We start from the raw sequence: 55676 nt of genomic DNA, 5'->3' as shown, positions 1-55676 counted from the left end.
GGTCCGAAAATCGGAAACGATTCGCTGAAAGCCCTTCAAGAAATATCAGAGACTTACGTCGAACTCGCCGCGGCCGTCCGGCCGAACCATGCTTCAATAGGAGACGAGCAAGGATTTTCCGTGGTCGCCGAAATCCGGTTTGACCTTGAGGAGCGCGGCCGAGCGGCGGATGATCGCGCCGGCCGTCGGCGCGGCGTTGGAGGCTGCGGTCGCGCCCTGGCCGGAGCCCGGCACCGGCTGCGGCTCGTCGATGACGACCAGCGTCACATAGCGCGGCGCGTCTATCGGGAAGGCCGCAAGATAGGCGTTGAAGCGCTTGTTGCCGACATAGCGGCCGTTGACGACCTTCTCGGCCGTGCCGGTCTTGCCGCCAACGCGGTAGCCCGGCACCAGCGCCTGCCGGCCGGAGCCGTGCTCGCCGTTCAGCTCGTAGATGTAGCGCATCTCGTCGCTGGTCTTCTTCGAGATCACCTGGACGGCGAGCTTCTTGGCCTCTTCCGGCGTGCGCGGCAGGAAGGTCGGCGGGATGAGGTAGCCGCCGTTCATCAGCGCTGCGGCCGCGACCGCGGTCTGCAGCGGCGTCGTTGAGACGCCGTGACCGTAGGAGATCGTCATCGAGTTGATCTTCTTCCAGGTCTTCGGCTGGGTCGGCTGGGCGACCTCCGGCAGCTCGGTCTGCAGCCGCGAGAGAAGACCGAGCTTCGTCAGGAAGGCCTTGTGACCCTCCACCCCGACAATGTCGGCCTCGCGCGCAGACCCGACATTCGACGAGTACTGGAAGATCTCGGGCACGCTCAGCGGCCGGTGCTTGCTGTGGAATTCCTTGATCGTGAAGCCGGAGACGCGGAACGGCTCGGTCGAGAACACGTCGGTCATCTTCACGAGGCCCGAATCCAACGCCATCGCCGTGGTGAAGCTCTTGAAGGTCGAGCCCATCTCAAAGGTGCCCGCCGACATGCGGTTGAGGTTTTCTTTCTTCAGCGCGTCGCCGGCCGAGTTCGGGTCGTAGTCCGGCATCGAGGCCATAGCCATGATCTCGCCGGTGCTGACGTCGATGATCACGCCGGCCGCGGCGATCGCCTTGTAGCGCACGATGGCGGCCGCCAGCTCGTCGCGCATGACGTGCTGAACGCGCAGATCGATCGACAGCTTCACTGGCTCCAGATTGCCGCCGGCAAGGCCGAGGTTCTGGATGTCGCGATAGCCTTGATCGTCGACGTACTTCTCCATGCCGGCAATGCCCTGATTGTCGACATTGACGAGGCCGACGACATGCGAGGCCGTATTGCCGCCGGGGTAGAAGCGCCGCTTCTCGGTGCGGAAGCCGATGCCGGGAATGCCGAGGGCGAAGATGTCCTGCTGCTGGCGCGGCGTCAGCTCGCGCTTCAGCCAGACGAAGCCGGCGTCGCTCGCAAGCCGCGTGTGCAAGGATTTGGCGTTGAGCTCCGGCAAGACCGTCAGCAGCCGCTCGGTCGCCTCGTCGGCGTCGACGATACGGCGCGGCTCGGCGAACAGCGAGGCGGTCTTGATGTCGGTCGCCAGCACTTCGCCATTGCGGTCGACGAGGTCGGGCCGCGCGGCGACGATCTGGCCCTGAGGGCTGTAGGCCCCGCCGCCGTTCGGCGAAACGCCCCACATCACCAGCCGCCCGCCGATCACCGCGTAAACGCAGCAAAACAAGCCGGTGGCGATGATGAAGCGCTGGCGGTTCTTCGGCGGCGCCAGCGGCTTGCGACGTGCCGAAAGCCGCGGCGAGGCAATGTTCGCCGGCGCCTCGGCGCGGCGAAGCGGATTGCGCAGCGCAGGGAGTTTCGGCAGCCGCAGCATTATCTGACCTTGGTTTCGGCGTTGTCGGCATAGCCGCCGAGGACGTCGTTGCCGGTCGGCACAAGGTTGATCGGCTGAGCCGGCAGTTCGTCGGGCTCGATGATCTGCTCAGGCTTCAGCGGCTCGAGCGCCAGATCGGCCTTGAAGGCTTCGGCCAGGCGCTGCAGACGGTCGGGCTGGTTCAGAAGGCTCCAGTCGGCCTCGAGCAGCGAGATCGTCTCGCGCTCCAGGCTGGCCTTGCGCTCGGTGACCTGAATCTGATCGTCGATCAGCTCGGCCTCGTACTTGATCTTGAAGGTCCAGGCCGCCGCGGAAATCATCACCGCGATCAGAACGATATCGATCGTCTTTAGCATGACTTAGGCTCCAGACTGGGGAAGGTCGGCAAGCGACGGGAGATCGATGAAGGCGGTGGCGTCGGCGCCGGTCCGCGGCGGCGCATCGGTGCGAATGCCGGAGCGCAGCTTGGCGGAGCGGGCACGCGGGTTCTCGGCAAGCTCTGCGTCGCTGCCGGCGACGGGCTTGTTGCGGGCCTCGAAGGTCAGCGGCTTCGGCGCCATGTCGGGCAGATGCCGCGAGCCGCTGTCCTGCTCGGCGCGGTCACGCAGGAAGCGCTTGACGATGCGGTCCTCGAGCGAATGGAAGGTCACCACCACCAGCCGGCCGCCGGGCTTCAGCACCCGCTCGGCGGCGACCAACGCGCGCGTCAGCTCGCCGAGCTCGTCATTGACGTAGATGCGCAGCGCCTGGAAGGTGCGGGTAGCGGGGTCGATGCGGTCCTTGGGGGCCCGGCCGATCGTCTTCAGGATCAGCTGCGCCAGTTCCAGCGTGCGCTCGAACGGCTTCTCCGCGCGGCGCGCCTCGATCGCCCGGGCGATACGGCCGGCCTGGCGTTCCTCGCCGAGGAAGTTGAAGATGCGGGCGAGATCGCCGGCCTTCAGCGTGTTGACGACGTCGGCGGCGGACGGGCCGGAGCGGCTCATGCGCATGTCGAGCGGGCCATCTTTCTGGAACGAGAAGCCGCGCTCGGCCTCGTCGATCTGCATGGAGGAGACGCCGATGTCGAGGACGATGCCGTCGACGAGGCCGCCCGCCGCCGCGTGCGAAATCGCCTCCAGATCGCCAAAGCGCCCCTCTGCCGGCACCAGCTTCGGCCCGATCAGCGCGGCCATGGCGCGCGCCTTGGCGATGGCAGTCGGATCGCGGTCGATCGCAACCACCGAGGCGCCCTCCCCGAGGATCGCCGCGGTATAGCCGCCGGCGCCGAACGTGCCGTCGACGATCCAGTCGCCCGGCGCCGGCGCCAGCGCGGTCAGCACCTCGCGCAACAGCACAGGGATATGGCGCGCCGGTGCGCCGTCGGTCACGGCGGCGTCGGCCGAAAGGTCGGACGTCACGACGGCGCGCTCCCGGAGCCGGCCGCGCGCATCGCCAGGAGCCGCGCACGGGCCTCGGCCCGGTGCGCCTCGAAGCGCTGCGGCTCCCACAGCTGGAAGAAGGTGTTGCGGCCGACGAAGGTCACCTTGTCGGTAATGCCGGTGTGCGAGCGGATGAAGTCGTTCACGGTGATCCGCCCCTCCTGGTCGAATTTCAGGAAGGCGCCATCCCCGTAGGTGAAGAGCGACATGTCCGCATAGGCTTCCGAAAACGGGTCCTCGACCGCCATCCGGTCCTCGTAGCGCTGCAAAAGATCCATGCCGCCGACGTCGATCGCCGGCGTGCCCAGCGACTGCATGCCGTAGAGCTCCTGGAAGCCGCGTTGCGCGAGCACCTGACGGAAGGCTGCGGGAACCGACACGCGCCCTTTGGCGTCGATGTTGTTCACCGCGTTCGAGAGGAACCGATCCATCAGGCCGGGTGCCTGTCGCAGCGACCGATGTCCATGTCATGCCGGCCCCCGCCAAGCCGGCATGACGCCGGCAATGAAATCGCGCGACGCGTCCCGGTTTGAAGCGGAATGCGCCTGCTCCGATCCCCTCGGAGTTGCGTGAATCTGTCTGGATTTCCTGCCGAAACAGGCCTTGTTTTGATGGGTCGAGGGATAACATGGGGCCTATTGGGCGTCAATGGGATCAGCCCACACCAAGGGGGTCTCTGGAGTCCCTTTGGTGATACTCCGTTAGTGTTAACACCCTCCTAATGCAGGACTTTTTGCCGGACGCCGAAGCGCTGGTGCGGTGCAATAGAAAATCATCAGCCGGGCGTGACACGATGCCGGCAAAGCAACCAAGTCTGGCCGAAAATAACCAGTCTTCCGAAAGAGTTGAGAACACGCGACTGCCTTAATTAGGCACCGCCGAATTCTCTCTGAGGTTGCAATCTGAAAAATTTTGGCGCTCTCCCATGGCACCGCGAAGGGCGATACGACCGGCATGCGCCGGGGGCCCTGCGAGCGGGAGATTGAAGATGCCAGTCGGCCTGTAAGCCGGGTTCTGTCGGCAGCGAACTGCCGGGCGACCATTCCTCTGGGACGGCGCTTGCGCGCCGCCTCGAGCAACCCACCCGGACGACCGGCCCGGAGAAAGGCTGGCGGTTTCCCGCCACGTCGTCCCTATTCGGTCTTGCTCCCGGTGGGGTTTGCCCTGCCGCCGCTGTTGCCAGAAGCGCGGTGGGCTCTTACCCCACCGTTTCACCCTTACCCCGCCAGCGCTTCGGCCCGCCGCCCATGTCCGCCCATGCAGTCATCGACGGGCTCTGGGCCGAACCGCAGGCGGGGCGGTTTATTTTCTGTGGCACTTTCCCTGGGGTCGCCCCCGCCGGACGTTATCCGGCACCGTTTCTCCGTGGAGCCCGGACTTTCCTCCCCCGTCGTCTTTCGACATATGACGGCAGCGGTCGCCCAGCCGACTGGCGCGCGATACCTGTGCGCCGAGGGCCGGCATGTCAAGCAGGGATCGGGACCGCCCACAGCCGCGGGCCATCCCCCACCCGCGCAAGCAAATCCACTCCCCCGTACCGGACGGGGGTCTGAGCCAAGGATCAGTCCGCGGCGAGGAGTTCTGCGGTCGGCCAGCCGTCGGCCGGCATGCCGAGCCGGATCTGCTCGCGCCGCACCGCATCGCGCGTATTGCCGCCGAGGATGCCGTCGATTTTGCCGACGTCGTAGCCGCGACCGGCGAGCTTGGTCTGCAGCGCCTTCATGTCCTCGACCGAGAGCCCCGGCTGCGGCGTGCCCATGTCGATCGGCGGCGCGCCGGCAAGGCGGGTCGAGAAATAGCCGGCGGTCAGCGAGTAGACCAGCGAGTTGTTCCAGGCGAGGTAGACGTCGAAATTCGGAAAGGCGAGGAAGGCCGGCCCACCGCGGCCCATCGGCAGCACCAGCGAGGCCGGCAGCGCGTCGGATTCGAGCGCCCCGCCATCCGCCTTGGTGACGCCGAGCGCGGCGAATTCGCTGCGCGGCTCCTTGTTGACCAGCGCCGCCCGCTCCCAAGGAAAATTCTCCGGCACCTTCACCGCCTCGAGCCAGGGCTCACCGGCGCGCCAGCCGAGCGACTGCATGAACTTCGCCGTCGTCGCCAGCACATCCGGCGCGTCGGTCAGGAGGTTGACGCTGCCATTGCCATCGGCGTCGGTGCCGAACTTCAGATACTCCTCCGGCAGGATCTGCGTCTGGCCTAGTTCGCCCGCCCAGGCGCCCTTCATCTCCTCCGGCGTCAGATAGCCAGCATCCACCACCTTCATCGCCGCCAGCAAATGCGGCCGGAAGAGCTGCGGGCGGCGGCAGTCGTGCGCCAGCGTCGCGAGCGCCGAGAGCGTGTTGAAGTCGCCGAGGACGGCGCCGTAATCGGTCTCGAGACCCCAGAAGGCCGCGATCGCCGGGCCGGGCACCCCGGTCTCCTGCTCGATGTCGGCGAAGGTCGAGGCATATTTCTCAAGGTTCGCCTTGCCGAGCTTCAGCCGCGAGCCGTTGACCATGCGCGTCGCGAACTGCTGCCAGGTCTGGCTGAACACCCCTTGCGCGCCGTCGCGCGCCAGCACTTTCGGGTCCGGGCTGGTGCCGATGCGGGCCATCGACCGGTCGATCGCGCTGGCCGAGATGCCGGCCGCCGACGCTTCCGCGCGGACGCCGGCGAGAAAGCTGTCAAAGCTGCCGCCACACTGCGCGTCGGCCTGGCCGGCGGCCGTCGGCGACGGCGCAGCCTGGGCGGCGGCAAGCGAGGAACTCGCCAGGAGGGCGGCAAGGGCGAAAGCAAGGCGGCGAGGCATCGGTCAGCAGTCCTTCGGGGATCGGGTGGTTGGTCGACCCTATCTGCCACATCATGGCGGATTGAAGAAATGCGCCCGAAAGAGGCTCGCCCTAGCCGGCCCGGTGCCGCTTCAGCCAGAGCGCCCAGTCGGCACGGGTGCCCGAGAAGGCGTTGCGGTCGACCTCGCCGGTGATGCCCGGAACCGTTCCGGTGGCGGTGTACTGCCAGAACCGGAAGGCGCGGTTGGTGTAGACGTTGTCCGGATGATCCTTCACCGCCCGGAGCCAGAAATCATAGCGCGGGAAGGCGCCGACCAGCCGGTCGCGGTGAACGTCGATCGGCGCGTAGATGACCGGCCGCACGCCGTAGTGCTTCTCGACGGTGTCGAGGAAGTCCTGCATCTCCTTCATCAGGTCCTCGCGCGGCGGGCGCTTGGTGCAGGTCGGCGAGTCCGGTGTCCACTCGACGTCGAGCACCGGCGGCAGCGCTTCCGGGTCGCGCGGCACGTTGGCGATGAACCATCGCGCCTGCTCGGCGCCGCTGCGGCAATGGTAGAAGAAGTGGTAGGCGCCGCGCGGCATGCCGGCGGCCTTGGCGGCGCGCCAGTTCTCGGCGAAGCGCTGGTCGACGCGGTCCCCGCCCTCCGTCGCCTTCAGCCAGGCGAAGGACACGCCGCCCTTGCGCGCCGTATTCCAGTCGATATCGCCTTGGTACTTGGAGACGTCGATGCCGTGGATCGGATACTGATGCGCCTTCTCGACGGCCATTCCGCTAAGCCCAAGTTCACGCGTATCCAGCGTTGCAGACGTGCATCCGGCAACCAATGCGGCCGCCATCGCGAGCGGAATCGCTGGCCGGCCAAGGCGGCGGGCGGATCGGAGCAAGGCCTGCGCTGCGTTGGAAGCACGCTGCTGCATTTTTTTCATCCGGATAGGCCCGCCTTATCGACTTGATTAACAATGGTTCATTCAGTGCTGGAAGCCCGAATCCCCGGCCTGCAAGGCCTTCTCGGGTCCAGACGCTCTCGTATTATCGGGAGAACGCTCTATTTTGTGGCAGACGTTGCCTCACCGGCATGCGCCTTCGGTCTGGTGTGACACCGCGACATGTGGCGTGATCACATGGGATTGAACGGAAGCGGGCCTATCGCATTGATGGTCCGTGTAACTCGAACAGATGGATGTTTGTTATGAAGAAGATTTCCCTCGCCCTTTGCGCCGCCGCTCTTTTCACCCTGACCGCCTGCTCGGGTTCGGACGACAAGGCCACCACCACGACCACCACGACCCCGGCACCGGCCACGACCGACACCATGGCGCCTTCGACCACCACCACCACGCCGCCCGCGAGCTCGACCACCACGACCGCTCCGGCGAACTAATACTGCCAAGCTGGTCCGAAACTCGGGCTCTTGGCTGACCGGGCTGAAATGCCATGGTTGTGACGACCTTGCCTCACGGCAAGGTCGTTTTCGTTTGTGCTAAGACAATCTTGCCGTGCGGCACGAAAGCCTCAGCCAGTGCGCATGCAGAAAACTGAAATGCCAGGAAAGGATCTGCCGTGGACTATGTGAAGCTTGGAAACACCGGCGTCGACGTCTCCCGTCTCTGCCTCGGCTGCATGAGCTTCGGCGATCCGGCCTGGACCGTGCATCCCTGGGTGCTCGACCGCGCAGCCTCCCTGCCGTTCTTCGAGCGGGCGGTGGAAGCCGGAATCAACTTCTTCGACACCGCCGACATGTATTCCAACGGCGTCAGCGAGCAGATCACCGGCGAGGCGGTCGCGCGGCTGATGCCGCGGCGCGAGGCAGTCATCGCGACCAAGCTCGGCCTGCCGATGGGCAAGGGGCCGAACTCGCGCGGCCTGTCGCGCAAGCGCATCGTCGATTGCGTCGAGGACTCGCTGGAGCGGCTCGGCACCGATTACATCGACATCCTCTATATCCACCGGCTCGACCATGAGACGACGATGGAGGAGATCGCCGAGGGTCTCGCCCATGTCGTCGGGCAAGGCCTCGTGCGCTATCTCGGCGCGTCGTCCATGTATGCCTGGCAGTTTGCCAAGCTGCGGGAGATGCAGCGCGCCATCGGCTGCCCGCCCTTCGCCGTGATGCAGAACTTCTACAACCTCCTCTACCGCGAGGAAGAGCGGGAGATGATCCCCTACTGCGAGAGCGAAGGCGTCGCACTGGTGCCGTGGTCGCCGCTCGCCCGGGGTTTTCTCGCCGGCAACACGCCGAAAAACGGTGATGCGACGCGCCGCGGCGGCAGCGATCCCCGCTCTCAGGAATATTTCGGCAGCGAGGCGGACTATGCCATCACCGCCCTTGTCGCAGAGATCGCCGCTGAGCGTGGCGTCAAGCCCGCGCAGATCGCCCTTGCCTGGGTGCTCGCGCAGTCCGCCGTCACCGCGCCGATCATCGGCGCGACCAAGATGCAGCATCTCGACGACGCCATCGCTGCGACCGACATCACGCTCTCTCCCGCCGAGATCGAACGCCTCGAGGCGCCCTATCTGCCGCGGGCGGTGATGGGACACAGCTAGTTTTCGGGCACGCGGCTGTCGGCAAGAGGCCAAGGCTTAACGGGAGGCTCGCCTCCGGTTGATCCCGTGCGGCTGCCTAGGACTTTTTGTCCAGGCAGCTGCCGCAACGGTCGCGCTATTTCGGGGGTTGATCGCAGGACACGTTGACGCCACCACCCGGAGAGGATGCCCACTTTGCCAACCGCGACCGGATACGGCATCTTTGGCATTGCAAAAAATGCGGTCTGGGGCCATTCGGGTTTGGCGAAAGGCGCATCCATGACGATCGGCGCCACACCACAGCGGCGGGACGGATCGTCCCGCGAAAGCGGAGCCATGCAGATTCTGTCGAGCCTTGGTGTGCTGCTGCGGGCCCTTCCCGCGCAGGGCATGCAGACGCTGGAAGCGCTGTTCGAGACCATCCGCTCGCTGTTCGGCGCCGACAGGCAGATGCGGCGCGAGGTGGCGTTCTCGGTGGCGATGATCGCGCTGTCGGCCAAGATGGCCAAGGCCGACGGCGTCGTCAGCCAGGCCGAGATCGCCGCCTTCCAGCAGATCTTCTCGATCCCGCCGGAAGAGATGCGCAATGTCTTCCTCCTTTACGATCTCGCCAAGCAGGACACCGCAGGCTTCGAGGCCTACGCCACGCGAATGACCATGCTCTGCGGCGATGGCGGCCAATGCGAGGTGCTGTCCGACATCCTCGACGGCCTGTTCCACATCGCCAAGGCGGACGGCGTCATCCATGGTCGCGAGCTGGATTTCCTGGCGCGGATCGCCGAGATCTTCGGCCTGACGGAAGACGAATTCGCGGTGATCCGCTACCGCCATGTCGCCACCGGCGACGATGGTCCCTACGCCGTTCTCGGGATCTCGCCGAACGAGTCCCCCAGCGCGATCCGCAGCCGCTATCTCGATCTCGTCAAGGAAAACCACCCCGACCGTCTTGCCGCCCGCGGCGTGCCGGACGAGTTCATGGCCATCGGCCTCGAGCGCATGAAGGCGATCAACGCCGCCTATGCCAGCGTCTCGCGGCTTCGCACAGCGTAATGGATCTCCACCGTTGATGACCCCCGACAGCCCGCTGGTCGGCGAGGTCCTGCCCTCGCCCAATATCAATGCCCGCCGCGACGTCGCCGGTCCCGACATGCTGCTGCTGCACTATACCGGCATGGCCGACGGCGAAGCCGCCGCTCGCTGGCTCTGCATGGAGAGGAGCCAGGTCTCCTGCCACTACCTCGTGCACGAGGACGGGCGGATCGTGCAGATGGTGCGCGAGATCGACCGCGCCTGGCACGCCGGTGCCGGCGCGTGGAAAGGCAAGGAGGATATCAACTCCCGCTCGATCGGCATCGAGATCGTCAATCCCGGCCACGAGCATGGCTACCGCGCCTTCCCCGACATCCAGGTCGACGCCGTCATCGCGCTGTCGAAGGAGATCGTCGATCGCTGGGCGATCCCGCCGGAACGCGTGCTGGGCCATGCCGACGTTGCTCCCGCCCGCAAGCAGGATCCGGGCGAGCTGTTTCCCTGGGCCCGGCTGGCGGAAGAGGGCGTCGGCCATTACGTCGCCCCCGCCCCAATCACCGGCGGTCGTTATTTCGGGCTCGGCGACGCCGGCGAGCCGGTCACGGCCTACCAGTCGCTGCTCGCCGCCTACGGCTATCCAGTCGATGCCACCGGCGCCTTCGACCTCGCCACACAGCTTGCCACCGTCGCCTTCCAGCGCCATTTCCGTCCCGCCAAGGTTGACGGCGTGGCCGACATGTCGACGATATCGACCTTGCACCGCCTGTTGACGACCCTCAGCGCCTCGCCTTTCGCGGCCTGACCCGCGCCGCCCTGGCAAGGCGAGCGTGCGGGCGCCGGGGGATTTAATGCCAACCTGCCACCGCCTATCCCGCTTCCTTCTTCCTTGGTTTCAGGAGACCTGACGATGCGCATGACCCACCTCGCGGCGTTCTGCCTTGCCGCCTCCGCCACCACGGCGACGGCCGCCGACCTGACGCTTAAGATCGACGGCGCGCGCAGCAGCAAGGGCGTCGTCGCCATCTGCCTGTGGTCCGACGGCCAGCACTTCCCCGATTGCGGCAAGTCGCTCACCGCCGAACGCCGCACGGTCGCCGCCGCAGCGCTCGGCAAGCCGATCGTGTTCAAGGGCCTGAAATCCGGCACCTTCGCCATCTCGGCACTGCACGACGAGAACGACAACGGCAAGCTCGACACCAACCTGATCGGCATCCCCAAGGAAGGCATTGCCGTCTCCAACGATGCCATGCCGAAATTCTCGGCACCGCGCTTTGCCGATACGTCCTTCGATCTCCGCGCCAACGACAGCCGCCGGATCAGGATGGTCTACCGCTAGGCCCTTCGACCAGGGGATCCGGAGCCGTCGAAACCGGACGGCTCTTCCTGGAACGCATGACGGCGACATCCGCGGCGCCGACGGCCGTCTTCCGCTTGGATAGGCAGTTCCTTCGGTGCCTGGACGCTCGATCTTTTGCAGCTGGAGCGTCTCGCTCTGACAGAATGTCTCCACCCCATTCGAGGATGCTTCAGGAGACGAGATCCGGGGCTTTCGTCGGCGTGCCCTGCGGGTGGGCGGCCTCTCCAGCAGCTCCGGTGTGTGCGGGGTCTACATCTCGAGCGAGCACCGGAGTCGAATTTCCGAGGCCGGCGCGCGCCCCGCCGCGGCGCCGGCGGCGGACCGCGCGCCGCATGGCCCGCGCGCTGAGCCGCAGCCGGAACCAGACAGCCTCCGCCGCGTGATAGCCGCGGCCGACATTGTCGCGCTGGTCTGCATAAATCTCGGCGAGCGCCGCGCGGAACTCGGCGATGCCAAAGCGCGCCTCGCCTTCGATCCGCCGCATGACGATCATCCAGGCCGGCGAGACCAGCAGCGTCACCGCCGTGACGGCGATGGCGAGGCGGTAGACGTCCGAACCGATCGCCCCCGAGGCGAAGGCGGCGGCGGCGATGATGAAGGAGAATTCGCCGATCTGCGCCATCGACAGGCCGGCCTCGACGGACACCCGGTGCGAGAGGCCGGCAAAGCGCATCAGGACGACGTTGAAGAGCGTCTTGGCGACGATCACGAACAGCGAGGCGATGAGCACGAGGCCCCAGTTCTCGGTGATGAAAGTGAGGTCGATCAGGAGGCCGATCGACAGGAAGAACACCACCAGCAGCACGCTCTGGATCGGCTGGATGACCGGGATCACGCGGCTGCGCAGCGTCGAGGCGCCGACGATCAGCCCGGCGATGAAGGCGCCGTAGGCCGGCGACAGCCCGGCAATGCCGGAAAGCGAGGCGGCGCCGAAGCAGAAGGCGATCGAGCCGAGTGCCAGAATCTCGACATTGTTCTCGACCGCCGGCGCAAACGTCCATCGCAGTTTTGGCCGCCGCCCGAGATACCAGAGGAGGCCCGCGAGCACCGCGACCGCGAGCGCGATTTTCACGAGGATGCCGAGCCAGGCGATCTCGCCCTCCCCGCCGAGCGCGGTGGCGAGGATCAGCATCGGCACCACGGCGATATCCTGGGCGATCAGCACGCCGACGGTGATCCGTCCGACATCGGTTCGCAGCTCGCCGATGTCCTCCAGCATCTTCATCGCGACCACTGTCGAGGAGACCGCGATGATGAAGCCGAGGATGATCGCCTCCGCCACCGTCGCCGTGGATACCGCCTTCAGCCCGAAGGAAATCGCCATCGCCGCCAGCAGCTGCCCGAGCGCGATCTTCAGCGCCGGCTTCAGCGTCTGCACGAAGGCCTTGAGCGACAGCTCCATGCCGATGAAGAACAGCAGCATCAGGACGCCCATCTCGGCGAGCGCCGAGACGTTGGCGGTATCGCCGATGACGCCGAGGCCGGTCGGTCCGAGGACGACGCCGGCGAGGATGAAGCCGACCATGGGCGGCTGCCGCAGGCGCATCATCAGGAGGCCCGACGTCATCGCCATGACGATGACGAAGGCGATCTCGACCAGGCCCGTCGCGTGTCCACCCGCTTCCGGCAAATCATCATCCTCCGTCGGGCTTGGCTGCTCCAGCCCTTTGGACGGATGTTTGCGGCCGCTTCATGGTGCAGCGCGCAAAAAGCGCCGGGCAGCGACAAACCGGACCTCGCGCTCGCCCCTGCCGTATGCCGCCCTTTGCGAACCGAGGAACTAATCCCCATGTTCCGGCGTGTTGGGAGCGGAACTGGCTCCCGGCGCCGCCGTTGCCTCTCGCCGCGCCGGTTGCCGACGCTGATGGGAAAGACCAGATATGTCCGATGCCACCTATGACCGTCCCGGCGACTTCGCCGATGCCGAGCGCCTGCGCCGGCTGAAGCGCATTAGCCGGCTCGCCCGCCTTATGGACACGGCGATCGCCATTCCCGGCACGGGCATCCGGTTCGGCGCCGACAGCGTCATCGGCATCGTCCCCGGCATCGGCGACGCGGCCGGCGGCCTGATCGGCCTGTACATGGTCAACGAGGCCCGCAAGCTCGGCCTTCCCAAGCACAAGCTGATGAAGATGATCGGCAATATCGGCGTCGACTCGCTGGTCGGCGCCGTGCCGCTGTTCGGCGACATCTTCGACGTCTACTTCAAGTCCCACCGCCGCAATGCCAGGATGATCCTGGACCACTTCGACACCTATCCGGTCGACCTCGACAGCGGCACCATGAAGGACATCACGCCGAAGCGGTGAGGCATGCGGGTAGGCATGACTTCGAACAGCGATTGATGCGGTGTCGGCAGCACGCTAGCCTGATGCATGCTGTTCGACTGGAGTGACGTGAAGGATGCCCAGAACGTGGCTGTTCGGGGAGTCTCCTTTGTCGAAGCCGCCGGGGTCTCCACCGATCCGAACCAGCTCGACTGGGTCGATCTTCGCCGGGACTACAACTGCCGGATGCTGCCGCCCTCGCCTTGGTGACGGTTTTCGACAGGGAGCCCGAGGCCTTCCGCCGTGCTTTGGAAGGACAGCTCGCCAACTTCTGATGACGGCACGCAATTTGCCATTCCCGTCAAGCCGCGCAGCTACTCCCATCAGACGCGATAGCCTCTCGGACGCCCTCTACGCGCTGCCTCCGTGCGGGCGCCCGCCCTACTCCCCCATCGTCTCGAGGCTCGCAAAGCTGTCGGGCTTGGTCCCCGCGTCGAACGGCGTCGTCACCTCGACGAAGGTGTCGGGGTAGAAGCCGTTGAAGCGGGTGCGCAGCGAGAGCGAGTAGGCGCCGATGTGGCCGATCTCGATCCAGTCGCCGGTGTCGACCGTCTCCGGCAGCCAGAACGGGCGCGACAGGATGTCGACGCTGTCGCAGGTCGCGCCGCAGACGCGGAACGGCGCAATGGTCTTCGGATCGCCATTGCGCTGGGTGCGGGCAGGATCGGGGATGAAGCGGGCAGGCAAGGTGATCTTGCCGGTCCAGGAATCCGACAGCGAGGCCCAGATGCCGTCGTTGATGTAGAGCCGGCGGCCCTTGCGCAGAAGCACCCGCACGATCAGCGAGAAGCAGCGCGCCACCACCACGCGGCCAGGCTCGGCTACCAGCGGGATGTCGCCGAAACCCCATTCGGTGATGTCGCCGCGCAGGCGCGACATGATCTGGCCCATCCCCGGCATGTCGGGCTTTTTCGACTTCGGGTCGTGGCCGTATTCGGCGGGGAAACCGCCGCCGACGTCGAGCCCGGCGATCGGAACACCGGCGCGGCTGCGCACCCAGGCCGCCGAGCCGAGCGCCCGCTCATAGGTCTCGGGGTCCTCTATCTGCGAGCCGACATGGAAGCAGATGCCGACCTTGAAGCCGATGCGGTGGCAGCGCTGCAAGAGTTCCACCGCATGCGCCGGCGCCGCGCCGAACTTCTTCGACAACTCGTAGGCGGCGCTGCCCTTGGTCTGGATGCGGATGAAGAGGGTGATCGTGCCGGGATCGAGGTCGAGCGCGCGCACGATCCGCAGGATCTTCGCCACCTCGTCCTCGTGGTCGAGCGACATGGTGCGGATGCCGTAGGTTTCCAGCGCCAGCCGGATGTCCGACTGCGCCTTCACCGGGTGCATGTAGAGCATCTCGGCCTTCTCGGAGACGGCGCGCACGGCGGCGAACTCGCCGGGCGAGGCGACGTCGAAGATCGTCACGCCGGCTTTCGCCAGCGTCTCCAGCACCATCGGCTCGCCATTGGTCTTCACGGCATAGGCGGTGTCGCCGGGAAAGGCGTCGATGAAGGCGCGCGCATCCTCGGCCAACACGTCGGGACGGAAGCAGTAGACCGGGACGTCTGGCCGCAGCGCCAAAGCGGCGTCCTTGGCGGTCTCGAATTTCTGCATCGCACTTCTCCTGGGGCGGCAGGCAAGGCCTCGCACGATTCGGCGCGGCGCTCCTTCTCCGTTTCGGGAAACGGGTGGCACGCGGCGACCCGATCTGCAACACGAAGGCCGGGAAACGGGAGGTTGAGCATGCCGAGAAGGCCAGGTGATGACAGCGAGGCGTTGGCAACGGACGCGCAGACGCCACCCGCCGCTCGCCCCACCGCACCTTTGGCGCTGACGCCGCGCCTCTGGGCGCTCCTTGTTCTCCTCGGGCTGCTCTGGGGCGGCTCGTTCTTCTTCACGCAGATCATCATCCGCGAGATCGCGCCACTGCCGCTGGTGGCGCTTCGCGTCGGGCTCGCCGCGACGGCGCTCCTCGGCTTCCTCGTCCTCACCCGGCAGAAGCTGGCGCCGTTGCGCGAGCACGCCCTCGCCTTCCTCGGGCTCGGCCTTCTCAACAACGCCATCCCTTTCCTGCTTCTTGCCATCGGCCAGAAGACCATCGGCGGCGGCCTCGCCTCGATCCTCAACGCCACCACGCCGCTCTGGACGATCCTCGTCGCCGCCCTCTTCACCGCCGACGAGCGGCTGAGCGCCGGCAAGCTCGCCGGCGTCGGGCTGGGCATTGCGGGCGTTGCGACCCTCGTCGGCCCGGAGGCTATCGGCCGGGGCAGCGGCGCGCCGCTTGTCGCTTTCCTTGCCATCCTCGGGGCGACGCTCTCCTATGCCGCGGCCGGCGTCTTCGCCAAGCGGTTCCGCGGCGTGGCGCCTGTGGTGGTGGCGACCGGCCAGCTCTGCGGCTCGAGCCTTGCGATGATCCCGCTGGCGCTGATCTCCACCGGCGGCGTCAGCCTCACCGCGCTCGAGGGCCTCTCGCCTGGCGTTGTCCTCGCCATGCTGGCCCTTGCTTTCGTCTCCACCGCCTTTGCCTACATCCTCTATTTCGAGGTGGTGGCCGGCGCCGGGGCAACCAACGCCTCGCTCGTGACCTTCCTTGTCCCCGCGAGCGCGATCCTCCTTGGCATCCTGTTCCTCGGCGAAGCGCTGGATGTCCGGGAAATTCTGGGTTTTGCGCTCATTCTCCTCGGACTTGCCGCCGTCGATGGGCGATGGTGGCCAGCCCGCGCAACCGCATGAGTCCCCCGATGAAGCCCTTCAGCCTCGCTGCCCTCGTCCACGCCATCGCCGCCGGCGACACGACGCCCGAGCGGTCGATCCAAGAGACACAGGAGCGGATCGCCGCTCTCGACGGGCAGATCGGCGCCTTCGTGCGCCTCGCCCCGGCGGAGACGATCGACGCCGCCCGGACGGCGACCGGTCCGCTGCGCGGCGTGCCGCTCGGGGTGAAGGACAATTTCGACACGTTCGACATGGCGACCGAGCATGGCTCACCCATCTCGGCCGGCAACCGCCCGGTCGCCGATGCCGCCCTCGTCGCCATGGCGCGCGGCCAAGGCGCCTTCATCGCCGGCAAGACGGTGTCGACCGAATACGCCCACATGCAGCCCGCCGGCACCCGCAACCCCCGCGGCCTCAGCCATACGCCCGGCGGCTCGTCCTCGGGATCGGCCGCCGCCGTCGCCGCGGGCATGGTGGCGGGGGCAATGGGCTCGCAGACCGGCGGCTCGGTCATCCGCCCCGCCGCCTTCTGCGGCGTCGCCGGCTACAAGCCGAGCTTCCGCTTGCTGCCGACCGTCGGGATGAAGACCTATGCCTGGTCGCTCGACACCGCCGGCCTCTTCGCGGCGGGGGTCGCCGACGTCGCGCTGCTCGCGGCCCTCCTCACCGGCCGGGATCTCGCCGTCGGCGACACCCCGCCTGCCCCGCTCCGCATCGGCCTCTACCGCTCAGGCGAGGATCACCGTCTCTCGCCCGCCATGATGGCCGCCTGGGAGCACGCCGCAAGGCTTTTCGAAGCGGACGGTGCGACGCTGGTCGAGATGGCGGAGCCACCGGCGCTCGCCGAGGCGCGCGCGGTTCAGGGCCGGATCCAGGATTTCGAGGCCGCTCTCGCCCTCGGGCACGAGTTGCGCACCGCCGCCGACCGGCTGAGCCCCGGCCTGCGGACCGCGCTGGAGGCCGGCGCGGCGACGACGCCCGACAGCTATGACGCCGCCCGCCGCATAGCGCGGCAAGGGCGCCGTGCGGCGACCGTTTTGTTCGACGGCATCGATGCGCTGCTGGTGCCCTCGACGCTCGGTGCAGCGCCAGCCTCGCTGACGTCCACCGGTGATCCCGTGATGAACAAGCTCTGGACGCTGACCGGTAACCCTTGCGTCAACGTGCCGGGCCTTGCCGACGCCGACGGCATGCCGCTCGGCCTCACCATGCTCACCCGCTTTGGCCGCGACCGGGAGGCACTCGCGATCGCCGCGCGCCTCGAAACACTCATCTCAAAAGCTCAGTGATTACAAAGGCATCTGAAGGTTCTGTCTTGCAGTGCAAGAATCGGCAGGAATCCAGCGATGCGTGAAGCCTCCACGACAATCCGCAAATTTATTTATTGTGGCGGCAACGTGGCTAGGCCCTGAAACGTCGACACTTTTTGATACGCAACGTTAAACCGCGTGCGCTGCAGCACGCCGGGCCTCTTTACCCCTATGAACAAAGGCTTAATATTGAGCTTCGTGACAGAAGGAGGATCGCTATGAGTCTGACACAATCGCTCAACCTCCTGATGATCTCTGCCGCCTTCGCATTCGTTGGCGCCATGGTCGTCGGGGTCCTGCCCTAGTCCATCGAGTACCGGTTCAGCCGGAAGACAAGTACGAAGCCGGGGTGAGAGCCCCGGCTTTTTGCTGTGCGCTTTACCGTTCAGGCGGCCGCGGCGTCCTCGGCAGGTTGGGCGCGTGCCGTCTCCCGCAGCCCGAGGATGTGGCAGATGGAGTAGACGAGGTCGGCCCGGTTCATGGTGTAGAAGTGAAAGTCGACGATGCCGCGGCCGACGAGGTCCAGCACCTGTTCGGCGGCCACCGCCGCGGCGACATGGCTGCGGGTCTGCGGGTCGTTCTCCAGGCCGTCGAAACGCTCGGCGAGCCAGGCAGGAATGCTGGCGCCGGTGGCGGCCGAGAAACGGGCGACCTTGGTGAAATCATGGATCGGCACGATGCCCGGCACGATCGGGATGTAGAGGCCGGCCTTGCGGACGCGCTCGACGTAGCGCTCGTAAACGTCGTTGTCGAAGAAGAACTGGGTGATCGCGCGCGTCGCGCCATTGTCGACCTTGCGCTTCAACAGGTCGATGTCGGTTGCGAAGTCCGGGCTCTCCGGGTGCTTCTCCGGATAGGCCGAGACCGAGATCTCGAAGTCGTCGATCTTCTTCAGCCCCTCCACCAGCTCGACGGCATTGCGGTAGCCGCCGGGATGGGCGGTGTAGCTGCCGCCGACGCCGGCCTGGCTGTCGCCGCGCAGCGCCACGAAATGCCGGACGCCGGTGTCGCGGTACTGGCGCACGACCGCGTCCACCTCCTCGCGCGTGGCGTCGACACAGGTGAGGTGCGCCGCCGGCTTAAGGCTGGTCTCCTCGATCAGCCGTTTGACGGTGTGGTGCGTCCGCTCGCGGGTCGAGCCGCCGGCGCCGTAGGTGACCGAGACGAAGCTCGGCGACAGCGGCGCCAGCCGCTCGACCGCGGCCCAGAGGCTCTCCTCCATCTTGTCGGACTTCGGCGGGAAGAACTCGAAAGAGACGTTGAGGCCGGCGCGAACGGTAGAGGCTGGATAGGCCATGGCAAACTCCCAGAAGATCATCGGACGCGGCCTTCCGCGGTCCTGAAACGGCTGATGGTGGCGGCATGGCTCGAAGACGCAGAGCTGCCGGCGGTGGCGCGCCGTGCGTCCTAAAGGACGCTTCCAGGCGCTGAGATCATGTGCGGGCCGGTCGTGCCTTGCGGCGGGGCGACCGGCGTCATGCAGGCCCTAGAGCACCGTGATCGACGGGCTGGCCCGGCGCGGCGCCTCTTCCATCAGGCGGCGACGGTCGCGGGCCAGCCAGATCGTGACGGTCAGCTGCTTCGGCTGCGAGCCGTCCGGCGCCAGCGTCTCGACTTCGACGACGTCGAGCCCGGCCTCCTCGAGATAGGCCGACATCGTCTCGCGGGCAAAGCCGAGCCTCAGATGCGCATGTTCCTCGCGCAAGAATTCCAGCTGGTGCGGGGCGAAGTCGATGATCGCCAGCCGTCCGCCCGGCCGCAGCCGCGAGGCGGCCTCGCGCACCGCCGCCTGCGGATCGTCGAGGAAGTGCAGCACCTGGTGCAGCGTCACGAGGTCGAAATCGTCGCGCGGCACCGGCAGGTGGTAGCAGTCGCCCTGTCGCACCAGCGCATTGCCGATGCCGGCCGCCTCGAGTTTCGCCCGGGCGAGCTGCAGCATCTCGCGCGAGGCATCGACGCCGACCGCCTGCTCCACCCGCCCGGCGAACAGCTCGATCATCCGCCCGGTGCCGGTGCCGACATCGAGGAAACGGTCGATCCGCGCCGCGCCGACGAGGCCGAGCAGCCGGCTCTCGACGTCGGCATCCGGCGCGTGCAGCAGGCGGATGCGGTCCCAATGTCCGGCATTCTCAGCGAAATAGCCGGCCGCGCGCTCCGCCCGCTCGCGGCGCACCGCCTCCAGACGCTCAGCATCGCGCTCCAGCGCCGGATCGGTCTCGTCGAGGCGAGCCAGCAGCGAGCGCACCAGGCCGGACACGGCGACCGCGTCGGCCAGGCGGAAATAAGCCCAGGCGCCCTCCTGGTAGCGGGTCAGGATCCGCGACTCGACGAGGAGCTTCAGGTGGCGCGAGACCCGCGGCTGCGACTGGCCGAGGATCGCGGTGAGGTCGGTGACCGTCAAATCATTGCGCGACAGCAAGCGGGCAAGACGCAGCCGGGTCGGCTCGGCCAGCGCCCGAAGGACGTCGACGGAGAGATCAAAGGATAGTTTGGGCGCATCGAGCATGCGGGCCTCGCAGAATGACATAAACATATCTTTATATCACGCGTCAGCAATCTTCAACCCGGCTTCTCCCGCCGGCCGCAAATGCTTGCGCGCGTGGCCTGCCACACCGTAGACCTCTCGCATGGACACCGACACCGATATCCGTCCCGGCGAAGTTCGCTTCGCCCTCGATCCGGCCGAGGCCGACGATGCCCGGCTCTGCTTCATCGGCCGTATCCGCTCGGCCTGGAAGACCCGGGCGGACTGCCCGAAGAATGTCGGCATCGCCCGGGAACGCGGCGCGCCCGCATCGATCGAGATCGACGCGCCGTTCCGCCTTGCCTTGACCGGGCTCGAAGCCGGCCAGGGCCTGCATGTGCTGTCCTGGCTCGGCGAGGCCCGGCGCGATCTGGCGCTGCAGACGCCGCGGCATGCGGAAGCGCCGCGCGGCACCTTCGCGCTGCGCTCGCCCGTCCGCCCCAACCCGATCGGGATGCATCTCGTGCGGATTGTCGCCATCGACATCGCGGCGGGCCGCATCGACATCGATGCCATCGACACGCTCGACGGCACCGCGGTGCTCGACATCAAGCCCTATTTCGAAAGCGTCGACGTCCTCCCCGCCGAGCCGCCGCCGACGCCGGCGGAAGACGGGGGTGCGGCGGACATGCTGACCGCGCTCGACGAGGCCAGGAGCCCCTGATGGCGACGGAACGGCAGAAGGCGATCGCCCGGGCGCTGACGCTCACCATCCCGCAGGCGCCCTATCTCGACGCCGAGGCGATCCGCAGCGCTGCCCGTGCCCGCCATCTGCGAACCTTGTCGCCTGCCGTCGCGCTCTGGCTATCCGCCGTCGCCCACATCCGCCACGCCCATACCGACTACGACATACTCCTAGGTGACGGCTACGAGCGCGACGCCGCCCGATACTTCGTGCTCGACGACATCAACGCCGTCCTCGATCGCTGGGGCGCGACGCGGCGCCTCGATCCGGACGCGGTGGACGACAGCCCCGGCGGCGACGCGGATCCCGAGGACGGCGTGGACGATCGCTTCAACCGGGACGAAGATCCGGACGACGACGACGAAGACGACGAACCGGAATAGCCCCGCACTTCTATCTCTCGCACCCGATTAGCCACGCTGCCGCACAGGATCCGATGTCCCACCCCGCCTCTGCCAACCCTTCCTTCATCCGCCGCTTCCTCGCCAGCGAAGCCGCCGGCGGCATCGTTTTGATGGCGGTGGCGGTGCTCGCCCTTGTCATCGCCAACACGCCGGCGGCCTCGGTCTATTTCGGCGTCCTTGAGACCTATGTCGGCGGGCTGTCGGTGCTGCACTGGATCAACGACGCGCTGATGGCGGTGTTCTTCCTGATGGTCGGGCTGGAGATCAAGCGGGAGGTCCTCACCGGCCAGCTCGCTAGCTGGCCGCAGCGCGTGCTGCCGGGCCTTGCGGCGGTCGGCGGCATGGCCGCCCCGGCGCTGGTCTACCTCGCCTTCAATGCTGGATCGCCCGAGACGACCCGCGGCTGGGCCATCCCGGCCGCCACCGACATCGCCTTCGCGCTCGGCGTCCTGTCGCTGCTCGGCCCGCGCGTCCCGCTGTCGCTGAAGGTGTTCCTGGCGGCGCTGGCGATCATCGACGATCTCGGCGCGGTGGTGATCATCGCGCTGTTCTACACGGCCGAACTCAACCTGATGGCGCTCGGCGGTGCTGCCGCCGTCACCATGGTGCTCGCCCTGCTCAACCGCCGGGGCGTCCATGGGCTCTTGCCCTATCTCGTCCTCGGCGTGGCGCTGTGGGTGCTGGTCTTCCTGTCGGGCATCCATGCGACGCTCGCCGGCGTCGTGCTGGCGCTCACCATCCCGCTCGCCGTCGACAAGCGTACCGGCGATTCCACGCTGGTGCGGCTCGAGCACGCAATCCACCCCTATGTCGCCTTCCTGATCGTCCCGATCTTCGGCTTCGCCAATGCCGGCGTCTCCTTCGCCGGCTTCACCCCTTCGGCCCTTCTCGACCCGGTGCCGCTCGGTGTCGCCGGCGGCCTGTTCATCGGCAAGCAGGTCGGCATCGTCGGCGTCGCCTTCGCCGCAGTTCGGCTCGGCATCGCGCGGCTGCCGGAAGGCGCCAGCTGGCGGCAGTTCTACGGCGTTGCCGTGCTCTGCGGCATCGGTTTCACCATGAGCCTGTTCATCGGCCTCCTCGCCTTCCCGACGGACGCGCTGCTGCAAGGCGAGGTCAAACTCGGCGTGATCCTCGGTTCGCTTCTCTCCGGCCTGTTCGGTGCCGCGATACTTCTCTCCGCGCCCTCGCGCCAGCCGGCCTGAGCCCAGCCCCGGCGCTGTAGGAAAAGCTCACGCGCCAGCGCCCGGTCCTTGCAGGCCCGGCGGTCCCGCCTCCCCCGCATCGGGATCGCGGCCGTGCAACCGGTCGAGCCGCCGCATGATCGGCGTCACGCTGAGCCCGTGCAGGAGGATCGACAGGAGGACGACCAGCCCGACGATCGCCCAGAGCCGCTCGCCGCCCTCCACCGGCATCGCGTTCAGCCCGTAGGCGAGATAGTAGAACGAGCCGACGCCGCGAATGCCGAAGAAGGAGAGCGTCAGCTTCTCGCTCCACGCCGCCTTCAGCCCGACGAGGCCGATGAGCCCGGTCAGCGGCCGCACGACGAGGAGGATCAGCACGGCCGCGACGATGTCGGCACCGCGCAGCGGCAGGAGCAGGCCGCTGACCAGCGCGCCACCGAACAGCAGCAGGAGCACCATCATGGCGATCCGCTCGATCTGTTCGGTCAGATCGTGCATGTCGCGCTGAAAGTCGTGGTTGCGGTGCGCGTGGCGGATGGTCAGCGCCGTGACGAAGACGGCGATGAAGCCGTAGGCGTGCACGATCTCGGTGACGCCGTAGGAGACGAAGGTCGCCGCGATCGCGATCAGGCCATCACCGGTTTTGGCAAGCTTGGTCTCGGCCGGAATGCGGAAGGTGAGCCAGCCGAAGACCCGGCCGACCAGCCAGCCGCCCCCGATGCCTGCGACGATTTCCCAGACGACGTTTTCGGTGAACCATTTCAGCGCCCAGGGCTCACCGGTCGAGGCGGCAAGGCCAAGCGCGATGGCAAGGTGCACGAAGGGAAACGCCAGCCCGTCGTTCAGCCCGGCCTCGGAGGTCAGGCCGAAACGCACCTCGTCCTCCTCGCCGGATTTCGGCGGTCCCACCTGCACGTCGGAGGCCAGCACCGGATCGGTCGGCGCGAGCGCGGCGCCGAGGAGCAGCGCGATTGCCAGCGGCAAGCCCATCAGCCAGACGGCGATCCCGGTGATCGCGGCAATGCCGAGCGGCATGGTGATGGCAAGGAGCCGCCACGTCACCGCCCAGCGTCGCCAGCTGAACACCCGGTCGAGCTTCAGCCCCGCCCCCATCAGCGCGATGATCACCACGAATTCGGTGAACCGCTCGCTGATCTCGGGATAGTCCATCGGCATCGGATCGAAGCGGATCTGGGGCAGCGAGAACAGACCTGCGCCGAGGGCAATGCAGACGATCGGCAGCGATAGCGGCAGCCGCTTCAGGGCCAGCGGCAGCCAAGCGACCAGCGCGATCAGAACGCCGAACCCGGTGAGAACAAGGATGTAGGGATCCGGCGACAAGGTGAGCAAATTCGACATACCGCCTAACGAAGACAGGCGATTGTCGATCCCTTGCGCGCAACACGGCGCTCTTCCGGACAGAGCGGGACGCGGCGCAGTCCCAACCGTCGGCGTAAAGCGCGCCACTCAGCAGGTAAACTGGAGGCGAAGAGAGCAGACGTTCGGGCGCTAGATCGCGAACTGCTGCCCGAGCTCGACAACGCGGTTCGCCGGCAGCCGGTAGAAGCCGGTGGCATCGGCCGCCGATCGCGCCATGGCGATGTAGATGCGGTCCTGCCAGACCGGCATGCCGTAGCTCGCCGTCGCCTTGAACGAACGCCGCGACAGGAAGAACGAGGTCGACATGATCTCGAACTTCAGCCCCTTCTTCTTGGCCAGCGCCAGCGCCTTCGGCACGTTCGGCTCCTCCGAATAGCCGAAAGTGAGGATGATCCGGGTGAAGCTGTCGCGCATCTCGACGATCACGAGCCGGTCCTCGTCGCTGACCCGCGGCACGTTGGCGGTGCGAACGGTCACGACGACGTTCTTCTCGTGCAGAACGGCGTTGTGCTTGAGATTATGGAGAAGTGCCGAGGGCGCCATCTCCGGATCGGACGTCAGGTAGATCGCCGTGCCGCGGGCGACATGCGGCTGCGACTTCCCCAGCATCGCCAGGAGGTCGTCGAGCGGCACGCTCTCGCGGTGCGCCTTGTCGTAGACGATGCGCGTGCCGCGGATCCACGTCCACATCAGGAAGGCGAGGATGGCGGCAAAGCCAAGCGGCACGTAGCCCCCGTCCAGAACCTTGAGAAGATTCGAGCCGAGGAAGACGCATTCGAGCACCATCAGCGGCACGAGCACGGCAACGACCAGCGCCAGCGGCCACTTCCAGACCTTCCAGAACACCACGAAGGCCAAGGTGGAGGTGATCACCATGTCGCCGGTCACCGCGATGCCGTAGGCGCTGGCGAGGCCGCTGGACGACTTGAAGGCGACCACCAGCAGGAGGACGACGATGAGGAGATACCAGTTGACCCGCGAGATGTAGATCTGGCCGAACTGGGTCTCGGACGTGTGGGTGATCTTCAGCCGCGGCAGAAGGCCGAGCAGCATCGCCTGCTGCGTCACCGAGAAGGCGCCGGTGATCACCGCCTGGCTGGCGATGACGGTGGCGACGGTGGCAAGGCACACCAGCGGCAGCACCCCCCAGTCGGGGGCGAGCAGGAAGAACGGGTTCTCGATCGCGCCGGGCTGGCTGAGGATCAGTGCGCCTTGCCCGAGATAGTTCAGCGCCAGTGCCGGGAACACCACGAAGGACCAGGCGACGCGGATCGGGAAGCGGCCGAAATGACCCATGTCGGCATAGAGCGCCTCTGCGCCCGTGACGGCGAGAAACACCGATCCGAGCACCGCGAGGGCGATGAAGCCGTGATCGAGGATAAAGCTGACGGCATAGGCGGGGTTGAGGGCGTAGACGATGTCCGGCCGATCGCCGATATGCGAGAGCCCGAGCCCCGCCATGACCGCGAACCAGACCAGCGTGATCGGGCCGAACCAGCGGGCCACGCTGCCGGTGCCGCGGCTCTGGATCGCGAAGAGGCCGATGAGGATCGCCATGGTGATCGGCAGGACGTAATCCTCGAAGCCGGGCGCCACGAGCTTCAGGCCCTCAACCGCCGACAGAACCGAGATCGCCGGCGTGATCACCGCATCGCCGTAGAACAGCGAGGCACCGCAGACGCCGATCGCCAGCAGGAACGGTTTTCGTCCCATCGCCCGGATCGCCAATGCCAGCAGCGACAGCGTGCCGCCCTCGCCCTGGTTGTCGGCCCGGAGGATCAGCACGACGTATTTCAGCGTGACGATCAGCGTCAGCGTCCACAAGAGCAGCGACACGACGCCGAACACCTCGCTCTCGCTGAAGCCGCCGGCGGAGGCGTGCGTCAGCGCCTCGCGTAGCGCGTAGAGCGGGCTGGTGCCGATATCGCCGTAGACGACGCCGATCGACCCGATCAGGAGGGTCTTGAAACTGGCGCCGTGCGTGCCCGTGTCACCGTGAACGGGATCGCCCTTCGACATCTCTGTTGCCGTCATCGAGGAAGTCTTCCTGGCGCCGTGCGCTCGCCCCACGCACTGGGGCCTTACGGGGATGTGGTCACACCGACGTTTCGACAGCAATCAAGCAAGGACGAACTGGGCAATTCGTTCGTTGAATACTCCCGGCCTCAAAGGAGTGCAAGCCGCCGGCAAGGCAGCCCGGGTTGCCGAATGGCGGCATTATCATCAGCCCCGTGCGGGTCGAGGAAAGGGCGAAGCAAGTGCCGATCCAATGAGCCCCGATGCTGTTCAGAAGCCGACATAATGCAGCGGCATTGCCTCCTCAAGAAAGCCAAGTGACATTTAGCCAGTCAACAATATACTCACTGTTTCTTATCAGATAGCCGGCAAGCAGTAGCTGTTAGTTTAACAATCTGATGTCTATTAAAGTCTTCGGCCCTAGGGTGGAGAGACGGCCTTGCTTCGGATTCATGCGATCGACACGATACGCGGACTGTGCCTGATCAACATCTTCGTCGGCCATATCGGATTGGGCGTCTTCCATCTGATGTCGCCGTCCGGAATCCTGCTCATAGATTGTTCTGATATCTTCGTTTTTAATGCCGGCGTCTGCACTTCGCTCAGCTATTGCTGCCGTCCGAGCCTGTCCTTGCGGCAGATCCTATCTTGCAACTGGGCGCGAGCGGCGAAACTTTACTGCGCGAACGTTCTGCTCATCGCGATCTCGGCAGTGATCCTCGCGGTTTCGGCGGCGATCGCCCCCCCGGACATGCTGGCCAACTGGCCCCAGGCCATCGCAGACGAGTCCGGCGCCCCCCGCTACCTCTGGCACCTGATATCCCTGCAGCAATCCATCGGCTTTTCCATGGTGCTGCGGCTCTACGTCTTCCTGTCGGTGGTGGCGCCCGCCCTCATCTGGTGCAGCCTGCGCCGCTGGTGGCTGCCGCTGGTGCCGGCAGCCCTGGTCTGGGCCCTTGCGGGACATTTCGCGCTGGTCTTGCCCAACAGCCTGTCCGGCGAGCCGCTGTCGATGACGATGCTGCCCTGGACCTTCGTCTTTGCCGCGGGAACGGCGCTCGGGGCCGCCATCGTCGGAAAGGTCCCGATGCCGAGGATGCCGTTGGTCGACGGTCTCGCGATCGGCCTGCTGGTGGGGTCCGTGCTGTCGATCGCGGTGGTCGCGCATATCCTGCCGGACCTTCAGGACTGGTACCGCACCCGCAACGACTTCTTCTGGACAGGCGGCAGCAAGACACTGCAATCGCCGCTGCGCGTCCTCTCGCTCTTCGCGCTGGTCTGGGTGTTCCTGCGCTTCCCGCACGCGCCCGTCCTCAGGCTGCTGCATGAGGCAGGGCCGGACGCGCTGCTCAGCCGCCTTGGCCGCCGCCCGCTGCCGGTCTTCTGCTACGGCGCCGTCTTCTCGCTCCTCATCGACCAGGTGCTCAGGCTCCTGATCGCCACCGGCCGCATCACCCCAACCTCGCCGCCCTCGGTGCTGGTCGAGGCCATCGGCATCGCCGCCGGCCTTGCATTCCTGCGGTGGATCGCGCTGCGTCCCACGGTCACGGCAAAGCCAAGGCGGAGCAGCGCCGCCGACGCCGCAATGGAGGGGGCATTCCCCTCTGTCGCCTTGCGGACCTGACGCGGCGACGTGGCCGAGTGCTGCGGCAAGGCGCTGGGTCAGGCGACCGGGTAAATCCACTGGTCGGGGATGACGGCCTCGAACGCGTCGCCTTCTGCCACCCGGCCCGGCTTCTCGACCCAGGCGACGAGACCGCGCCGGTTCCGGGCCGCCTTGACGAAGCTGGCCTCGATCCCGGGATGCCCCTCGACATGCCGGGCGATGCCGCGGCCGGCGAGCTTGCAGGGATGGTTGTCGCCGTCGACCTTCAGCGTGAGCCCGCTGGCAAAGAACAGGAGGGTGCGCGGCGGCAGATGGGTGAGGTTCGCAATGCCCTCGATCAGCATGTTGCCGCCGATCCATTCCGGCTTCAGCTCGGGCAGTTCGAGCGCCTCGGCCGTGGCCTGGAGCTCATCCACCGCCAGCAGCGAGAGCTGGCGCTCGTTGCGAATTTCGGTGCCGCGCTTGTACCAAGGCTCGCGGCCACCGGTGCGCCGGGTCAGGCCGCCATGGGCGTCGCCCTCGATCCCTGCAAAACCGAGGTCCAGCGCCGTCACGGCGGTGGTGACGAAATCTTCCAGGCCGGCCCGGTAGAGGCCGGCGATGCGACCACCGATCCGGCGGCCCTTGATGCGCTCGATGCTCATGGCGGGCCTCAATCGTGCCGGTGGGGATGTTCATCGGAGCGCAGGTCGACCCGGCGGCTGCTCGGCTTGAAGGTGACGAGGCGGTAGAGGTAGAGCAGCACCACGGCGATCACCACGGCATTGGAGACCGGGCCGACATAGGCCTCGATGTCGTGGAAGTTCTGCCCGAGATAGTAGCCGGCCAGCGCCAGGAACGCCGTCCAGACCACGGTGCCGACCGACGACACCGCCATGAACAGCGCGAACGGCATGCGCGACAGGCCGGCCGGCACCGAGATCAAAGTGCGCACCGTCGGCACCAGACGGCCGAAAGACACCGCCCAGTAGCCGTATTTTCGAAACCAGCGGTCGGCCGCCTCGACATCCTCGGCGGTCATCGTCATCCAGCGGCCGTAGCGGTCGGCGAGCCGGATGATCCGCTCCTCGCCGAAAGCGTAGCCGATGTAGTACCAGGGGATGATGCCGAGGAGCGAGCCGATCGAGCCGGCGACGATGACGGTGATGATCGACATCTCGCCGGTCGCCGCCTTGTAGCCCGCCAGCGACATGATGATCTCGGACGGGATCGGCGGGAAGACGTTTTCGAGGAACATCAGAAGGGCAATGCCGAAAGGCCCGAAACTGTTCATCAGGTCCTGGATGAAGACGTCCATGCGATCGGTCCGTTCGGTAGCAGCGGCCGGGGACGTTCCCGCGGCAGGGGTCGTGGCCCATAGGCCTCTTCGCCCGTTCCTCTACAAACCTTGCCCGCCCTGACGCAAGGTGCCATCGTCATCGTCATGGCGACCGGACTTCAGACCTTCGACGCTTTTTCCTGGGCGAGCCTCCTCAAAGGCTGGCCGACGCTGGTGATCGACCGTCGAACCGAGCGCGGCCGGAGCAATGCCGCAGCGCTGGAGGAGGCCGGCGCGCTGGCGACCTTCGCGCCTGGCCAGGCGGTCGGCATGGACCGGCTGCGGGACGGCGGCTACCGGCTCGTGGTCCTGGCGCTCGACGGGGACGAGGCGGTTGGCGAAAGGATCGCGGCGGTTCTCGCAAACCTTGGCGGCGCACTGGTTGTTCTCGCCGAGCCCGGCCGCCACGCGGCTTTGCGCGGAGCTCTTCCGTCGGCCCGGATCGCCGGTCACGGGATGGGCGAGCGTGATCTCGTGCTGTTCATCACCGGAAGCGCCGACGAGTAGACGACGGGCCGGGCGCAGACGCTGGATTCAGGCGGTGGAGACGGCGATGAGCACGGTCTTCTCGACCTCGGCCCAGGTGTATGGCTTCTGCAGGATCTGACAGGCCTGCCATTCCGCCTCGACGCCGGCGCGGCCATAGCCGGTGGCGAAGATCATCGGAATGCCCCGCTCCCGAAGCCGCTCGGCGACAGGATAGACCTTGTCGCCGCCGATGTTGACGTCGAGGATGGCGACATCCACATCGGGGTCGCCTTCCAGCATTTCAAGAGCCCGCTTGACGCGCATGGCGAGGCCGACGAGCTCGCAGCCGACGTCGAGCAACATATCCTCAAGCTGCATGGCGACGAGGCTCTCGTCCTCGACGACGAAGACTTTCAGCCCCCGAAGCGCTGGTGGATTAGTGCGGGGTACCTGCAAAGCCCTCGACCTCCTTCATGCCGACCTCGAAACTGCAGAAAAGACCTTCAGGCCGGAGGTCGTGCACCAGCCTGCCGTCGAGCTCGCCCTCGATGATCCGCCGCAGCATCCGCGTGCCGAAGCCGCTGCGCAGCGGCGCCTCGGAAGCAACAAGGCCGGTTTCCCGCCACTCCACCTTCAACGTCCGCTCGTCGCTGGACGTGGTGCCTTGCCAGTCGACCTGCAACCCCCCGGTCTCGCCGGACAAGGCGCCGAAACGGGCGGCATTGGTCGCCAGCTCGTGGAAAACCATGGCCAGCGCGATCGCCGCCTTGGGGTTCAGATCGACCTCCGGACCCGCCAGGCGTACCCGGCTGGTGTCGAAGGCCGCCAGTTCCTGGACGAGCAACGCCGACAGCGCCACGGTATGCCACAGGCGCTCGCTCAGCACGTCATGGGCGCGCGACAAGGCGATGATCCGCGCCTCGAACGCTTGTCGCGATGCCTCGGTCTCAGTGCCGCGAAAGCTCTGGCGGGCGATCGACTGGACGGTGGAGAGCGTGTTCTTCACCCGGTGGTTCAGCTCGTCGACCATCAGGCGCTGGCGGTGCAGCGAGCGGAAATGCTCGGTCCGGTCCATGCCCTGGAAGAAGATGCCGGTCACCGCGCCCGTCATGTCGTGGATCGGATGGAAGGAGAAGTCGAGGAAGACCTCCTGCAGCCGCTCCTGGCCCCTCTGCCGCAAAAGGATGCGCTGGCCTTCCGCCAGATGCGGACCGCCGCCCCCGAAGACACCTTGAAGAATATCGAAGAAGCCCTGTTCCCCAATCTCGGGGAACACATCGCGGATCGACAGTCCGATCAGCGGGCGGTCGCCGACATAGCGCTGATAGGCCTCGTTGGCGAAGGTGAAGATGTGGTCACGACCGCGCATCACGGCGATCAGCGAGGGCGAGCTCTGGAACATGCGCTGGAAATCGGCGCTGTCGGAAAGGCTGGCGCGGTAGGCGACCTCGGCTTCCTGCGCGCGCTGCAGCAGCTCGACCGCTCCCGATCGCGGCCGGAACGGCAAGGTCGCGGCCGCCTGCAACGCAACGATATCGGTAACGTCGGCCGTGTTCTGCAGCACGTAGGCGACCTCGCCCTCCGCATCCATCAGGGGCGTATGGATCGCCGTCCAGTAACGGAGGTCGAAGCCGCCACCCTCAGATTCAGGCCGCGGAATCTCATAGGGAATGTAGGCGATGGTGTCGCTCTCGCCTGTCCGCAGCACCCGCGCCAGCGACTCCCGGAGAAGGTCGCCGCTCTGGCCGTCGTTCGGGAAAAGCTCGAACAGCTTGCCCCCGATCAGTTCGGCACGGGAGCGCTTGGTGACCCGCTCGTAGGCAGCATTGACCGCGACGAAGGTGAGACCGCGGTCCACCACCATATGCGGGCTCGGAAGCGCCCTGAAGAGGTACTCGAAGTCGACGGCGTTCAACAAGGGCGGATGCTTTGCCATGGCACGCGCGGGCGCGCGCAATTGCTCGATACGCAAGTTATAGGCGAGAAGCCTCAACAAACAGCGCATTTGAAATGGCCCGGCAGAAAGTGATCACGCTTTTCGGGTAGCCAGGAGTCCCAGCGCTCGCCGGCGCTGGCGTCCGGCGACCCGGCGGCGCGGCCGGTCGCAATCCCGGCCCGCCCCCTTGCGGGAGCGGGCCGGACGGAGATCAGCGCGTCAGGCGCTTGTAGGTCGGGCGCTTGGGGTTGGCGGCATCGGGGCCGAGGCGGCGGATCTTGTCCTGCTCGTAGTCCTGGAAGTTGCCCTCGAACCACTCGACGTGGCTGTCGCCCTCAAAGGCGAGGATATGGGTCGCCAGCCGGTCGAGGAACATGCGGTCATGGCTGATGACCACGGCGCAGCCGGCGTATTCCTCCAGTGCGTCCTCCAAAGCCGTCAGCGTCTCGGTGTCTAGATCGTTGGTCGGCTCGTCGAGGAGGATGACGTTCGAGCTCGACTTCAACATCTTGGCGAGGTGCACGCGGTTGCGCTGGCCGCCCGAGAGCGTCCCGACCTTCTGCTGCTGGTCGGTACCCTTGAAGTTGAAGTTGCCGACATAGGCACGGGAGTTCATCTCGAACTTGCCGAGCTTCAGGATGTCGCTGCCGCCGGAGATCTCCTCCCAGACGTTCTTGTCCGGCGCCAGGCTGTCGCGGCTCTGGTCGACATAGCCGAGCTTCACCGTGTCGCCGATCGCGATCTTGCCGGAATCGGGCTGCTCTTGGCCGGTGATCATGCGGAACAGCGTCGTCTTGCCGGCGCCGTTCGGGCCGATGATGCCGACGATGCCGCCGGCCGGCAGCCGGAACGACAGGTTCTCGATCAGCACCCGGTCGCCATAGCTTTTGGTGACGTTCTCGATCTCGATGACGCGGTTGCCGAGGCGCTCGCCGGCCGGGATGACGATCTTGCCGTCCGCCGGCTTGCGGTTCTCCGAGGCCTCGACGAGGTCGGAATAGGCTTGGATACGGGCCTTCGACTTGGTCTGCCGGGCCTTCGCGCCTTGCTGGATCCACTCGCGTTCGCGGCTGATGGCGCGCGAACGGGCGTCGTCCTCGCGGCCTTCCTGCAGCATGCGCTTCTGCTTCTTCTCCAGATAGACCGAGTAGTTGCCCTCGTAGGGAACGCCGCGGCCGCGGTCGAGCTCGAGGATCCAGCCGGTGACGTTGTCGAGGAAGTAGCGATCATGCGTCACCATCAAGACGGAGCCGGTGTATTCGCGCAGATGCTTTTCCAGCCAAGCGATGGTCTCGGCGTCGAGATGGTTGGTCGGCTCGTCGAGGAGCAGGATGTCCGGCTTCGACAGGAGCAGCTGGCAGAGCGCGACGCGGCGCCGCTCGCCGCCGGAGAGGTCGGTGACGGCCGAGTCCTTCGGCGGGCAGCGCAGCGCTTCCATCGCCATCTCGACCTGCGGCTCGAGATCCCAGAGGTTCTGTGCGTCGATCTCGTCCTGGAGACGGGCGCCCTCGTCGGCGGTCTCGTCGGAATAGTTCATCATCAGTTCGTTGTAGCGATCGAGGATCGCCTGCTTGTCGGCAACGCCCAGCATGACGTTCTCGAACACCGTCTTGGTCTCGTCGAGCTTCGGCTCCTGCGGGAGGTAACCGACCTTGGCGCCCTCGGCGGCCCAAGCCTCGCCGGTATAGTCGGTGTCGGTGCCGGCCATGATCTTGAGGAGCGTCGACTTGCCCGAGCCGTTCGGCCCGAGAATGCCGATCTTCGCGTCGGGATAGAAGGACAGGTGGATGTCCTCCAGCACCTTCTTGGTGCCGTAGGATTTTTTCAGGCCGGACATGTGATAGATGAACTGGCGTGCCATGACGGGCGCGTCTCCAAATTCGAAGCGTCGGAAATTTGCGCCACACGTAAGCCATGCCGGCCGGATGAGCAAGAATATCGGTAGGCCTGCAGCGATCACCGCACCGACATTGCCGTCTCTCCACCGCGCCTATTTGCACCTGTGAACGCGTCCTGCACGGGCGCCGGCACTCTTCTTTCCGTCATTCAACCGTTACACCGCGCCGCTATGCGACACGTTCGCCGTCAACGACCGCCGAGGATCTCATGCGCTCCATCATCACCGCCTGCCTGCTGCTCGCCTCTGCCCCGGCCTTCGCCGCCGACGGCACGCTGGTGCTCTACACCAGCCAGCCCAATACAGACGCGCAGCAGACCGCGGACGCCTTCATGGCCGACAACCCCGGCGTCAAGGTCGAGTGGGTGCGTGACGGCACGCCGAAGATCATGGCGAAGCTCCGGGCCGAGATCGAGGCCGGCTCGCCGCAGCCCGACCTCCTGCTGATCGCCGACGTCGTCACCATGGAAGGCCTGAAGAAGGAAGGGCGGCTGATGGCCTATCCGCAAGCCGACCTCTCCGCCTTCGAAGGCGCGCAGTCGGATCCGGACAAGACCTATTTCTCGACCAAGCTGATCACCACCGGCATCGTCTACAACACCAAGGCGCCCTTCGTGCCCAAGAGCTGGGCCGACCTCGAAAAGCCGGAGGCCAAGGGCCTCGTCGCCCTGCCGAGCCCCCTCACCTCGGGCGCCGCGCTGATCCACACCGTCACCCTCACCGAGAACCTCCCTGACGGCTGGGGCTATTACGAGAAGCTCGGCGCCAACGGCGCGCAGGCGGCCGGCGGCAATGGCGACGTGCTGAAGGCGGTCAGCGGCGGCGACAAGCTGTTCGGCATGATCGTCGACTACATGCCGATCCGCGAGAAGGCGAAGGGCGCGCCGGTCGAGTTCGTCTTCCCGGCCGAGGGCGTCTCGGCCGTGACCGAGCCGGTGGCGATCCTCTCGACCGCGAAGAACCCCGAGGCCGCGAAAGCCTTCGTCGATTTCCTCCTGTCGGAGAAGGGCCAGGCGCTCGCGTCCAGCCAGGGTTACATCCCGGCCCGCGCCGGCGTCGCCTTGCCGGCCGGCTATCCCGAGCGTTCGGCGATCAAGGTGCTGCCGTTCGATGCCGCGACGGCGGTCGCCAACGAGACCGCCAACAAGGAGAAGTTCTCCGAGGCCATGGCGCAGTAGGCTGAGTCCCATCGCATGACAGCGATCCGCAGCGCATGACGTTCAGTTCTGCCGGCACGCCGGGAGTGAAGCGTGTTGCAAGAATTCCGGCGGGAACGATCCCCGGCGGAGTTCTTGCGCCGCTGCTGGTGTTCGCCTTGATCCTCGCCCTCGGCGCCGTGCCGATGGGCCGGATCCTCTACGCCGCCCTCGCCCCCGCCGGCGCATTCGACCCGGCGGGCTTCCTCGCGCGGCTCGGCAAGGCGTCGGCCTTGCGCGCCACCTGGCACACGCTGGATACCGCGACCTTCGGCGCGGCGATCGCGCTGGTGCTCGGCGCGGGATTTGCGGTGCTGGTGGCAATGACCGACCTGCCCGGCCGCAAGCCTTTCGGCTTTCTCGTGCTGCTGCCGCTGATGATCGCGCCGCAAGTGACGGCGCTCGCCTTCCTGCACCTCCTCGGTCCCTCCAGCGCGCTCCTCGGGGCGCTCGGCCTTGCGCCGCCGCCGGGCACGCCCAACCCGCTGCTCGGCCGCACCGGCATCATCCTCCTCTACGGCGTCCAGCACGCGCCGATCGTCTTCGTGACGCTGCGGGCCGGCCTTGCCCGCGTGCCGCGCGACCTGACGGAGGCGGCGCGGATCTCCGGCGCCGGCCCGGTCCGCGTACTTCTGACCATCGTCCTGCCGGCCGTCCGGCCTTATCTCGCCGCCGCCGCCGCGCTCGCTTTCGTCTCCGGCGTCGGCAATTTCGGGATTCCCGCCCTTCTCGGCCTGCCCGTCAACTATTTGACGCTGGCGACGCTGATCTACCAGAAGCTGTCGAGCTTCGGCCCGAGCGTCCTGCCGGAGGTCGCCGCGCTCTCGGTGGCGATCGGCCTGCTGGCGCTCGCCGGCGTCGGCCTGCAGGGCCTCGCGCTCCGCCAGGCGCGCCACCGCCTCGGCATCGGCACGCCGGCGCGGTTCGCGCTGGGGCGCTGGCGCTGGCCGGTGGCGGCGCTCGCCTGGGGCACGGTCGGCGCCATCCTGATTCTGCCGGCACTGGCGCTCACGGCGACCGCCCTGGTACCGACCGTCGGCGTGCCGCTGACAGCGAACACCGTGACGCTCGGCAATTTCCGCGAGGTGCTGTTCCAGCAGGCCTCGACCTTGCGCGCCTTCCGCAACTCCCTGCTGTTGGCCGGCCTAGCTGCGGTGATCCTCGCCGCCCTCGCGATCCCCGTCGTCATCGTCACCGCCCGTTTCGGCCAGCGGGCGCGGCGCCTGCTGCTCGGCTCGCTGGAACTCGCCTATGCCGTGCCCGGCATCGTCCTCGCCATCGCCTGCATTCTCCTGTTCCTGCGGCCGTTGCCGCTGGTCGGCAGCCTCTATGGTACCGCGGCGATCATCCTCGTCGCCTACCTCATGCGCTTCGCCACGCTCGCGCTGCAGCCGGTCACCGCCTCGATCGGCCAGATCTCCGGCGATCTGTCGGAGGCCGCCGCCGTCGCCGGCGCGGGACCGCTCCGCCGCGCCGTGACGATCACCGCGCCGCTTGCCCTCCCCGCCGCCGTCGCCGGCGCGCTCCTCGTCTTCATGAGCGCCTTCAACGAGCTGACGGTCTCGGCATTGCTCTGGTCCGGCGGCAACGAGACGCTCGGCGTCGTCCTGTTCAGCCTGGAGGAAGCGGGTCTCGCGACCCACGCGGCGGCGATCGCGGTCCTTACCGTCGGCGCCGTCGTGGTGCTGCTGGCGATCCTCGACCGGCTGGCGCGGCGCCTGCCGGCCGGCGTCCTGCCCTGGCGCTGAGGCGGCGCGCTCGAAGGCCGGCAGCGACGGCGGCGATATTCTGCCAATTCTGCCAAATTCCAAAGCCAGAATTTCACGATTATTAGCACCCTACCGGTAGAGTGCCGCCACCTGTCCGGGGGTGGAGCCTCTCATGAACATGCAGTCCGCCGGCTCAGCCCGGAATCTCACGGTTCCCAGCTACGAGCATATCCTCCAGTGCTTGGCGGATCCGGTCCTAGCGATCGATGGCAACAGCGTCGTGCTCTATGCCAATGCAGCGGCCGAAAGCGTTTTCGGGGATTGGATCGTCGGCCTCAGCCTCCGCGACCTGCTTCCGAGCGTTACCTTGTCGGCGCCCAATCTGCTGATGGAGACAACGCAGCGGCTGACCACGAAAAAGGACATGCCCTTCGAGGTCCGGTTCACGCCGCTCGGCAACGGCCAACTCGTCGTATCGCTTCGGTCGCCTCTTATGGCGGAGGCCGCCACCACGTCCGTCGAGGTCGACGACCTGACGGGGCTCGTCAAGCGCCGCAACCTGTTGTCGCAGCTGTCAGGCGCCCTTGCGCGTGACGCCACCGAGGCGCCCTTTGCGGTTCACTGCCTTGACCTCGATCGCTTCAAGATCGTCAACGACACCCTCGGCCACGCGGTGGGAGACCTGCTCCTGCGGAAGGTCGCTTCGCGGATTACCAGCGCCTGTCGCAAGGGCGACGTCGTCGCCCGCATTGGCGGCGACGAGTTCGTTGTCCTTCAGCATGGCGTCCGGGACGAAGACGATGCGGTGAAGCTCGCCACGCGGCTCGTCGATCTCGTCGGGCGGACCTATGTGCTGAACGGCCACACCGTGAACATTGGGGTCAGCGTCGGGACCACCCTGCGCGGCGGCCTGACCCAGGCGCGCGACGTGCTGCGCAACGGCGACCTCGCGCTCTACGAGGCCAAGCGCGCCGGGCGCGGCCGCTTTCGCCTGTTCCAGCCGGGGATGGACGCCCTGCTGCACGAGCGCCGGGAACTGGAGATCGACCTGCGCCGGGCACTTGCCCTCAAACAGTTCGAGTTGCACTATCAGCCCTTCCTCGACCTCACGAGCAACGACGTAATCGGCTTCGAGGCGCTGCAGCGCTGGCGGCATCCGGTCCGCGGCAATGTCCCGCCGCTCAGCTTCATCGCGCTCGCCGAGGAAACCGGCCTGATCGTTAAAATCGGCGAGTGGGTTCTAAGGACAGCCTGCCTCGAGGCCGCGACCTGGCCAAAAGAGTTGATCGTCGCGGTCAACGTGTCGCCGCTGCAGTTCAAGGCCGACACCTTGCTTGCCACAGTGTCCTCTGCCCTCGCCGGCGCCAGCCTGCCGGCGCACCGTCTGGAGCTCGAGATCACCGAGGGGGCGCTGCTCGACGATACGGACAATGTGCTGGAGACGCTGACGGCGCTTCGGCAGCTCGGGGTGACGGTCTCGATGGACGATTTCGGCACCGGCTACTCGTCGCTGAGTTATCTTCAGAAATTCCCCTTCGACAAGATCAAGATTGACCGTTCCTTCATCTCCAGAACCAATCCCGACAGCGCGGCAATCCTGCGCGCCGTCGCGGGCCTCGGCACGAGCCTCGGCATGACGATCACCGCCGAGGGCGTCGAGACGGCCGAACAGCTGACGCGCATCCGGGGCGAGAACTGCACCCAGGTCCAGGGCTACCTGACGGGACGCCCGATGGCCGCCGACGCCATCGGCGGTTTCCTCGCGCGACCGCCCGTCCAAGACTGACCGCGAACCGGAAGGAGCCTTCGCATGAGCACCGCCATCCACCGCCTCGTCTATTACAGCCACAACCACATTGCCGGCGACGAAGCGGCCTTCGAGGCCAGTGTCGCCGACATTCTGGCAAGAAGCCGCGAGAACAACCTGCGCGACGGCATTACCGGCGCCTTGATGTTCAACGCCGGCTGCTTCGCGCAGGTGCTCGAAGGGCCGCTCGAACAGATCGAGGCTGCCTTCGAGCGGATCCAGCAGGACGACCGCCATGGCGACGTCTCGCTGCTCGCCGTCGAGGAGATACCCGCGCGCAATTTCCCGAACTGGGCGATGGGCTTCGTCGGGAGCTCAGCCGTCGATGCCACGCGCTTCGCGGCGATCGGCGCGGGCAGCGGCTTCAACCTCTCCAGCCTCAGCGGCGACGAGATCCACGTGCTGCTGCGCGACCTGACGATCACCGAGGAAAAGGCCGCCTGATAGGGCGTGCTCTGCGGCCTTTGCGGGCGCTTTAAGGCCAACGAGATCGCCTGAAGCCAAAGCGAAGACGGTGGGCCTCGGTTTCTGAAAACTGCAACTCAGCCTTTGCCGCGTGGCCAGCCAACGCCAGTGCTCAGTCCGGCACGACCCAGGCATCGGCGACGGCGACATGCACGAGCGCCCCGCGGGTGAGCGGGACCGCGCTGTCGAGCGACAGCCGCTCGCCCGTCTCGGTCCGCAACTGCACCTCGTGCACAGCACCGCGGTAGATGGAGGACACCACCGTCGCCGGCAGTCCGCTGTCGGCGAGCTGCAAGGCTTCCGGGCGCAGCAAGACGGTGACGGGCCCGCCGGACACCGCCACCTTGCCGGAGATACGGGCGGCGATCTCGGTGCCGCCAATCCGCACGGCGTCCTTGCCGGCGATGCCTTCGCCCGTCACGAGCGAGCCGCGGCCGACGAAGCGGGCCACCGCCCGGTCGGCGGGGCAGCGGTAGATCGTTGCGGGATCGGCCGCCTGCAGGATGCGGCCGGCCTGCATCACCACCACCCGGTCGGCCAGCGCCAGCGCCTCCGACTGGTCGTGCGTGACGTAGACCATGGTCGCCCCCGTCCGTTCGTGGATCTCGCGGAACGCCTCGGCCATCGACGCGCGCAGGTGCATGTCGAGATTGGCGAGCGGCTCGTCGAACAGGATCACCTTCGAGTCCGCGACGAGGCAGCGGGCGAGCGCCACGCGCTGGCGCTGGCCGCCGGACAGTTCCTCGATCCGCCGGTCGCCGAAGCCGGCGAGCCCGACCGTCTCCAGCACGGCGTCGCGGCGCCGCGCGATCTCCGGCTTGTCGACCCGGCGCGTCTTCAGGGGATAGGCGACGTTCTCGCCGACGCTCATGTGCGGCCACAGCGCATAGGACTGGAAGACCACGCCGACGCCCCGCTCCTCCGGCGGCGCCTGGCGCTTGGGATCGGCGACCCGCACGCCGCCGATGTCGATCGTGCCCGCATCCGGCGCCTCGAAGCCGGCGATCAGCCGCAGCAGCGTGGTCTTGCCGCAGCCCGACGCGCCAAGCAGCGCGGTGAAGGAGCCGCTGGCGAAGTCCAGCGAGATGTCGCTGAGCGCCGGCGTCGCGCCGAAACGCTTGCCGACCCCGGCAATGCTGATGGTGGTCATGTCGTCTCCCGATGCGTCCCGCCCCGTAGGGCCGGAAGATGACGGCCGCATGACGGTCGCCCGGCGCTTCCGGTAATGGTCAGGCGGCCTGCGGCGCCGGGCTGATCCGCTCGGCCCGGTCGGGATCGATGAGCAGCGAGATCCCCGCCGCCGCCAGGGCCGTCAGGCCTGCGATCAGGAAGGCCGACTCGTAGCTGCCTTGCGCCTCGCGCATGAAGCCGCCGAAATAGGCGGCGCTCGCCGCCCCCAGCTGGTGGCCTGCGACGATCCAGCCGAACACCAGCGGCCCCGCGCGGTCACCGAAGCTCTCATTGGCGAGGCGCAGCGTCGGCGGCACGGTGGCGATCCAGTCGAGCCCGTAGAGCACCGCGAAGACGCTGAGGCTCAGCACCGAGAAGTCGGAGAACGGCAGGAAGATCAGCGAGAGGCCGCGCACGCCGTAATAGACGAAGAGCAGCTTGCGCGGGTCGTAGCGGTCGGTGAGCCAGCCCGACAGCGTCGTGCCGATGAGGTCGAAGGCGCCCATCGCGGCGAGGAACCCCGCCGCCTTGACCTCGGTGATCCCCATGTCGCCGCAGAACGAGATGAGATGCGTGCCGACGAGGCCATTGGTGGTGAAGCCGCAGACGAAGAAGGTGGCGAAGAGGTACCAGAAGACGCGGGTCGTGGCGGCCTTCTTCAGCGTCGCGAAGGTCGCGGCGAGGAAGTTGCCGGTGGCCGCGGCGATCGGCGGTTCGGCTTCTTCCGCGCCGAAGCGGGTGAGGCCAATCGAGGCCGGTCGCTCGGGTACCAGAAAGAACACCAGCGGCAGCAAGGCGGCACAGGCGCAAGCGACGGTGATCACCACCGGCTGCCAGCCGCCGCCTTGTGCCAGCATGGCGAGGAACGGCAGGAAGACCAGCATGCCGGTGGCGCTGCTCGCCGACATCAGCCCCATCACCAGGCCGCGGTTGGTCTTGAACCAGCGGTTGACGATGGTTGCCCCGAGGACGCTGGCGACCGCGCCGGTGCCGAGACCCGACATCACGCCCCAGGTCGCAATGAGGTGCCAGGGCTCGGTCATCCAAAGGCTCAGCACCGAAGAGCCGGCCATCAGCGACAGCGCGAGCAGCAACACCCGGCGAAGGCCGAAACGCTCCATCGCCGCGGCCGCGAAGGGACCGGCGAGACCGTAGAGGAAGATGCCGATGGCGGCCGCCAGCGAGATCGTGTCGCGGCCCCAGCCAAACGCATTCTCCAGCGGCAGCATCATCACCGATGGCGATGAGCGGAGGCCAGCGGAAATCAGCAGCGCCAGGAAGATGACGCCTACCACCACGAACGCGTAGCGCTGGCCGAAACGCCGGGTGAGGCTGGTGCTGGTACTCATCATGTCGGCATCCCGTCGCACGCCCCCGTGCCGAGCTACCAATGATTCAGCAAGACTTGTCAACGGGCCGCGGCGAAGGCCCCGCGAGAACCGCCTGAACAGCGGTCGTCTCAAGCCCCCTGGAGCATGCCGCGGAACATTTCACCGGTCAGTCGTCGGACATCCCTCCACATGCACGGACCTCGGCTGCTTGTCACCGCCGGGGCATTGGGCGGCTAGACCTCAGAGCACCAGTTCCTCGCGCTCGGCGAACCAGGCGCGGATGGCCGCGGGCAGCATCGGCCGTCCGTAGAAGTACCCTTGCGCCTCGTCGCAGCCGGCGTCGCGAAGAAAATCGCGCGCCCTTGTGTCCTCGATCCCTTCCGCCACCACCCGGTAGCCGAGATCGTGCGAGAGGCTGATCATCGCCCGGACCAGCGTTTTCGCCTTCTCGTCGGTCGCGGTGTCGATGAGGAAGGAGCGGTCGATCTTCACGACATCGACTGGGAGCTTCTGGAGATAGGAGAGGCTGCTGTACCCCGTGCCGAAGTCGTCGATCGCCAGGCTAAACCCCATCGCCGACAGCGTCTTCAGCTTTGCCAGACCCTTGCCGGATTCCTGCATGACGGTGCCTTCGGTCAACTCGAGTTCGATCGCCTCCGCCGGCACGTCATGGCGCAACATCGCCCCCTGCAGCATGCGGACGAACGCGCCGTCCTCGACATCCCTGGCCGAGATGTTGATCGACATTCGCAACCGCGAGCCCTCAGCCCGCCACTTTGCCATCTCAGCGAACGCCGCCTCGACTACCCAGTCCGTCAGCGACCGCATGTGCGACGTGCGTTCGATGATGGGCAGGAATTCCGCCGGCGAGATCAGTCCATGCAACGGGTGCGTCCAGCGCACCAGCGCCTCGACCCCGACGCCATATCCCGACCGCAGATCGATCCGCGGCTGGTAGACCAGATGCAGCTGACCGTCCGCAATGGCGCTCTTGAACTCACGCAGAATCCAGTAGCGGCGGGCATTGGCGTCGTCGTCGGCCTTCGAATAGAACTGCACCGCGTCGCCCAGCGCGCGGGCCGCCTGCGCTGCCGAATGCGCCCGCCGCAGCGCTTCCCGAGGCCCGATGTCGCCGAGCGCGAAGCCCGCGACGCCCAGCCGGGGGCTGAGCAGGAACCGCGACTCCAGCGTCTCGTGGTTCACCTTCGTCCGGTTGCGCAGGATCACCTCATACTCTGTCGCCCCGATGCCCGGCGGCGCGAGGAAGGCGAACTGCGTCGCCCCCACATGGTAGAGCGAGCGATCCGGCCCGATGATCGAGCGAATGGTTTCTGCGGCGGCCTGGATGACTTCGTCGAAGTAGCGCGAACCCATCACCTGCGCCGCCTGGTCCATCTCGTCGGAACCGGCGATCTCGACGAGGACGACCATCCGCTCCTCACCGGGACACTCGCGCGCCGTATCCTCGACATCGTCGAGAAACTGGTTGCGGTTCGGGATGCCGCTGATGGGATCAACGCGTCCCCTGGTGACCTGCATCTCGACCTGCGACATGGCGAGGCTGGCCAAGTCGACGAGCGATGTAAGCTGGGCCGGCGTCGCTTCCCGTGGCTCAAATCCGAACACGCAGAGAGTGCCGATCGCCTTGCCCTGGTGCGTGATCAACGGTGCGCCGGCGTAGAAGCGCATGTCGTAGAGTTTGACGACGGGGCAGCAGGCGTACCGCTCCTCCGCCTGCAGGTCGCAAAAACTCATGACCTCGCCGCTGGCCGTGACATCGGCGCAAGGCGAACCCTCTTGGCTCGTCCCGCCGAATTCAAACCCGATATGGCGCGCGAACCAGATGTGATGCTTTTCTGGAAGCACGATCATGGCCGTGACGGCTTTGAAAAGCTCCGCCGCCAGACGGGTGACCCGGTCCAGACCCTCATTCGGTTTGCTCGTCATCGCGGCAAGCCTCGTCAGCGCGCCAAGATTCGAGATCTCGCTTAATGTCGACATGATGTCCTTGGGATCTGCGTCATGGCCGGTCTATGGCGGCGCAGATGTAAAGCAACCCCATACTTCAACTAAAGTTCCGCTTAGGCAGGTGGCGCATTGAGACCTCTGCTGCCTTAACATTCGTCGGGTGAAGACGAGTACAGGCGGTAGCGGTTCGACCGGAGCATTCGAAAATTACCACCGAAATATTACCGGACTGCGTTGCAGTAGCACCGGCGGGTGGCGGCATCGCGAATCCGGCAGCACGGCGGGACGGCGGGACGGCGGGACGGCGGGACGGACGATCTCTCAATCGCAGCCGGTGTCACTGGGAAATCGAAACTTGCATCAGCCGTTTGCCCAACCGCTCTGTACAACCCTCGACACCTCAGGCAGCCGAAGCGTCGGGGCGAGCGAGACCGGCCAGCCGCTGGCCGAGTTCGGCCTGGCGGAAAGGCTTGGTCAGCCGCGGCAGGTCATCGGCGGCTCCCCCGGAATCGCCATAGCCTGACACCAGCAGCACCGGAAGCCGCGGCCACTCCGCCTTGATCTTACGGGCCAACTCCACACCAGTCATGCCCGGCATCAGATGATCGGTGACGACAATGTCGATCACCTCGCCATTGCGCAACACCATTTCCGCCTCGTGTCCGGTTCCCGCCTCAACCGTGTCGTAGCCGAGTTCCTCCAGCATGGTGCAGGTCGCCATCCGGACGAACTCCTCGTCGTCGACGACCAGCGCCCGCCCCCGCTTGCGATGGTCGTTGGCGACGGGACCCAGCACCTCGACCTCTGTGACATCCATGCCGCTCACCGGCAGGAAGAGATCGATGCGGGTGCCGAGCCCCGGCTTGGAGTCGATTTTCAAGGCGCCGCCGAGCTGGGCTGCGAGCCCATGCACCATCGACAGGCCGAGTCCCGTTCCCTTGCCGATGCCCTTGGTCGAATAGAACGGCTCGATCGCCCGCTTCATCGTCTCCGCGTCCATGCCGGTGCCGGAGTCGGCGACCGACAGCCTGATGTAGCGTCCGGCGGCCAGAATTTCGCCGCCATTGCCGGAGGCTTCCGCCAGCTCGGTAACATCAGCGGAGACATTCAGCGTGCCGCCGGTCGGCATGGCATCCCGGGCGTTTACGCAAAGGTTCAAAAGCGCCATCTCCAGCTGGTTGGAATCGGCGAGCGCCGGCGGCAGGTCGTCGGCAACCTCCACCGACAGCCGGATCTGCGGCCCCGACGTGCTGGCGACCAGCCCGGCCATGCCCCGCACCACCAGCGCCACATCCACCGGCTCGGCGGTCAGTGGCTGGCGCCGGGCAAAGGCCAGAAGCCGCTGCACCAGGAGCTTGGCCCGCTCGGCCGACTGCAGCGCCCCCTCGATCATCCGCCGCTCGCGCTCGGTGCCCGTGCCGCGCCGCGACAGCATGTCGAGGCTGCCGATGATCGGCGTCAGGAGATTGTTGAAGTCGTGCGCCACGCCGCCGGTCAACTGACCCATCGCGTCCATCTTCTGGCTCTGGCGCAGCGCCGCCTGCACCAACTCGCGCTCGGTGACGGCCGCCTCGACGCGCTGTTCCAGCGTGGCGTTGACCTGCTGCAGCTGCAGTTCCGTCTGCCGGCGTTGGCTGATATCGTTGAAGAGGATGCCGACATGCCGGCCTTTCGCGGTCTCGATCGGAAAGGCATGGACGTCGAACCAGCGGTCGCCGAGCGGCTTGGCCCGGTTCTCGAAGCGGATCGAACGCCCCGTCAGGACGACGTCGCCGATGAGATCGAACCAGTGCCGCTCCTGATCAGGCAAGAGTTCGCTAACCCATCGTCCGCGGGCATCGGAGATGCCGGTATGGCTGGCGAAGGCCTCGTTCACCTCGAGAAAGCGATAGTCGATGGGAATGGCATCGGCGTCGAAGCGCAACTCGACAATGCAGAAGCCGGCATCGATCGAGTCGAAGAGAATGCGGTAGCGGTCCTCGCTGAGCAGCGTCGCGGCCTCGGCACGCTCGATCCGCTCCGCGTTCAGCCGGCCAAGCTCGAGCGCCTGCTGCCGAAGGCGATCTTCGAGAACGGCGAGATGGCCTGCCTCGAGCTCGGCCTTCTCACGCCTCTCCCGATCGAGTTCGGCGCGGATCCGGCCATCGCGCACGATCAGCCAACAGAGGGGCGCGGTCGTCAGCACCACCAGCAGCGCCATCGCCGTCTGGTCTTCCAGCAGCTGGTTGTTGGCCGCCTGCAGCAGCGCCCAGCAGATCGCCGCTGGCATCAAGGTCAAGAGAAGCCGCCGGCGGGTCGACTGCCCGGACGCGCCGCGGGCTCCGATCGTGGCAGCCCAGCCACCGGTCTCGCGGCCGAGGATCGCGCCCATTGCCAGCAGAAAGACCGCCAGCGCCGTGTTCGGTGCAATCTTCTGAAGCCAGGGAAGCGTATAAAGGTCCGCCACGCCGTAGGCATAGCCCGCCAGCACGACGCTGGAGATGAACAAGGCAGCGGCGGCGAGCGGGTCACCCAAACGCGGACGCTCGCGTAAGGCCGGCAGCATCGCCAACGCCATTAGAGCGATCGACACCGCCGCGCCCGCCGACGTCCGACTGGGCCCCGCCGCGGGCCCACCCCACGCTCTCGCGAAGGCCGACGTGACGCGATCGTCGCCGAGAAGGATGCGGCTCGCCAGCAGCATGACCGCAAAGACAAGACCGAGCGCGGCCAGCGCCGTCGCGGTTCGTCGCTGACCTTGCGCGAGACCGGCCAGCGCCACGAGCGTCAGCGCACTGGCTGTCAGCGGCGACATCGGTGCCACCCCAGGGTTCAGCCGGTACAGCCAGATGACATCGAAAACATGCCCGGCCAGTCCCAGCGATGACATCCCCAGCGCCGCGAGCAGACAGCCGATGGAGAACCGCCGGGCAAACCTGGAAGACGTCAGTAGATCCGACTGCGAATGCCCTGCCATGATCAAGCCCACCCCGGTCGACAACCGCCGCCCTGCACGCTGCAGCAGAGCCCGAATCAGCCTTTCTTCATTAGCAGACTACTGAACTGCATGCGAGATTTCGTTGGCAAACTGTTGTAATGACAAAGCTAAGTCTCGCAACATTCCGAAAGGGAAAGTTGCCGTGTCGACGCTTCCTCGGTGTACTTTCCTTCTGCTCGACATCGCGCGACGGGGTTGGCGCCGCCCGTCCTCTGGCGCCCGCGGCGACATTATCTTCAGCCCGGCCAGCCGAGCTTTCCGGCCTTACGGAAAATGGAACGGCGGCCGGCCGAACCGCCGGATCGCCGCCGCACCCATTCCCTTTGACGCAGATAAAGACAGGAGTTATTAATAATAACTATGAAGTCATCTAAACTAACCAAGTCCGCCAAAGCCATACAGCGCCGGCGTTACGACGATGCCTGCAGCGCTGCGCATGGGCTCGACCTCGTCGGCGAGCGCTGGGCACTGCTGATCGTGCGCGAGCTTCTGCTCGGCCCCAAGCGCTTCGGCGACATCGGCGCAGGCTTGCCCGGCCTCTCCGCCAACGTCCTGACGCAACGCCTCGAAGGATTGCAGCTCGCTGGCATCCTCACCCGTCGCCGGCTGCCGCCGCCCGCCAATGCGCCGGTCTACGAGTTGACCCCGTGGGGCCTGGAGAGCGAGCCCATCCTGCGGGCACTCGGCCGCTGGGCGGCACGCTCGCCGCGGCACGACCCGCGACTGCCGCTCAGCGCCGCCGGACTGATCCTGACGCTGCGCACGCTGCTGGATCCTCGGCGGGCCGCGGGCCTCGACATCCGCGTCGGCCTGCGCCTCGGCACCGAGACGTTTCTCGCTCACCTCGCCGGCGGCGTGATCGACATTGCGGCCGCACCGGTGGACAGGGCCGACATCGTCTTCACCGGACCACCGCACGCCATCGCGGCCGCCTTGCATGGCGGGCAGAAGCTTGGCGTGTTGGAGGATGCGGGCGCGCTGGAGATCGACGGCGACTGGTCGCTCGCCGAGCGTTTTGTCACGCTCTTCCCCTTGCCGCCAACCGCCCCGTGTCCAGACTAAGCCGCTCCGGACCGTGCCGACCGGCCCGGCTTCGCAGGCCCTTGCTACTGTGCCAACACCGCTGCCCCGGCCACCCTTGAGCGTCCTGCCTGTCCTCGCCAGCGCTACCGCCCTTCACGACGTCACTGCTGGCCGACGGGGTCGACGATGCCTTCCGGGCAGCCGGGCTTCGTTGGCGCGGCCGCGCGGATGAGCTTGCCGATATCGCTCTCCCCAGTGATCGCGCCGACCAGACCGACGGTGATTTCGCCGATGATCTGCCGATCGCCGTCGCGCTCGCAGGTGACGCGCACGCGCTCGCCGGCGCCGGGCCCGAAACCTCTGTCGAAAGCCGCCCGGATCTCCTGCGACGTCACGGCCTTGCAGATCCGTCCGGCAAACAGCGCCCCGACCGGCGAGGCATTCACCGCTTCCACCAGCCGGACAGAGTCCGCGAAATAGGTCTCGGCCGGGCCGTAGCAGCTGCCGTGCCGGATCCATTCGTGTCGGTCGAGCGCCGACTGGCTTCCCGGCATCAGGCGCTCCAGCGCTGCGCTGGTGGCGGCGGAAAGCTCGGGCTTCGGCAGATCGCGCCACCGTCCGTCGTCATCGGTCCGCATGACGTTTTCGGTGATGCCGCAATACTCCCGGCCGCGCGGCTGGGGCCAGAGCCCGTGCAACGAAAAGCGCGTCGCGTCCGGCCGGCCGGCGGTCTGGCTGGCGCATTCGGGCTTGGCGCCATTGCGCTCGCAGAAACTCGCCTGCCAGCTGAGCGCGAGGAGGTTCTGCGTCGACGGGCTGCTTGGCGCTGGCGTCGGCGCCTCGCTGGTCGAAGCGCCCTTGCCGTCCTTCCCGTCGGTGGCCTTGCCCTGGCCGGTCTTGCCGCCCGTCCCCTCGCCCTTCTCGCCAGTACCCTCGACGCGGGTGCCGCAGGTCATCTCCACCCAGCGCCGCTCCGGCGAGGCGCCGGGCACCACCAGCCAGTAGTGCGTCCCCGGCACCTTGTTGCGGGCGATCAGCCGGTATCCCTCGCCGACCTTCAGCATCACGTCGCCCGGATTCTGGCCGCGGCGGATGCTTTGCAGCGCCGGGCACGCCCGGCTGGCGACAAAGGTGCCATCCACCGTCGGCTGCGCCGCGGCAAGGCCGGGCAGCAGGAGGGCGGTAAAGCTTGCAAGAAAAAGGCTGAAGCGCATGCGGCAATCCCGTCGGTGACAACGGTCAAAACGATCGCCCATCGCCCGCCGGCCCGCAAGCCGGGCCCGCCCTATCGCCGCGGGAATATGCGTGGCCGTGCCGGCATTTGACGCCGAACATCCAGCCGGCACGTTGTTTCCACCAGTTGCGCTATGACCTCGATCGGTCTCTCCCAACGATGTCGGGAAGCCGATCGACAGAGCTCTGTCGCGCTCTGGGACGAAAACCTCTTGCCGGCCCATCGGTGGTCGCTCCGCTCCGAATGAACTTTAAGAGCGAGCGCGCCGCAACCGCAGCGTCGCTGTCGTGTTCAGGCTGCGTCGTCCGGCCACTTAGTCGGAGACGCCCAGCGGAGAATGAATGATGTCGACGGCCGAAAACCTCACCAACGCCATGAACGCAGCGCTCGACACCGCAAGGGCCGAATACTGCAACGCCGTTCTGGAACTCGCCAGAGACGAGGCAGCCAAGCCCGTTTCCGCCGACCGCGAACCCGCCAATGTTGATCACATTCACCACGCCCGCACCCGTGTGATCGCACTGGAGGCGGCTCGCGAGGAAATGGCCCGCATGATCGACGAGGGTGCCCCTCTGGCTATCGAGGGCTAGCGAGCTTCGGGCCGGCGTCGGCGGGCGACTGTCATCAATACCGATTGCTGGTCGCCGGGCCCGTCTATCGACCCCACTCCCCCCGGAAGCAGGTTGTTTCCCTCCCATCAGTCGAGCTCATCTTCTCTCGGCCAAAAGGCCGGGGGGCGTTAGCTGGCTGCGGCCGCGTTGTGCCAGCCATTTCCGGGCTATCGTCGCCCGGCGATCCGTGGAAAATGAGCGACTGCCCCCGCTTTCTTCGAGGTTCCCCTGTACGACGACCGCTTCAGCCTCGACAGCCCGACCGGCGCGCTGATCAATGTCTACCATGCCGCTCCGAAGGGACCTGCGCGTGGGGTGATGCTCGTGCTGCACGGGCTGGCGGAGCATGCCGGCCGCTATGCGCGGTTTGCTGGGGAGATGGCGTTGGCAGGATTTCATGTCTACGCGCCCGATCATCGCGGCCACGGCTCAACTTCCGCGTTCGATGCGCCGCTGCGGCGGTTTGCCAACAGCCGGGGCGCCCAAAAGGTCGTTGCCGACGTCCACGCCGTGCTCGACCATGTCGCCATCCACCACCATGCTCTGCCGGTAGTTGTCTTCGGCCATTCCATGGGCGGGCTGATCGCGCTGCATGTCGGGTTGAAGCACGGCCGGTCCTTGGCAGGGCTTGCGGTCTGGAACGCCAACCCGGCGATGACGCTGCAGGAAAAGACCGCCGTGCTGGCGCTGAAGGTCGAGAAGGCGCTGAAGGGCTCCGACGTGAAGAGCGACCTTTTTGCCCGCGCGACGATCGAGGCCTGGGGAAAGGCGATCGTGCCCCGCCGCACCATGGCCGACTGGCTGTCGCATGATCCGGTTTCCGTCGACCGCTATCTCGACGATCCGCTCTGCGGCTGGACGCCCACCATTTCGATGGCTGAGGACCTGATCGCCCTTGTCGCGATGGCGGATCGCGGGGTGCGCAGCGGCGACCTGCCCTCCGCGCTACCGGTGCATCTCCTCTGCGGCAGTGCCGACCCCGCCACCGCCTACGGCGCGGCGCTCACCAAGCTTGCCGACAAGCTGCGCCTCGCCGGCACGCGCGACATCACCACCCTCCTCGTCGACGGCGCCCGGCACGAGACCTTGCGCGAGACCGAGCCCTTTAGAGGCGCCGCGCTGGCCAGTCTCACCACCTGGCTCGACCGGGTCGTCCCGCCGCCCGCGGATCAGCCCTTGGCGATCGCCGCGCCGTAATCGAAGTCGCTGACCTGTTCCAGCCAGTCGACGGCCTTGCCGTCCTGGCGCTCGGCGATGGCGATGTGGGTCATCGCAGAGGCCGGGGCCGCGCCATGCCAGTGCTTCTCGCCAGGCTCGAACCAGACAATATCCCCCGGGCGAATTTCCTCGACCGGACCACCCTCGCGCTGCGCCCGTCCGAGCCCGGAAATGACGATCAGCGTCTGCCCGAGCGGATGGGTGTGCCAGGCCGTGCGCGCGCCGGGCTCGAAGGTCACCGTCGCGCCGCTGACGGCCGCGGGAGCCGTACCCTGGAAGGGCGCATCGATCCGCACCTGTCCGGTGAAGTAATCGGCCGGCCCTGGCTTCGACGGCTGCGAACCGCTGCGCTCTATCAACATAATCGTTTTCCTTGCTTGTGACGCCTTCGCCGGCCACGGGTAGCCCGGATCGACATCGCGCCGGCATCTTCCCGGCTTCGGCTTTCAGTTAGCGCCGGCGCCTCCGGTGGAAAGCCGGCAGCTGCGGTCACGCCCGTCTCGCGCAGGGGTGATCTCGCTTGTGAACCCGTAGCGCAAGCTTTCTGCCGCTCCCGCCGTATCTACCAGCGAGCCTCCACCGAGAGGCCTGTTTCACCGGGAGAGACCACATGATCCGCAGCACGCTCCGCAATACCAGCATGGCCCTTCTTCTTGCAGCAACCGCCGTTGCCGCGCCGTCTGCCGTCGTTGCACAGGACATGCCGATGGTCGGCGGTGCCCCGATGGACCCGGCCAAGACCATTCCGGAAAACGCCTCCAAGGCCGCCAACCTCACCACGCTGGTCGCCGCCGTAAAGGCCGCCGGTCTCGCTGAGACGCTCGGCGGCAAGGGTCCGTTCACCGTCTTCGCGCCGACCAACGAAGCCTTCGCCAAGCTGCCCGCCGGCACCGTCGACACGCTGGTCAAGCCTGAGAACAAGGCGATGCTGACGAAGATCCTGACCTACCACGTGGTACCGGCCGCAGCGACCTCGGCCGCCGCGATGCAGATGATCAAGGACGACGGCGGCAAGCATGAGGTGAAGACCGTCGAGGGCGGCACGCTGACGCTTGCCATGTCCGGCGACAAGCTGACCATTACCGACGCGAAGGGCGGCGTTGCCACCGTCACCCAGGCTGACGTGATGCAGTCGAACGGCGTCGTGCACGTCATCGACACCGTGCTGATGCCGGAATAAGCAGCTCCAACCTTCCGCAAGACCGGCCGGGGAACGCAAGTTTCCCGGCCTTTGCTTGTCTGGTTGGTTTGGGTTCTTGAAATAGCTGTGGTCGTCGAAAACCCCTACCGCTTCGTTCTCCCGGGCTTGACCCGGAACCCCTTCCGGACCGCCTGAACTGCGAAGTTGGCTCCTTGCTGCGGCATCCGGATACGGACTGCGTCGGTCGCCGTGGCTGACATGGATCCCGGGTCAAGCCCGGGATGACGAGATTGCAAGGGACTGCCCCACGGAACCGTCGCTCGTCACCGAACGCGCGGGTGATACGCCCCTCAAAGGGCTCCCCCTTACGCCGCCGGCCGCAGCCGTGCCGGCATCGGCGGCCCGAAGCGCTCCGGCGTCACCACCGCGAAATCCTCAAGTTCCGAAGGTGTCAGCACGTAGAGCTCGTCCGGCGGGGTCGTCATCGCCTTGATCCAGACCTCGGGCTTGACGCCCATGTCGACGAGCAGCTGCTGGCAGTCGGCGATCGTCCGCTGGATGTCGGCGATCGAGGCGTCGACATCGCGCGGCTGCGCCGTCTCCGACATCGGCACGGCATAGACCTGGTGGACACCGATCCAGGCACTCTCGCCCGCCAGCCGCTGCACCCCGCCGGCCATCAGCAGCGGACAGGCGGAGGCGCAGTAGCCATCGGCCGGCACGCGCGTGTCGATCTTCTTCTCGCGCAGCAGCCGCGCCATGGCGATGGCGTCGGAGACCGAGCCGCCGGGCGAGTGCAGCACCAGCGTCTTCACGCTCTCGCCAGGCTGGGCGAGGAGCGCCGCCAGAAGATCTGCTGTGCCGGGGTCGATCCGGCCGATGGCGGTCACCTCGCCGTCCCCCGCCTCGATGAAGCGCATCGGCTGCGACATCGCCTCGCCGTCGACCGGGCCATCATAGCCCGGTAGAACCGGCCGTCCGCGGTCGGGACCCACCGGAATGGTGCGCGGCAGATAGGGGCGGATCTGGTCGCCCGGCGTCGGGCGCGGCAAGGGCAACGGCTCGGTGCGCGCGGTCCGCGCGGTATCGGCCGCGGCTTGCGTCATCTGGTAATAGTCGAGGCCGACGATCCCGATGGCCATGCCGAGGAGAGCCAGGAACACGCCGCGCAGCACCGTGCCTTCCGGTATCCGCCGGAACAAACGCTCGAAACGTCCCGGCGGAAACTCCTCCTCGGTCATCGGCTGAGGCATCGACCGCTCCTATCGCGGCCCGGCCACGCTGTAGGGCACGACGGCACCCGAGGGCGAGCGGACCTCGTCGACCTCCACCTCGGTGCGGGCCTCGGCGTCGCGCAGCTTTTTCTGGATCTGCAGCGCTCGCATCAGGTCGGCGGTGCTCATCTCGCTCTCGTCGAGGCTGTCGTCCTCCTCCCGGCGGATGACGTCCTGAATGATGCAGAGGATGAAGATGAGGACGCCCGGCACAAGGTCGATGGCGATGGCGCCGGCCCAGGAGGGCAGGAAGTCGCCGGCATAGCGGATCACCGCCTCGGGCGCCGAGAGCGGGGTGAAGCGCAGCGGCTCGACCACCGGCCGCGCCAGGATCTCATCGGCGGCCGCCGACAGCGCGACACTCTGCGCCTTCACCGCCGCCTCGACCCGGCCGACGACCTCGCTCTGGCGGTTCTGCAGGTCGATGTCCCCCGCCCCGGCGATCGGCGCGATGAAGCTCTGGCCAAGATCGGCCGCGGCGCGCTTGACGGACGGCGCGACGGAGGTCTGCTGAAGGTTGGTGATGAGGCCCGACAGCTTGACCGCCTCTTCGGCATAGGCGTTGGCCCGGTCGTCGATCGGTCCGCCGGAGGAGACGAGCTCGCGCATCGTCGCCAACCGCTTGCCCCCCTCAGCAAACAGCGCGTCGACGGCGGTGCGCGAGGCCGTCACCTCGCCTTGCAGGCCCGACAGCTGCGCCGACATCTGCGACAACAGCTGCACCACCGTGCCCGAGCCGGACGTGCCGGTGAGGCCACCGGTCTGGCGCTCGATGTCGGCAAGGCCTGCGAAGCGCTGGGCGGCCAGCTGCAGGTCCGGCAGGAGGCTTTGGGCGGCGAGCGCGTTCTCGTTCGCGGCGTTGAACTTCTGCTGGTATTCCTCGGTGGTGTTGGCGAGGTGCTGCTCGAGCGCTGCCGATCCGGCCAGCGCCGAGGCGTTGAGCCAGGACGACATCGCCATGATCATCGCCGCGCCCATCGCCATGGCAAGGTAAAGCATCCGCCGGCTGCTGGCCTGGCGCACATGCGGCATCAGCCGCATCAGGTAGGACCAGAAGGCGAAGATCGCGACCGAGACGGCGCCGGAATAGATCACCGCGCCGAGGAAGACGGTGGTCGCCGAGCCGTCCAGCAGCTCGCGCACGCCGAGATAGGTGAAGACGCCGCTGCCGAGCGCGAGCACGGCGAGCGTCACCTGCGTGGTGGTCTCGAGCCGGCGAATCTGGCCGCGCAGCGTGTAGGACTGGGAACTGCTCATGAACGCTTTCGATGAGACGTCCATCGGCGGTTCGCCAGGCGGCGTTCCGTGACGGACCGAGCAAAGACACCGCCCTCCGCGCTGGCCGGATGGCAGGACGGAGCTTGGTCGGGCGCGGCCCGATGGCTGCGATCCCATGATGCAGCGTTAAGAAGATATTAAGACCAAGAAAGGGCGAGTGAACAGACCGGCGGTCCCACTCGGTGCGGTGTGGGACACGAAACTGCGATCGCGGTTAACGCCCGAAAGGCGATGGCGCGTCCGTGGCGGTCTCCGCCATCGGCGCCTGGGCAGCGAGAACCCGGCGGCGGGCTGCCAGCACGGCGGCGGCGATCGGCCGCCATCTGGCCCGCCCGTCCGCGGACCCGCCCAGCCCGAACAGCACGGCATCGAGCCCTACCAGCGCGCTCTGCGCCTGCGGATCGGCGAGCCAGATGCGGCCGGCGGCACCATCCTCCCGCGCCAGGCGATAGACCGCCGCCCGCAGCGCCGCCGGATCGCTCGTCCAAGCTGCGCGGCGGACGGAGAGGGTTTGCCGCAGCGCCCGCAGCGCTTCGGCCGCTTGCCCCGCCACCGGCGCCCGGTCGCGTCGCCCCGGCGCCAGCAGCACGCCGAGCCCGGCGAGGAAAGCGAGGGCCCCTGCGCCGAGCCCGAGCACCAGCCGCGACGGCCCGGCATCCGCGGGGTCCTCGCCCATCGGCTGGCCGGGGATGACCATGCCTTGGCCGATGCTGGCGCCCGGCACGACGATCTGGCGCATCGCCCGCGAGCCCGTGTCGAACCAGGGGATCAGCACTTCCTTGAGGACGACGGGATCGCCGGTGTGCGGGCGGATGTCGTAGGCATAGACGGCACGGCCGACCGGCACGCCGTCGACGATCTCGGTGCGCCGCTCCACCGGCCCGCCGAACACGATCAGCCCCGGCGCCTGCCCCTCGACAGTCGGCGGCAACTGCTCGGCGGTGACGCCGACCGCGGTCATCTCGACCCGCCGCCGCGTCGTCTCGCCGGCCTTCAGCGTCGACGGGTCGACCGACCAGGCGTCGGTAACAGCAACCGATTTCGCCGGCAGCCACCAGGCACTCTCGTCGTCCGGCCCGTCGGTGCGACCGGTCCATTTGCGGATTTTCAGCTCGGTCGGCTTCGACTTGGCGTCGACTTTCCAGCGCACCCCTGCCGCGTCGATCAGCGTCACGTGGTGGGTGAAGGGCCGGATGACGTAGGTCTTCGCCTCCGGCGCGAAGATCGCGATGCGGCGGGTGAAGCCGAACCAGTTGGCGCTGCCGATCGTCGTCGGCGCCCAGCTGTCCCTGCCGGTCTGCGTCCAGCCGAGATCGCCGAGGTCGGGCTGTTCCAGCTGCTCGGTCGTCGCGCGAACCTTGAAGTAGAAGCGGACCACCATGGTGATCATCTCCTGCGGATAGGCACCGCCCTCCGGCATCTCGAAGCTCACCTCGCCGAAGGCCTCGGGCGGTTTGTCTCCGGCGACGGCATGCCCGCTGGCAACGAGACCGGGCAGCAAGGCGAGAACCAGCCAGCAGAGGAACATCCAGCGCCGCCCGGACAAGCCGCGGATCGGCGTCACCGAATGCGGCGCAAAACGGGCCATTCCGCGAGAAGTGGGCAGGCCCATCACCATGTGTCCGCCAATGCCTGGAGCGCCAGACCCTCGCGCTTGCGGCGCTCCATCTCGGCGACGAGCTGCAGTTTCAGGAAAGCGCCGGGGTCGTCGGCGATGGTCTTCAGCCATTGCCGCGTCGCCGGCACCGAGCGCGCGGCGTTGCGCTTCTGCACGTTGCGCTGCATCTCGGCCATGGTGATCGCCGCCGCGCTCGCCTGCCCGCCCGAGCGCCCGGCGCCACCGGCATCACCCGCCGAGCCGCGGGCGTCGCCGATGCCGCTCTCCTCGCCCTGGCGCGAGGTGCCGAGCCGGGCGACGCGGCTGCCGCCCGGCGCCTTCGCCTGCGAATTGCTCTCCTTGTCGCCGGCCCGCCCGGCACCGGAGGTCGCCGTCTCCTTGCCGCTGTCGCTGGGATCACCGGACGAGCGGTCTTTCTCGCCGAAAGCAGCGGCATTGGTCTTCGCCCGCCCGCCGGTCTGCGCATCGAGCCCGACCACGGCAAGAAGCAATTGCCTGTTCGCGCCGGCATCGGCGACGAGCGCGCGGGTCACGTGATGGGAATCCAACACCGCCTCGTAGGCGCCGATCGCGCCGGGGACGTCGCCGCTGCGGGCCAGCGCCTCGGCGCGGTTGTAGGCCGAGACGGCGTCATGCCGGTCCGCCAGCCTCGCGGCCGCCGCCGGAAAGTCGCCGGCCTGGAGCAGCGCATAGCCCTCGAGCCCGGGATCGGCGGAGACCGCCGCCGCCAGCCGCGGCAGGCCGGCCGACAGCGCCAGCCGCGCGACGCTCTCGCGCCCGGGGCCGAGGACGCCGACCGCCAGCGTCGCAAGGCTTAGCAGAAGAATGGCGACAAGCCGTCTCATGTCGGCCGCCGAAACAGCATCAGCGCCGGCACCAGCGCGAGGATCAGCAGCAACGGCCCGAGATCCAGCCAGGCCAGCGCCTGAAAATCGCTCGCGCCGATCCGGCTGGCGGCGTTGTCGGCGAGCGCCGCAG

At 67.1% G+C, this 55676-nt stretch carries 51 protein-coding genes and 1 other RNA gene (1 of these 52 only partly in view); 23 read left to right on the top strand and 29 right to left on the bottom strand.

The features are described from left to right. Positions 1 to 93 precede the first annotated feature (93 nt). The 7 genes from ACZLZQ_RS11925 to ACZLZQ_RS11895 all read right to left on the bottom strand — a co-directional run bounded on the left by ACZLZQ_RS11925 (position 94) and on the right by ACZLZQ_RS11895 (position 6850). Complete coding sequence (locus tag ACZLZQ_RS11925) at positions 94 to 1827, bottom strand: peptidoglycan D,D-transpeptidase FtsI family protein (protein ID WP_472949539.1); 1734 nt, start codon at positions 1825 to 1827, stop codon at positions 94 to 96. Next, positions 1827 to 2183: a cell division protein FtsL gene (ftsL, locus tag ACZLZQ_RS11920; RefSeq protein WP_472932672.1), complete on the bottom strand. Its 357-nt coding sequence runs from the start codon at positions 2181 to 2183 to the stop codon at positions 1827 to 1829. Before ftsL ends, ACZLZQ_RS11925 begins: the two co-directional genes overlap by 1 nt. Before the next feature lie 3 nt (positions 2184 to 2186). Then, on the bottom strand, positions 2187 to 3224 hold the full coding sequence (gene rsmH, locus ACZLZQ_RS11915) for a 16S rRNA (cytosine(1402)-N(4))-methyltransferase RsmH (protein ID WP_472949538.1): 1038 nt from the start codon (positions 3222 to 3224) through the stop codon (positions 2187 to 2189). Beyond that, complete coding sequence (gene mraZ, locus ACZLZQ_RS11910; protein WP_472937078.1) at positions 3221 to 3676, bottom strand: division/cell wall cluster transcriptional repressor MraZ; 456 nt, start codon at positions 3674 to 3676, stop codon at positions 3221 to 3223. Before mraZ ends, rsmH begins: the two co-directional genes overlap by 4 nt. 556 nt (positions 3677 to 4232) lie before the next feature. Continuing rightward, positions 4233 to 4678, bottom strand: an RNA gene (gene rnpB / locus ACZLZQ_RS11905) — RNase P RNA component class A. 128 nt (positions 4679 to 4806) lie between these two features. Next, positions 4807 to 6033: a lytic murein transglycosylase gene (locus ACZLZQ_RS11900; RefSeq protein WP_472949537.1), complete on the bottom strand. Its 1227-nt coding sequence runs from the start codon at positions 6031 to 6033 to the stop codon at positions 4807 to 4809. Between the two features lie 91 nt (positions 6034 to 6124). Then, a complete protein-coding gene (locus tag ACZLZQ_RS11895) occupies positions 6125 to 6850 on the bottom strand; it encodes a glycoside hydrolase family 25 protein (protein ID WP_472949914.1) in 726 nt (241 codons plus the stop codon). Between the two features lie 353 nt (positions 6851 to 7203). Here ACZLZQ_RS11895 and ACZLZQ_RS11890 point away from each other — a divergent pair, with 353 nt between their 5' ends. From ACZLZQ_RS11890 to ACZLZQ_RS11870, 5 genes are all read left to right on the top strand, one after another. Then, complete coding sequence (locus ACZLZQ_RS11890; protein ID WP_472949536.1) at positions 7204 to 7395, top strand: hypothetical protein; 192 nt, start codon at positions 7204 to 7206, stop codon at positions 7393 to 7395. Between the two features lie 179 nt (positions 7396 to 7574). Continuing rightward, positions 7575 to 8558: an aldo/keto reductase gene (locus tag ACZLZQ_RS11885; protein WP_472949535.1), complete on the top strand. Its 984-nt coding sequence runs from the start codon at positions 7575 to 7577 to the stop codon at positions 8556 to 8558. A gap of 315 nt (positions 8559 to 8873) precedes the next feature. Further along, positions 8874 to 9587 carry a TerB family tellurite resistance protein gene (locus tag ACZLZQ_RS11880; protein WP_472949534.1) on the top strand — a complete coding sequence of 238 codons (714 nt, stop codon included), beginning with the start codon at positions 8874 to 8876 and terminating at the stop codon, positions 9585 to 9587. Positions 9588 to 9603: 16 nt separating this feature from the next. Then, positions 9604 to 10368 carry an N-acetylmuramoyl-L-alanine amidase gene (locus ACZLZQ_RS11875; protein WP_472949533.1) on the top strand — a complete coding sequence of 255 codons (765 nt, stop codon included), beginning with the start codon at positions 9604 to 9606 and terminating at the stop codon, positions 10366 to 10368. 105 nt (positions 10369 to 10473) lie between these two features. Continuing rightward, the gene (locus ACZLZQ_RS11870) at positions 10474 to 10902 is read left to right on the top strand and encodes a DUF2141 domain-containing protein (RefSeq protein ID WP_472949532.1); all 429 of its coding nucleotides are present in this window, start codon (positions 10474 to 10476) and stop codon (positions 10900 to 10902) included. Between the two features lie 190 nt (positions 10903 to 11092). Here the strand turns inward: ACZLZQ_RS11870 and ACZLZQ_RS11865 are convergent, their stop codons facing one another. Further along, positions 11093 to 12553: a cation:proton antiporter domain-containing protein gene (locus ACZLZQ_RS11865; RefSeq protein WP_472949531.1), complete on the bottom strand. Its 1461-nt coding sequence runs from the start codon at positions 12551 to 12553 to the stop codon at positions 11093 to 11095. 250 nt (positions 12554 to 12803) lie between these two features. Here ACZLZQ_RS11865 and ACZLZQ_RS11860 point away from each other — a divergent pair, with 250 nt between their 5' ends. After that, positions 12804 to 13232 carry a DUF4112 domain-containing protein gene (locus ACZLZQ_RS11860; RefSeq protein WP_472949530.1) on the top strand — a complete coding sequence of 143 codons (429 nt, stop codon included), beginning with the start codon at positions 12804 to 12806 and terminating at the stop codon, positions 13230 to 13232. 105 nt (positions 13233 to 13337) lie between these two features. Beyond that, positions 13338 to 13460, top strand: coding sequence for a BrnT family toxin (locus tag ACZLZQ_RS11855; protein WP_472932686.1), 123 nt, complete (start codon positions 13338 to 13340; stop codon positions 13458 to 13460). Between the two features lie 171 nt (positions 13461 to 13631). Here the strand turns inward: ACZLZQ_RS11855 and ACZLZQ_RS11850 are convergent, their stop codons facing one another. Further along, positions 13632 to 14852, bottom strand: coding sequence for a type III PLP-dependent enzyme domain-containing protein (locus tag ACZLZQ_RS11850; RefSeq protein WP_472932687.1), 1221 nt, complete (start codon positions 14850 to 14852; stop codon positions 13632 to 13634). A 129-nt stretch (positions 14853 to 14981) separates the two neighbouring features. Here ACZLZQ_RS11850 and ACZLZQ_RS11845 point away from each other — a divergent pair, with 129 nt between their 5' ends. Both ACZLZQ_RS11845 and ACZLZQ_RS11840 read left to right on the top strand, forming a co-directional pair. After that, entirely contained in the window at positions 14982 to 15971 is a 990-nt protein-coding gene (locus tag ACZLZQ_RS11845) for a DMT family transporter (RefSeq protein WP_472949529.1), read from the top strand. Between the two features lie 8 nt (positions 15972 to 15979). Next, a complete protein-coding gene (locus tag ACZLZQ_RS11840; RefSeq protein WP_472949528.1) occupies positions 15980 to 17242 on the top strand; it encodes an amidase in 1263 nt (420 codons plus the stop codon). Positions 17243 to 17648: 406 nt separating this feature from the next. On the opposite strand, the gene metF is transcribed toward ACZLZQ_RS11840, so the two are convergent. Next, a complete protein-coding gene (metF, locus tag ACZLZQ_RS11835) occupies positions 17649 to 18560 on the bottom strand; it encodes a methylenetetrahydrofolate reductase [NAD(P)H] (RefSeq protein WP_472949527.1) in 912 nt (303 codons plus the stop codon). Between the two features lie 189 nt (positions 18561 to 18749). Further along, on the bottom strand, positions 18750 to 19790 hold the full coding sequence (locus ACZLZQ_RS11830; RefSeq protein WP_472949526.1) for an ArsR/SmtB family transcription factor: 1041 nt from the start codon (positions 19788 to 19790) through the stop codon (positions 18750 to 18752). Positions 19791 to 19890: 100 nt separating this feature from the next. Here ACZLZQ_RS11830 and tsaA point away from each other — a divergent pair, with 100 nt between their 5' ends. The 3 genes from tsaA to nhaA are packed head-to-tail and all read left to right on the top strand — an operon-like array spanning position 19891 to position 22078. Then, positions 19891 to 20451 carry a tRNA (N6-threonylcarbamoyladenosine(37)-N6)-methyltransferase TrmO gene (tsaA, locus tag ACZLZQ_RS11825; RefSeq protein ID WP_472949525.1) on the top strand — a complete coding sequence of 187 codons (561 nt, stop codon included), beginning with the start codon at positions 19891 to 19893 and terminating at the stop codon, positions 20449 to 20451. Continuing rightward, on the top strand, positions 20451 to 20855 hold the full coding sequence (locus ACZLZQ_RS11820) for a DUF2293 domain-containing protein (protein ID WP_472949524.1): 405 nt from the start codon (positions 20451 to 20453) through the stop codon (positions 20853 to 20855). The genes tsaA and ACZLZQ_RS11820 overlap by 1 nt, the downstream gene beginning before the upstream one ends. Before the next feature lie 53 nt (positions 20856 to 20908). Continuing rightward, complete coding sequence (gene nhaA / locus ACZLZQ_RS11815) at positions 20909 to 22078, top strand: Na+/H+ antiporter NhaA (protein WP_472949523.1); 1170 nt, start codon at positions 20909 to 20911, stop codon at positions 22076 to 22078. Between the two features lie 27 nt (positions 22079 to 22105). On the opposite strand, the gene ACZLZQ_RS11810 is transcribed toward nhaA, so the two are convergent. After that, the gene (locus ACZLZQ_RS11810; RefSeq protein WP_472949522.1) at positions 22106 to 23416 is read right to left on the bottom strand and encodes a cation:proton antiporter; all 1311 of its coding nucleotides are present in this window, start codon (positions 23414 to 23416) and stop codon (positions 22106 to 22108) included. A gap of 150 nt (positions 23417 to 23566) precedes the next feature. Further along, complete coding sequence (locus ACZLZQ_RS11805) at positions 23567 to 25471, bottom strand: potassium transporter Kup (RefSeq protein WP_472949521.1); 1905 nt, start codon at positions 25469 to 25471, stop codon at positions 23567 to 23569. A gap of 421 nt (positions 25472 to 25892) precedes the next feature. Here ACZLZQ_RS11805 and opgC point away from each other — a divergent pair, with 421 nt between their 5' ends. Further along, complete coding sequence (gene opgC, locus ACZLZQ_RS11800) at positions 25893 to 27077, top strand: OpgC domain-containing protein (protein WP_472949520.1); 1185 nt, start codon at positions 25893 to 25895, stop codon at positions 27075 to 27077. Positions 27078 to 27115: 38 nt separating this feature from the next. On the opposite strand, the gene ACZLZQ_RS11795 is transcribed toward opgC, so the two are convergent. Both ACZLZQ_RS11795 and ACZLZQ_RS11790 read right to left on the bottom strand, forming a co-directional pair. Continuing rightward, positions 27116 to 27703: an MOSC domain-containing protein gene (locus tag ACZLZQ_RS11795; protein WP_472932703.1), complete on the bottom strand. Its 588-nt coding sequence runs from the start codon at positions 27701 to 27703 to the stop codon at positions 27116 to 27118. An 8-nt stretch (positions 27704 to 27711) separates the two neighbouring features. Next, complete coding sequence (locus ACZLZQ_RS11790) at positions 27712 to 28356, bottom strand: DedA family protein (RefSeq protein ID WP_472932704.1); 645 nt, start codon at positions 28354 to 28356, stop codon at positions 27712 to 27714. 126 nt (positions 28357 to 28482) lie between these two features. Between ACZLZQ_RS11790 and ACZLZQ_RS11785 the strand changes: the two genes are divergently transcribed. Next, on the top strand, positions 28483 to 28884 hold the full coding sequence (locus ACZLZQ_RS11785) for a hypothetical protein (protein WP_472932705.1): 402 nt from the start codon (positions 28483 to 28485) through the stop codon (positions 28882 to 28884). A gap of 27 nt (positions 28885 to 28911) precedes the next feature. Here the strand turns inward: ACZLZQ_RS11785 and ACZLZQ_RS11780 are convergent, their stop codons facing one another. The 3 genes from ACZLZQ_RS11780 to ettA all read right to left on the bottom strand — a co-directional run bounded on the left by ACZLZQ_RS11780 (position 28912) and on the right by ettA (position 32642). Then, positions 28912 to 29301, bottom strand: a complete 390-nt coding sequence (locus ACZLZQ_RS11780; RefSeq protein ID WP_472932706.1) for a response regulator — start codon at positions 29299 to 29301, stop codon at positions 28912 to 28914. Then, positions 29282 to 30781: a sensor histidine kinase gene (locus ACZLZQ_RS11775; RefSeq protein ID WP_472949519.1), complete on the bottom strand. Its 1500-nt coding sequence runs from the start codon at positions 30779 to 30781 to the stop codon at positions 29282 to 29284. The genes ACZLZQ_RS11780 and ACZLZQ_RS11775 overlap by 20 nt, the downstream gene beginning before the upstream one ends. Positions 30782 to 30992: 211 nt before the next feature. Continuing rightward, complete coding sequence (ettA, locus tag ACZLZQ_RS11770) at positions 30993 to 32642, bottom strand: energy-dependent translational throttle protein EttA (protein ID WP_472932709.1); 1650 nt, start codon at positions 32640 to 32642, stop codon at positions 30993 to 30995. A gap of 245 nt (positions 32643 to 32887) precedes the next feature. Between ettA and ACZLZQ_RS11765 the strand changes: the two genes are divergently transcribed. The 4 genes from ACZLZQ_RS11765 to ACZLZQ_RS11750 all read left to right on the top strand — a co-directional run bounded on the left by ACZLZQ_RS11765 (position 32888) and on the right by ACZLZQ_RS11750 (position 37834). Then, on the top strand, positions 32888 to 33856 hold the full coding sequence (locus ACZLZQ_RS11765) for an ABC transporter substrate-binding protein (RefSeq protein WP_472949518.1): 969 nt from the start codon (positions 32888 to 32890) through the stop codon (positions 33854 to 33856). A 35-nt stretch (positions 33857 to 33891) separates the two neighbouring features. Continuing rightward, a complete protein-coding gene (locus tag ACZLZQ_RS11760) occupies positions 33892 to 35622 on the top strand; it encodes an ABC transporter permease (protein WP_472949517.1) in 1731 nt (576 codons plus the stop codon). 133 nt (positions 35623 to 35755) lie between these two features. Beyond that, on the top strand, positions 35756 to 37369 hold the full coding sequence (locus ACZLZQ_RS11755) for a putative bifunctional diguanylate cyclase/phosphodiesterase (RefSeq protein WP_472949516.1): 1614 nt from the start codon (positions 35756 to 35758) through the stop codon (positions 37367 to 37369). Between the two features lie 24 nt (positions 37370 to 37393). Continuing rightward, entirely contained in the window at positions 37394 to 37834 is a 441-nt protein-coding gene (locus ACZLZQ_RS11750) for a BLUF domain-containing protein (RefSeq protein WP_472932715.1), read from the top strand. A 133-nt stretch (positions 37835 to 37967) separates the two neighbouring features. Here the strand turns inward: ACZLZQ_RS11750 and ACZLZQ_RS11745 are convergent, their stop codons facing one another. From ACZLZQ_RS11745 to ACZLZQ_RS11735, 3 genes are all read right to left on the bottom strand, one after another. Next, positions 37968 to 39005: an ABC transporter ATP-binding protein gene (locus ACZLZQ_RS11745; RefSeq protein ID WP_472949515.1), complete on the bottom strand. Its 1038-nt coding sequence runs from the start codon at positions 39003 to 39005 to the stop codon at positions 37968 to 37970. Positions 39006 to 39084: 79 nt separating this feature from the next. Continuing rightward, positions 39085 to 40377: an MFS transporter gene (locus ACZLZQ_RS11740; protein ID WP_472949514.1), complete on the bottom strand. Its 1293-nt coding sequence runs from the start codon at positions 40375 to 40377 to the stop codon at positions 39085 to 39087. A 219-nt stretch (positions 40378 to 40596) separates the two neighbouring features. Further along, positions 40597 to 42228, bottom strand: coding sequence for a sensor domain-containing phosphodiesterase (locus ACZLZQ_RS11735; protein ID WP_472949913.1), 1632 nt, complete (start codon positions 42226 to 42228; stop codon positions 40597 to 40599). On the opposite strand from ACZLZQ_RS11735, the gene ACZLZQ_RS11730 reads away from it, so the two are divergent. Continuing rightward, positions 42154 to 42348 carry a hypothetical protein gene (locus tag ACZLZQ_RS11730; RefSeq protein ID WP_472949933.1) on the top strand — a complete coding sequence of 65 codons (195 nt, stop codon included), beginning with the start codon at positions 42154 to 42156 and terminating at the stop codon, positions 42346 to 42348. The genes ACZLZQ_RS11735 and ACZLZQ_RS11730 overlap by 75 nt on opposite strands. 376 nt (positions 42349 to 42724) lie before the next feature. On the opposite strand, the gene ACZLZQ_RS11725 is transcribed toward ACZLZQ_RS11730, so the two are convergent. Continuing rightward, positions 42725 to 45193 carry a hybrid sensor histidine kinase/response regulator gene (locus ACZLZQ_RS11725; RefSeq protein WP_472949513.1) on the bottom strand — a complete coding sequence of 823 codons (2469 nt, stop codon included), beginning with the start codon at positions 45191 to 45193 and terminating at the stop codon, positions 42725 to 42727. A gap of 468 nt (positions 45194 to 45661) precedes the next feature. Here ACZLZQ_RS11725 and ACZLZQ_RS11720 point away from each other — a divergent pair, with 468 nt between their 5' ends. Further along, a complete protein-coding gene (locus ACZLZQ_RS11720) occupies positions 45662 to 46363 on the top strand; it encodes a winged helix-turn-helix transcriptional regulator (RefSeq protein WP_472949512.1) in 702 nt (233 codons plus the stop codon). Positions 46364 to 46485: 122 nt separating this feature from the next. Here the strand turns inward: ACZLZQ_RS11720 and ACZLZQ_RS11715 are convergent, their stop codons facing one another. Next, positions 46486 to 47538 carry a ribonuclease T2 family protein gene (locus ACZLZQ_RS11715; RefSeq protein WP_472949511.1) on the bottom strand — a complete coding sequence of 351 codons (1053 nt, stop codon included), beginning with the start codon at positions 47536 to 47538 and terminating at the stop codon, positions 46486 to 46488. Positions 47539 to 47902: 364 nt separating this feature from the next. Here ACZLZQ_RS11715 and ACZLZQ_RS11710 point away from each other — a divergent pair, with 364 nt between their 5' ends. Both ACZLZQ_RS11710 and ACZLZQ_RS11705 read left to right on the top strand, forming a co-directional pair. Next, on the top strand, positions 47903 to 48148 hold the full coding sequence (locus ACZLZQ_RS11710; RefSeq protein ID WP_472949510.1) for a hypothetical protein: 246 nt from the start codon (positions 47903 to 47905) through the stop codon (positions 48146 to 48148). Between the two features lie 249 nt (positions 48149 to 48397). Next, positions 48398 to 49366: an alpha/beta fold hydrolase gene (locus ACZLZQ_RS11705; protein ID WP_472949912.1), complete on the top strand. Its 969-nt coding sequence runs from the start codon at positions 48398 to 48400 to the stop codon at positions 49364 to 49366. Here ACZLZQ_RS11705 and ACZLZQ_RS11700 read toward each other — a convergent pair. Then, positions 49339 to 49749 carry a (R)-mandelonitrile lyase gene (locus ACZLZQ_RS11700; RefSeq protein WP_472949509.1) on the bottom strand — a complete coding sequence of 137 codons (411 nt, stop codon included), beginning with the start codon at positions 49747 to 49749 and terminating at the stop codon, positions 49339 to 49341. The genes ACZLZQ_RS11705 and ACZLZQ_RS11700 overlap by 28 nt on opposite strands. 248 nt (positions 49750 to 49997) lie before the next feature. Between ACZLZQ_RS11700 and ACZLZQ_RS11695 the strand changes: the two genes are divergently transcribed. Beyond that, on the top strand, positions 49998 to 50567 hold the full coding sequence (locus tag ACZLZQ_RS11695; protein WP_472949508.1) for a fasciclin domain-containing protein: 570 nt from the start codon (positions 49998 to 50000) through the stop codon (positions 50565 to 50567). Positions 50568 to 50893: 326 nt separating this feature from the next. On the opposite strand, the gene ACZLZQ_RS11690 is transcribed toward ACZLZQ_RS11695, so the two are convergent. The 5 genes from ACZLZQ_RS11690 to ACZLZQ_RS11670 form a co-directional block, all read right to left on the bottom strand. Further along, positions 50894 to 51781, bottom strand: coding sequence for a COG3904 family protein (locus ACZLZQ_RS11690; RefSeq protein WP_472949507.1), 888 nt, complete (start codon positions 51779 to 51781; stop codon positions 50894 to 50896). Between the two features lie 9 nt (positions 51782 to 51790). Further along, positions 51791 to 53059: a hypothetical protein gene (locus tag ACZLZQ_RS11685; protein ID WP_472949506.1), complete on the bottom strand. Its 1269-nt coding sequence runs from the start codon at positions 53057 to 53059 to the stop codon at positions 51791 to 51793. 235 nt (positions 53060 to 53294) lie between these two features. Further along, positions 53295 to 54692, bottom strand: a complete 1398-nt coding sequence (locus ACZLZQ_RS11680; RefSeq protein ID WP_472949505.1) for a hypothetical protein — start codon at positions 54690 to 54692, stop codon at positions 53295 to 53297. Continuing rightward, positions 54692 to 55543 carry a hypothetical protein gene (locus ACZLZQ_RS11675; RefSeq protein ID WP_472949504.1) on the bottom strand — a complete coding sequence of 284 codons (852 nt, stop codon included), beginning with the start codon at positions 55541 to 55543 and terminating at the stop codon, positions 54692 to 54694. Before ACZLZQ_RS11675 ends, ACZLZQ_RS11680 begins: the two co-directional genes overlap by 1 nt. Beyond that, positions 55540 to 55676, bottom strand: the end of a protein-coding gene (locus ACZLZQ_RS11670; RefSeq protein ID WP_472949503.1) for a VWA domain-containing protein. The gene runs 778 nt beyond the window's last position; only the last 137 of its 915 coding nucleotides appear in the window; its start codon lies beyond the right edge, outside the window — the gene reads right to left on this strand; the stop codon is at positions 55540 to 55542. Before ACZLZQ_RS11670 ends, ACZLZQ_RS11675 begins: the two co-directional genes overlap by 4 nt.

It is taken from the genome of Mesocryomonas lacus (assembly GCF_055730105.2).
This window is presented reverse-complemented; position numbering and strand designations above follow the sequence as displayed.

What these genes read in the sequence shown, in the direction of transcription:
- ACZLZQ_RS11925 (WP_472949539.1), bottom strand. Translation starts at nt 1,827, where the DNA reads ATGCTGCGGCTGCCGAAACTCCCTGCGCTGCGCAATCCGCTTCGCCGC.
- ftsL (WP_472932672.1), bottom strand. Translation starts at nt 2,183, where the DNA reads ATGCTAAAGACGATCGATATCGTTCTGATCGCGGTGATGATTTCCGCG.
- mraZ (WP_472937078.1), bottom strand. Translation starts at nt 3,676, where the DNA reads ATGGATCGGTTCCTCTCGAACGCGGTGAACAACATCGACGCCAAAGGG.
- ACZLZQ_RS11900 (WP_472949537.1), bottom strand. Translation starts at nt 6,033, where the DNA reads ATGCCTCGCCGCCTTGCTTTCGCCCTTGCCGCCCTCCTGGCGAGTTCC.
- ACZLZQ_RS11895 (WP_472949914.1), bottom strand. Translation starts at nt 6,850, where the DNA reads ATGGCGGCCGCATTGGTTGCCGGATGCACGTCTGCAACGCTGGATACG.
- ACZLZQ_RS11890 (WP_472949536.1), top strand. Translation starts at nt 7,204, where the DNA reads ATGAAGAAGATTTCCCTCGCCCTTTGCGCCGCCGCTCTTTTCACCCTG.
- ACZLZQ_RS11880 (WP_472949534.1), top strand. Translation starts at nt 8,874, where the DNA reads ATGCAGATTCTGTCGAGCCTTGGTGTGCTGCTGCGGGCCCTTCCCGCG.
- ACZLZQ_RS11875 (WP_472949533.1), top strand. Translation starts at nt 9,604, where the DNA reads ATGACCCCCGACAGCCCGCTGGTCGGCGAGGTCCTGCCCTCGCCCAAT.
- ACZLZQ_RS11870 (WP_472949532.1), top strand. Translation starts at nt 10,474, where the DNA reads ATGCGCATGACCCACCTCGCGGCGTTCTGCCTTGCCGCCTCCGCCACC.
- ACZLZQ_RS11860 (WP_472949530.1), top strand. Translation starts at nt 12,804, where the DNA reads ATGTCCGATGCCACCTATGACCGTCCCGGCGACTTCGCCGATGCCGAG.
- ACZLZQ_RS11850 (WP_472932687.1), bottom strand. Translation starts at nt 14,852, where the DNA reads ATGCAGAAATTCGAGACCGCCAAGGACGCCGCTTTGGCGCTGCGGCCA.
- ACZLZQ_RS11845 (WP_472949529.1), top strand. Translation starts at nt 14,982, where the DNA reads ATGCCGAGAAGGCCAGGTGATGACAGCGAGGCGTTGGCAACGGACGCG.
- ACZLZQ_RS11840 (WP_472949528.1), top strand. Translation starts at nt 15,980, where the DNA reads ATGAAGCCCTTCAGCCTCGCTGCCCTCGTCCACGCCATCGCCGCCGGC.
- metF (WP_472949527.1), bottom strand. Translation starts at nt 18,560, where the DNA reads ATGGCCTATCCAGCCTCTACCGTTCGCGCCGGCCTCAACGTCTCTTTC.
- ACZLZQ_RS11830 (WP_472949526.1), bottom strand. Translation starts at nt 19,790, where the DNA reads ATGTCATTCTGCGAGGCCCGCATGCTCGATGCGCCCAAACTATCCTTT.
- tsaA (WP_472949525.1), top strand. Translation starts at nt 19,891, where the DNA reads ATGGACACCGACACCGATATCCGTCCCGGCGAAGTTCGCTTCGCCCTC.
- ACZLZQ_RS11820 (WP_472949524.1), top strand. Translation starts at nt 20,451, where the DNA reads ATGGCGACGGAACGGCAGAAGGCGATCGCCCGGGCGCTGACGCTCACC.
- nhaA (WP_472949523.1), top strand. Translation starts at nt 20,909, where the DNA reads ATGTCCCACCCCGCCTCTGCCAACCCTTCCTTCATCCGCCGCTTCCTC.
- ACZLZQ_RS11810 (WP_472949522.1), bottom strand. Translation starts at nt 23,416, where the DNA reads ATGTCGAATTTGCTCACCTTGTCGCCGGATCCCTACATCCTTGTTCTC.
- ACZLZQ_RS11805 (WP_472949521.1), bottom strand. Translation starts at nt 25,471, where the DNA reads ATGACGGCAACAGAGATGTCGAAGGGCGATCCCGTTCACGGTGACACG.
- ACZLZQ_RS11795 (WP_472932703.1), bottom strand. Translation starts at nt 27,703, where the DNA reads ATGAGCATCGAGCGCATCAAGGGCCGCCGGATCGGTGGTCGCATCGCC.
- ACZLZQ_RS11790 (WP_472932704.1), bottom strand. Translation starts at nt 28,356, where the DNA reads ATGGACGTCTTCATCCAGGACCTGATGAACAGTTTCGGGCCTTTCGGC.
- ACZLZQ_RS11785 (WP_472932705.1), top strand. Translation starts at nt 28,483, where the DNA reads ATGGCGACCGGACTTCAGACCTTCGACGCTTTTTCCTGGGCGAGCCTC.
- ACZLZQ_RS11775 (WP_472949519.1), bottom strand. Translation starts at nt 30,781, where the DNA reads ATGGCAAAGCATCCGCCCTTGTTGAACGCCGTCGACTTCGAGTACCTC.
- ettA (WP_472932709.1), bottom strand. Translation starts at nt 32,642, where the DNA reads ATGGCACGCCAGTTCATCTATCACATGTCCGGCCTGAAAAAATCCTAC.
- ACZLZQ_RS11765 (WP_472949518.1), top strand. Translation starts at nt 32,888, where the DNA reads ATGCGCTCCATCATCACCGCCTGCCTGCTGCTCGCCTCTGCCCCGGCC.
- ACZLZQ_RS11760 (WP_472949517.1), top strand. Translation starts at nt 33,892, where the DNA reads ATGACGTTCAGTTCTGCCGGCACGCCGGGAGTGAAGCGTGTTGCAAGA.
- ACZLZQ_RS11755 (WP_472949516.1), top strand. Translation starts at nt 35,756, where the DNA reads ATGAACATGCAGTCCGCCGGCTCAGCCCGGAATCTCACGGTTCCCAGC.
- ACZLZQ_RS11750 (WP_472932715.1), top strand. Translation starts at nt 37,394, where the DNA reads ATGAGCACCGCCATCCACCGCCTCGTCTATTACAGCCACAACCACATT.
- ACZLZQ_RS11745 (WP_472949515.1), bottom strand. Translation starts at nt 39,005, where the DNA reads ATGACCACCATCAGCATTGCCGGGGTCGGCAAGCGTTTCGGCGCGACG.
- ACZLZQ_RS11740 (WP_472949514.1), bottom strand. Translation starts at nt 40,377, where the DNA reads ATGATGAGTACCAGCACCAGCCTCACCCGGCGTTTCGGCCAGCGCTAC.
- ACZLZQ_RS11735 (WP_472949913.1), bottom strand. Translation starts at nt 42,228, where the DNA reads ATGATCGTGCTTCCAGAAAAGCATCACATCTGGTTCGCGCGCCATATC.
- ACZLZQ_RS11725 (WP_472949513.1), bottom strand. Translation starts at nt 45,193, where the DNA reads ATGTCATCGCTGGGACTGGCCGGGCATGTTTTCGATGTCATCTGGCTG.
- ACZLZQ_RS11720 (WP_472949512.1), top strand. Translation starts at nt 45,662, where the DNA reads ATGAAGTCATCTAAACTAACCAAGTCCGCCAAAGCCATACAGCGCCGG.
- ACZLZQ_RS11715 (WP_472949511.1), bottom strand. Translation starts at nt 47,538, where the DNA reads ATGCGCTTCAGCCTTTTTCTTGCAAGCTTTACCGCCCTCCTGCTGCCC.
- ACZLZQ_RS11710 (WP_472949510.1), top strand. Translation starts at nt 47,903, where the DNA reads ATGTCGACGGCCGAAAACCTCACCAACGCCATGAACGCAGCGCTCGAC.
- ACZLZQ_RS11700 (WP_472949509.1), bottom strand. Translation starts at nt 49,749, where the DNA reads ATGTTGATAGAGCGCAGCGGTTCGCAGCCGTCGAAGCCAGGGCCGGCC.
- ACZLZQ_RS11695 (WP_472949508.1), top strand. Translation starts at nt 49,998, where the DNA reads ATGATCCGCAGCACGCTCCGCAATACCAGCATGGCCCTTCTTCTTGCA.
- ACZLZQ_RS11690 (WP_472949507.1), bottom strand. Translation starts at nt 51,781, where the DNA reads ATGCCTCAGCCGATGACCGAGGAGGAGTTTCCGCCGGGACGTTTCGAG.
- ACZLZQ_RS11685 (WP_472949506.1), bottom strand. Translation starts at nt 53,059, where the DNA reads ATGAGCAGTTCCCAGTCCTACACGCTGCGCGGCCAGATTCGCCGGCTC.
- ACZLZQ_RS11680 (WP_472949505.1), bottom strand. Translation starts at nt 54,692, where the DNA reads ATGGGCCTGCCCACTTCTCGCGGAATGGCCCGTTTTGCGCCGCATTCG.
- ACZLZQ_RS11675 (WP_472949504.1), bottom strand. Translation starts at nt 55,543, where the DNA reads ATGAGACGGCTTGTCGCCATTCTTCTGCTAAGCCTTGCGACGCTGGCG.